52 protein-coding genes and 4 tRNA genes (2 of these 56 cut by a window edge) are annotated in these 56,702 nt (G+C 58.6%); 32 read left to right on the top strand and 24 right to left on the bottom strand.

Annotated features, from left to right (window positions below; all coding sequences use genetic code 11):
- A protein-coding gene (gene trpE, locus ACR0J8_RS04765) for an anthranilate synthase component I (protein ID WP_480522349.1) crosses the window boundary here: on the top strand, positions 1 to 1,450 show its 3' portion. The gene continues 62 nt to the left of window position 1, outside the view; 1,450 of the gene's 1,512 nt are visible here — the last part of the coding sequence; its start codon lies off the left edge, out of view; its stop codon occupies positions 1,448 to 1,450.
- Between the two features lie 55 nt (positions 1,451 to 1,505).
- On the opposite strand, the gene ACR0J8_RS04760 is transcribed toward trpE, so the two are convergent.
- The gene (locus ACR0J8_RS04760) at positions 1,506 to 2,918 is read right to left on the bottom strand and encodes a divergent polysaccharide deacetylase family protein (protein ID WP_480522350.1); all 1,413 of its coding nucleotides are present in this window, start codon (positions 2,916 to 2,918) and stop codon (positions 1,506 to 1,508) included.
- Between the two features lie 195 nt (positions 2,919 to 3,113).
- Between ACR0J8_RS04760 and ACR0J8_RS04755 the strand changes: the two genes are divergently transcribed.
- The 6 genes from ACR0J8_RS04755 (at position 3,114) to lexA (ending at position 7,937) form a co-directional block, all read left to right on the top strand.
- Positions 3,114 to 3,695, top strand: a complete 582-nt coding sequence (locus ACR0J8_RS04755; RefSeq protein ID WP_480888957.1) for an anthranilate synthase component II — start codon at positions 3,114 to 3,116, stop codon at positions 3,693 to 3,695.
- Positions 3,692 to 4,711, top strand: a complete 1,020-nt coding sequence (gene trpD / locus ACR0J8_RS04750) for an anthranilate phosphoribosyltransferase (RefSeq protein WP_170805640.1) — start codon at positions 3,692 to 3,694, stop codon at positions 4,709 to 4,711. Before ACR0J8_RS04755 ends, trpD begins: the two co-directional genes overlap by 4 nt.
- Positions 4,708 to 5,520: an indole-3-glycerol phosphate synthase TrpC gene (gene trpC, locus ACR0J8_RS04745; protein WP_480888955.1), complete on the top strand. Its 813-nt coding sequence runs from the start codon at positions 4,708 to 4,710 to the stop codon at positions 5,518 to 5,520. The genes trpD and trpC overlap by 4 nt, the downstream gene beginning before the upstream one ends.
- On the top strand, positions 5,520 to 5,993 hold the full coding sequence (gene moaC / locus ACR0J8_RS04740; RefSeq protein WP_480522353.1) for a cyclic pyranopterin monophosphate synthase MoaC: 474 nt from the start codon (positions 5,520 to 5,522) through the stop codon (positions 5,991 to 5,993). The genes trpC and moaC overlap by 1 nt, the downstream gene beginning before the upstream one ends.
- Positions 5,990 to 7,162, top strand: coding sequence for a molybdopterin molybdotransferase MoeA (locus ACR0J8_RS04735; protein ID WP_480888953.1), 1,173 nt, complete (start codon positions 5,990 to 5,992; stop codon positions 7,160 to 7,162). Before moaC ends, ACR0J8_RS04735 begins: the two co-directional genes overlap by 4 nt.
- Positions 7,163 to 7,238: 76 nt before the next feature.
- Positions 7,239 to 7,937 carry a transcriptional repressor LexA gene (gene lexA, locus ACR0J8_RS04730; protein WP_170614924.1) on the top strand — a complete coding sequence of 233 codons (699 nt, stop codon included), beginning with the start codon at positions 7,239 to 7,241 and terminating at the stop codon, positions 7,935 to 7,937.
- Between the two features lie 4 nt (positions 7,938 to 7,941).
- On the opposite strand, the gene ACR0J8_RS04725 is transcribed toward lexA, so the two are convergent.
- Complete coding sequence (locus tag ACR0J8_RS04725; protein ID WP_480888950.1) at positions 7,942 to 9,975, bottom strand: ComEC/Rec2 family competence protein; 2,034 nt, start codon at positions 9,973 to 9,975, stop codon at positions 7,942 to 7,944.
- Between the two features lie 78 nt (positions 9,976 to 10,053).
- Between ACR0J8_RS04725 and gltX the strand changes: the two genes are divergently transcribed.
- Together gltX and gltA are read left to right on the top strand one after the other, a co-directional pair.
- Positions 10,054 to 11,454, top strand: coding sequence for a glutamate--tRNA ligase (gene gltX, locus ACR0J8_RS04720; protein ID WP_480522356.1), 1,401 nt, complete (start codon positions 10,054 to 10,056; stop codon positions 11,452 to 11,454).
- Between the two features lie 121 nt (positions 11,455 to 11,575).
- Positions 11,576 to 12,871 (top strand): citrate synthase, encoded by a 1,296-nt coding sequence (gene gltA / locus ACR0J8_RS04715; RefSeq protein WP_480888948.1) that lies wholly within the window; start codon positions 11,576 to 11,578, stop codon positions 12,869 to 12,871.
- A gap of 51 nt (positions 12,872 to 12,922) precedes the next feature.
- Here gltA and ACR0J8_RS04710 read toward each other — a convergent pair whose 3' ends face one another.
- Entirely contained in the window at positions 12,923 to 13,987 is a 1,065-nt protein-coding gene (locus ACR0J8_RS04710; protein WP_480522357.1) for a PA0069 family radical SAM protein, read from the bottom strand.
- A 317-nt stretch (positions 13,988 to 14,304) separates the two neighbouring features.
- On the opposite strand from ACR0J8_RS04710, the gene ACR0J8_RS04705 reads away from it, so the two are divergent.
- Together ACR0J8_RS04705 and ACR0J8_RS04700 are read left to right on the top strand one after the other, a co-directional pair.
- Positions 14,305 to 15,003, top strand: coding sequence for a corrinoid protein (locus tag ACR0J8_RS04705; protein WP_170614919.1), 699 nt, complete (start codon positions 14,305 to 14,307; stop codon positions 15,001 to 15,003).
- A gap of 160 nt (positions 15,004 to 15,163) precedes the next feature.
- Positions 15,164 to 15,832, top strand: coding sequence for a DUF1638 domain-containing protein (locus tag ACR0J8_RS04700; protein ID WP_480522358.1), 669 nt, complete (start codon positions 15,164 to 15,166; stop codon positions 15,830 to 15,832).
- A gap of 43 nt (positions 15,833 to 15,875) precedes the next feature.
- Here ACR0J8_RS04700 and ACR0J8_RS04695 read toward each other — a convergent pair whose 3' ends face one another.
- Positions 15,876 to 16,286, bottom strand: a complete 411-nt coding sequence (locus tag ACR0J8_RS04695) for a SufE family protein (RefSeq protein ID WP_480522359.1) — start codon at positions 16,284 to 16,286, stop codon at positions 15,876 to 15,878.
- A gap of 138 nt (positions 16,287 to 16,424) precedes the next feature.
- Here ACR0J8_RS04695 and ACR0J8_RS04690 point away from each other — a divergent pair, with 138 nt between their 5' ends.
- Positions 16,425 to 16,949, top strand: coding sequence for a hypothetical protein (locus ACR0J8_RS04690; protein WP_480522360.1), 525 nt, complete (start codon positions 16,425 to 16,427; stop codon positions 16,947 to 16,949).
- 6 nt (positions 16,950 to 16,955) lie between these two features.
- Here the strand turns inward: ACR0J8_RS04690 and rnd are convergent, their stop codons facing one another.
- From rnd to purM, 3 genes are all read right to left on the bottom strand, one after another.
- A complete protein-coding gene (gene rnd / locus ACR0J8_RS04685; RefSeq protein WP_480522361.1) occupies positions 16,956 to 18,113 on the bottom strand; it encodes a ribonuclease D in 1,158 nt (385 codons plus the stop codon).
- A 113-nt stretch (positions 18,114 to 18,226) separates the two neighbouring features.
- On the bottom strand, positions 18,227 to 18,823 hold the full coding sequence (gene purN, locus ACR0J8_RS04680; protein WP_480522362.1) for a phosphoribosylglycinamide formyltransferase: 597 nt from the start codon (positions 18,821 to 18,823) through the stop codon (positions 18,227 to 18,229).
- A complete protein-coding gene (gene purM / locus ACR0J8_RS04675; RefSeq protein ID WP_480888945.1) occupies positions 18,820 to 19,866 on the bottom strand; it encodes a phosphoribosylformylglycinamidine cyclo-ligase in 1,047 nt (348 codons plus the stop codon). The genes purN and purM overlap by 4 nt, the downstream gene beginning before the upstream one ends.
- A 180-nt stretch (positions 19,867 to 20,046) precedes the next feature.
- Between purM and ACR0J8_RS04670 the strand changes: the two genes are divergently transcribed.
- Positions 20,047 to 20,120, top strand: a tRNA-Met gene (locus ACR0J8_RS04670).
- Positions 20,121 to 20,265: 145 nt separating this feature from the next.
- On the opposite strand, the gene ACR0J8_RS04665 is transcribed toward ACR0J8_RS04670, so the two are convergent.
- A tRNA-Arg gene (locus tag ACR0J8_RS04665) sits at positions 20,266 to 20,342 on the bottom strand.
- A gap of 223 nt (positions 20,343 to 20,565) precedes the next feature.
- Complete coding sequence (locus ACR0J8_RS04660) at positions 20,566 to 21,885, bottom strand: ATP-binding protein (protein ID WP_480522364.1); 1,320 nt, start codon at positions 21,883 to 21,885, stop codon at positions 20,566 to 20,568.
- 48 nt (positions 21,886 to 21,933) lie between these two features.
- Between ACR0J8_RS04660 and ACR0J8_RS04655 the strand changes: the two genes are divergently transcribed.
- The 5 genes from ACR0J8_RS04655 (at position 21,934) to ACR0J8_RS04635 (ending at position 25,505) form a co-directional block, all read left to right on the top strand.
- Positions 21,934 to 22,851: an MBL fold metallo-hydrolase gene (locus tag ACR0J8_RS04655; protein WP_480522365.1), complete on the top strand. Its 918-nt coding sequence runs from the start codon at positions 21,934 to 21,936 to the stop codon at positions 22,849 to 22,851.
- A 75-nt stretch (positions 22,852 to 22,926) separates the two neighbouring features.
- Positions 22,927 to 23,001, top strand: a tRNA-Asn gene (locus ACR0J8_RS04650).
- Between the two features lie 565 nt (positions 23,002 to 23,566).
- The gene (locus tag ACR0J8_RS04645) at positions 23,567 to 24,439 is read left to right on the top strand and encodes a sulfatase-like hydrolase/transferase (protein ID WP_480888943.1); all 873 of its coding nucleotides are present in this window, start codon (positions 23,567 to 23,569) and stop codon (positions 24,437 to 24,439) included.
- Positions 24,414 to 24,986 (top strand): alkaline phosphatase family protein, encoded by a 573-nt coding sequence (locus ACR0J8_RS04640; protein ID WP_480888941.1) that lies wholly within the window; start codon positions 24,414 to 24,416, stop codon positions 24,984 to 24,986. Before ACR0J8_RS04645 ends, ACR0J8_RS04640 begins: the two co-directional genes overlap by 26 nt.
- A gap of 444 nt (positions 24,987 to 25,430) precedes the next feature.
- Positions 25,431 to 25,505: transfer RNA gene (locus ACR0J8_RS04635), tRNA-Asn, on the top strand.
- A gap of 21 nt (positions 25,506 to 25,526) precedes the next feature.
- On the opposite strand, the gene ACR0J8_RS04630 is transcribed toward ACR0J8_RS04635, so the two are convergent.
- The 4 genes from ACR0J8_RS04630 to zwf all read right to left on the bottom strand — a co-directional run bounded on the left by ACR0J8_RS04630 (position 25,527) and on the right by zwf (position 31,073).
- Positions 25,527 to 27,146 (bottom strand): long-chain-fatty-acid--CoA ligase, encoded by a 1,620-nt coding sequence (locus tag ACR0J8_RS04630; protein WP_480522367.1) that lies wholly within the window; start codon positions 27,144 to 27,146, stop codon positions 25,527 to 25,529.
- Between the two features lie 188 nt (positions 27,147 to 27,334).
- The gene (gene pgi / locus ACR0J8_RS04625) at positions 27,335 to 28,945 is read right to left on the bottom strand and encodes a glucose-6-phosphate isomerase (protein ID WP_480522368.1); all 1,611 of its coding nucleotides are present in this window, start codon (positions 28,943 to 28,945) and stop codon (positions 27,335 to 27,337) included.
- Between the two features lie 5 nt (positions 28,946 to 28,950).
- A complete protein-coding gene (pgl, locus tag ACR0J8_RS04620) occupies positions 28,951 to 29,622 on the bottom strand; it encodes a 6-phosphogluconolactonase (protein WP_321252732.1) in 672 nt (223 codons plus the stop codon).
- Entirely contained in the window at positions 29,619 to 31,073 is a 1,455-nt protein-coding gene (gene zwf / locus ACR0J8_RS04615; protein ID WP_480522369.1) for a glucose-6-phosphate dehydrogenase, read from the bottom strand. The genes pgl and zwf overlap by 4 nt, the downstream gene beginning before the upstream one ends.
- Positions 31,074 to 31,236: 163 nt before the next feature.
- Between zwf and ACR0J8_RS04610 the strand changes: the two genes are divergently transcribed.
- Positions 31,237 to 32,190, top strand: coding sequence for a radical SAM protein (locus ACR0J8_RS04610; RefSeq protein ID WP_480490047.1), 954 nt, complete (start codon positions 31,237 to 31,239; stop codon positions 32,188 to 32,190).
- 3 nt (positions 32,191 to 32,193) lie between these two features.
- Here ACR0J8_RS04610 and ACR0J8_RS04605 read toward each other — a convergent pair whose 3' ends face one another.
- Together ACR0J8_RS04605 and ACR0J8_RS04600 are read right to left on the bottom strand one after the other, a co-directional pair.
- Positions 32,194 to 32,892 carry a hypothetical protein gene (locus tag ACR0J8_RS04605; protein WP_170610838.1) on the bottom strand — a complete coding sequence of 233 codons (699 nt, stop codon included), beginning with the start codon at positions 32,890 to 32,892 and terminating at the stop codon, positions 32,194 to 32,196.
- Positions 32,893 to 32,991: 99 nt separating this feature from the next.
- Positions 32,992 to 33,261 carry an usg protein gene (locus tag ACR0J8_RS04600; protein WP_170610835.1) on the bottom strand — a complete coding sequence of 90 codons (270 nt, stop codon included), beginning with the start codon at positions 33,259 to 33,261 and terminating at the stop codon, positions 32,992 to 32,994.
- Between the two features lie 193 nt (positions 33,262 to 33,454).
- Between ACR0J8_RS04600 and gyrA the strand changes: the two genes are divergently transcribed.
- Together gyrA and ACR0J8_RS04590 are read left to right on the top strand one after the other, a co-directional pair.
- Positions 33,455 to 36,181, top strand: a complete 2,727-nt coding sequence (gyrA, locus tag ACR0J8_RS04595; protein ID WP_480888938.1) for a DNA gyrase subunit A — start codon at positions 33,455 to 33,457, stop codon at positions 36,179 to 36,181.
- An 86-nt stretch (positions 36,182 to 36,267) separates the two neighbouring features.
- Positions 36,268 to 37,077, top strand: coding sequence for a M90 family metallopeptidase (locus ACR0J8_RS04590; protein ID WP_480522371.1), 810 nt, complete (start codon positions 36,268 to 36,270; stop codon positions 37,075 to 37,077).
- Positions 37,078 to 37,118: 41 nt separating this feature from the next.
- Here ACR0J8_RS04590 and ACR0J8_RS04585 read toward each other — a convergent pair whose 3' ends face one another.
- From ACR0J8_RS04585 to ACR0J8_RS04575, 3 genes are read right to left on the bottom strand one after another with little or no spacing between them, the layout of a single operon-like run.
- The gene (locus ACR0J8_RS04585; protein WP_480522372.1) at positions 37,119 to 38,591 is read right to left on the bottom strand and encodes a carboxypeptidase M32; all 1,473 of its coding nucleotides are present in this window, start codon (positions 38,589 to 38,591) and stop codon (positions 37,119 to 37,121) included.
- A 5-nt stretch (positions 38,592 to 38,596) separates the two neighbouring features.
- Positions 38,597 to 39,742, bottom strand: a complete 1,146-nt coding sequence (ctaA, locus tag ACR0J8_RS04580; protein ID WP_480522373.1) for a heme A synthase — start codon at positions 39,740 to 39,742, stop codon at positions 38,597 to 38,599.
- Positions 39,743 to 39,802: 60 nt separating this feature from the next.
- The gene (locus ACR0J8_RS04575) at positions 39,803 to 40,546 is read right to left on the bottom strand and encodes an RNA methyltransferase (protein ID WP_480522374.1); all 744 of its coding nucleotides are present in this window, start codon (positions 40,544 to 40,546) and stop codon (positions 39,803 to 39,805) included.
- 162 nt (positions 40,547 to 40,708) lie between these two features.
- Here ACR0J8_RS04575 and ACR0J8_RS04570 point away from each other — a divergent pair, with 162 nt between their 5' ends.
- On the top strand, positions 40,709 to 41,329 hold the full coding sequence (locus tag ACR0J8_RS04570) for a thiamine phosphate synthase (protein WP_480522375.1): 621 nt from the start codon (positions 40,709 to 40,711) through the stop codon (positions 41,327 to 41,329).
- Here ACR0J8_RS04570 and ACR0J8_RS04565 read toward each other — a convergent pair.
- Positions 41,326 to 42,462: a HupE/UreJ family protein gene (locus ACR0J8_RS04565; protein ID WP_480888934.1), complete on the bottom strand. Its 1,137-nt coding sequence runs from the start codon at positions 42,460 to 42,462 to the stop codon at positions 41,326 to 41,328. The two genes, ACR0J8_RS04570 and ACR0J8_RS04565, sit on opposite strands and share 4 nt — an antisense overlap.
- A gap of 161 nt (positions 42,463 to 42,623) precedes the next feature.
- Between ACR0J8_RS04565 and ACR0J8_RS04560 the strand changes: the two genes are divergently transcribed.
- From ACR0J8_RS04560 to ACR0J8_RS04550, 3 genes are all read left to right on the top strand, one after another.
- Positions 42,624 to 43,517: a PfkB family carbohydrate kinase gene (locus ACR0J8_RS04560; protein ID WP_480522377.1), complete on the top strand. Its 894-nt coding sequence runs from the start codon at positions 42,624 to 42,626 to the stop codon at positions 43,515 to 43,517.
- Positions 43,514 to 44,428 carry a pseudouridine-5'-phosphate glycosidase gene (locus ACR0J8_RS04555; protein ID WP_480522378.1) on the top strand — a complete coding sequence of 305 codons (915 nt, stop codon included), beginning with the start codon at positions 43,514 to 43,516 and terminating at the stop codon, positions 44,426 to 44,428. The genes ACR0J8_RS04560 and ACR0J8_RS04555 overlap by 4 nt, the downstream gene beginning before the upstream one ends.
- 66 nt (positions 44,429 to 44,494) lie before the next feature.
- Positions 44,495 to 45,172: a DUF502 domain-containing protein gene (locus ACR0J8_RS04550; protein ID WP_170610807.1), complete on the top strand. Its 678-nt coding sequence runs from the start codon at positions 44,495 to 44,497 to the stop codon at positions 45,170 to 45,172.
- Here the strand turns inward: ACR0J8_RS04550 and ACR0J8_RS04545 are convergent, their stop codons facing one another.
- From ACR0J8_RS04545 to ACR0J8_RS04535, 3 genes are all read right to left on the bottom strand, one after another.
- Positions 45,173 to 46,198: a patatin-like phospholipase family protein gene (locus ACR0J8_RS04545; RefSeq protein ID WP_480522379.1), complete on the bottom strand. Its 1,026-nt coding sequence runs from the start codon at positions 46,196 to 46,198 to the stop codon at positions 45,173 to 45,175. It lies immediately after the preceding gene.
- Between the two features lie 64 nt (positions 46,199 to 46,262).
- On the bottom strand, positions 46,263 to 47,036 hold the full coding sequence (locus tag ACR0J8_RS04540) for a 3-hydroxybutyrate dehydrogenase (RefSeq protein WP_170610802.1): 774 nt from the start codon (positions 47,034 to 47,036) through the stop codon (positions 46,263 to 46,265).
- A gap of 138 nt (positions 47,037 to 47,174) precedes the next feature.
- Positions 47,175 to 47,393: a hypothetical protein gene (locus ACR0J8_RS04535; protein ID WP_480888991.1), complete on the bottom strand. Its 219-nt coding sequence runs from the start codon at positions 47,391 to 47,393 to the stop codon at positions 47,175 to 47,177.
- On the opposite strand from ACR0J8_RS04535, the gene ACR0J8_RS04530 reads away from it, so the two are divergent.
- On the top strand, positions 47,338 to 49,152 hold the full coding sequence (locus ACR0J8_RS04530; protein ID WP_480888931.1) for an extracellular solute-binding protein: 1,815 nt from the start codon (positions 47,338 to 47,340) through the stop codon (positions 49,150 to 49,152). The genes ACR0J8_RS04535 and ACR0J8_RS04530 overlap by 56 nt on opposite strands.
- A gap of 561 nt (positions 49,153 to 49,713) precedes the next feature.
- Complete coding sequence (locus tag ACR0J8_RS04525) at positions 49,714 to 49,947, top strand: hypothetical protein (protein ID WP_321252695.1); 234 nt, start codon at positions 49,714 to 49,716, stop codon at positions 49,945 to 49,947.
- Here ACR0J8_RS04525 and ACR0J8_RS04520 read toward each other — a convergent pair.
- Positions 49,936 to 50,559 carry an XRE family transcriptional regulator gene (locus tag ACR0J8_RS04520; protein WP_170610796.1) on the bottom strand — a complete coding sequence of 208 codons (624 nt, stop codon included), beginning with the start codon at positions 50,557 to 50,559 and terminating at the stop codon, positions 49,936 to 49,938. The genes ACR0J8_RS04525 and ACR0J8_RS04520 overlap by 12 nt on opposite strands.
- 64 nt (positions 50,560 to 50,623) lie before the next feature.
- On the opposite strand from ACR0J8_RS04520, the gene ACR0J8_RS04515 reads away from it, so the two are divergent.
- The 5 genes from ACR0J8_RS04515 (at position 50,624) to ACR0J8_RS04495 (ending at position 56,477) form a co-directional block, all read left to right on the top strand.
- The gene (locus ACR0J8_RS04515) at positions 50,624 to 52,141 is read left to right on the top strand and encodes a class I adenylate-forming enzyme family protein (RefSeq protein WP_480522382.1); all 1,518 of its coding nucleotides are present in this window, start codon (positions 50,624 to 50,626) and stop codon (positions 52,139 to 52,141) included.
- Complete coding sequence (locus tag ACR0J8_RS04510) at positions 52,138 to 52,797, top strand: DsbA family oxidoreductase (protein ID WP_170610790.1); 660 nt, start codon at positions 52,138 to 52,140, stop codon at positions 52,795 to 52,797. Before ACR0J8_RS04515 ends, ACR0J8_RS04510 begins: the two co-directional genes overlap by 4 nt.
- 74 nt (positions 52,798 to 52,871) lie before the next feature.
- Complete coding sequence (locus ACR0J8_RS04505; protein ID WP_480888929.1) at positions 52,872 to 54,080, top strand: MFS transporter; 1,209 nt, start codon at positions 52,872 to 52,874, stop codon at positions 54,078 to 54,080.
- Positions 54,081 to 54,138: 58 nt separating this feature from the next.
- The gene (locus tag ACR0J8_RS04500) at positions 54,139 to 55,803 is read left to right on the top strand and encodes a tetratricopeptide repeat protein (protein WP_480522384.1); all 1,665 of its coding nucleotides are present in this window, start codon (positions 54,139 to 54,141) and stop codon (positions 55,801 to 55,803) included.
- A complete protein-coding gene (locus tag ACR0J8_RS04495; protein WP_480522385.1) occupies positions 55,800 to 56,477 on the top strand; it encodes an SH3 domain-containing protein in 678 nt (225 codons plus the stop codon). Before ACR0J8_RS04500 ends, ACR0J8_RS04495 begins: the two co-directional genes overlap by 4 nt.
- A gap of 9 nt (positions 56,478 to 56,486) precedes the next feature.
- On the opposite strand, the gene mfd is transcribed toward ACR0J8_RS04495, so the two are convergent.
- Positions 56,487 to 56,702, bottom strand: the 3' end of a protein-coding gene (gene mfd / locus ACR0J8_RS04490) for a transcription-repair coupling factor (protein ID WP_480888928.1). Its footprint extends 3,240 nt past the window's final position; the window shows 216 of its 3,456 coding nt (coding positions 3,241-3,456); its start codon lies beyond the right edge, outside the window; the stop codon is at positions 56,487 to 56,489.

Raw genomic sequence — 56,702 nt, 5'->3', positions numbered from 1 at the left:
CGTCTATACCCGCCTGGCCGCCGATCTGGACACGCCCGTCTCGCTGATGTTGAAACTGACGGGGGCTCAGAAGGACGCTTTTGTTCTGGAATCGGTCACGGGGGGCGAAGTCCGCGGGCGCTACTCGATCATCGGTATGAAGCCGGACCTCATCTGGCATTGCCATGGCGAGACGTCCTCGCTGAACCGCTCTGCCCGGTTCGATCCGGACGCCTTCGTGCCGCAGGACGGCAATCCGATGGACAACCTGCGGTCGCTGCTGGCCGAATCCCGCATCGACCTGCCTGAAGAATTGCCGCAGGCTGCGGCTGGCCTGTTCGGCTATCTTGGCTATGACATGGTGCGGCTGGTCGAATACCTGCCGGATGTGAACCCCGACCCGTTGGGCCTGCCGGATGCGGTGATGCTGCGCCCGTCGGTGATCGCGGTTTTGGATGGGGTAAAAGGCGACGTGACGGTCGTGTCCCCTGCCTGGGTCAGCGAAGGTCAATCCGCCAAGGCCGCCTATGCGCAGGCTGCCGAACGCGTCATGGATGCTGTCCGCGATCTGGAACGCGCGATGCCGACCGAATCCAGGGATCTGGGTGATGCGCATGAGATCGCCCCGCCCGTTTCGAACTTCACCAAATCCGGCTACATGGAAGCGGTTGAGAAGGCCAAGGAATATATCCGCGCAGGCGATATCTTTCAGGTGGTTCCGGCCCAGCGTTGGACACAGGAATTCCCGCTGCCGCCCTTTGCGCTTTATCGATCCCTAAGGCGCACAAATCCTTCACCGTTCATGTTCTATTTCAATTTCGGCGGATTTCAGGTTGTCGGCGCAAGCCCGGAAATTCTGGTACGTGTCTTCGGGGATGAAGTTACGATCCGCCCCATCGCCGGCACCCGTCCGCGCGGAGCGACGCCGGAAGAGGACAAGGCGAACGAAGTCGATTTGCTTGCCGACAAGAAAGAACTGGCCGAGCACCTGATGCTGCTGGATCTGGGCCGCAATGACACCGGGCGCGTTTCCAAAATCGGCACCGTGCGCCCCACGGAAGAGTTCATCATCGAACGCTACAGCCACGTGATGCATATCGTCTCGAACGTGGTTGGCGAACTGGCAGAGGACAAAGACGCACTGGACGCGTTCTTTGCAGGGATGCCTGCGGGCACGGTCTCGGGTGCCCCGAAGGTGCGCGCGATGGAAATCATTGATGAACTGGAACCCGAAAAGCGTGGTGTATACGGCGGCGGCGTCGGATATTTCAGCGCCGGCGGCGACATGGACATGTGCATCGCCCTGCGGACGGCAATCGTTAAGGACCAGAAACTGTACATTCAGGCCGGCGGCGGTGTTGTTTATGACAGCGACCCCGAGGCGGAATATATGGAAACGGTTCATAAATCGAACGCGATCCGGCGCGCTGCGGCGGACGCCGCCCGATTTATGGGATCAGGAAACAGCTAAAGAAAAAGGCGGCGATACACCGACCAGCCGCCTTTTATTGAATTTTCCCTGACGTTTACTGAACTTCTTTCAACATCACGGCCGAGATCGGCGCCATTGCAACCCGGTTGCCGCGGTCCTCAAGCCCCCACAGCAGCAGTGCGGAAATCGTTTCTGGTCTCAAACGTCCCAGCATCACGACCGTTCCCTGCTGCCCGGCCCGGAATGCAGCCTGATCCAGAAAGCGGCGCATGATCTTCGGGTCCTGCCTTGCTCCGTCAATGTCGCGGAACACGACACCTGAAGGTGTCCCGTTGCGGGCGGCGAGTTTCTGAACCGTGTTCAAACCGTTGTCCTGCGTGATCAGACCGCGCCCGGTTCCGGCCGCAATCGCCGCAACCTGATCAGCCACCTGACGATTACCCTGAATGCCGGTGTTTACACCTTCCAGAATACCCACCGTTTCCGGCAGCGTCTCGAACCAGACCGCCAAAGACACCTCGGCGTCCTGTGCATTTGCGGCTTCCGGCAAGTCCGCGATGGCCATTACTTCAAAACCGGCCTCGCGGTGGCGCGCCATCTTTTCAGCGGCGTCAGGATCCGACGGGCTGATCGCGAAACTCAGCGGATAGGGAAAATCACGCAAAGCCTCGGCCCCAAAGGCACCTTCGTCGTCAATGAGGATGATCGACATCAAAGGCTTGGATTCCGGGTTTTCGAAGCTGGCGGCGTATGCCTCGATCGGTTTTCCGACCGGCACCTGCTCGGTCTCTTCGGCTTCCACAACAGGATCATCCCGTTCCGTCAGAGGAACCACACGCCTGCCAATTGTCGAGCCTGGCGTTGCGGGCTGATCGCCCCCGATCTGCGGCAAGGTTGCGATACGGGGCAGATTGCGAGGAAGAGTATCCTCATCCCCTTCCACGGCAATGGGGCTGTTTTCAAACGGGTTCTCGACCTTCGGTTCTTCCGGCGTGCCCGGCAGTGGTGCAGGCTCAGCTTCCGGTTCCAGAACGGCCACATCTTCGGCTGGCGGCGCCGGAGGTTCAGGCGCGGTATCGGCCACCTCAGGCAAAGCTTCGACCTGTGGCGTGCCAGCGGCAATCGCAGGAGCCGGTGGTGCAACTGGTGCGTCTGGGGCGACCGCAACTTCAGGTTCGGGCGCTACGTCCGGCATTTCGATTGCGGGGTTACTCTCTCCTACAACGGGTTGCGTATCCGGCGTGGGGTCGACATTTGTCACCCCAGCAAGGGAATCTGATTGTTCATCGACCGGTTCCGGCGCTTCAGGCGGCAGTTCGACCAGATCGGCGTCGGCCCCGGCATCCGGTGCATCGGCCGTCGACACCGGATCCTCGAGCGGCGCAGGGTCGGGTGCGTGCGTTGAGACGGCCGGTTTTGACGACAAAGGCGTGTTCAACGACAGAACCGCGCCCAAAGCCAGCACGACAACCGCACCGGCGATTATTCCTCCGACAAATCCGCCCATTTCTTTTGCCTCTCGTCTTTCTCTGCGTCGATCGCTTCTGCGCCGTCTGCTGCGGCAATTCCCTGTCAGGCCCGTCCTTTGCGGGATGTCCCCTTGACGCTGCCCCACAAGCCTGAGCATGTATGTCCCGACATTATACCGTGGCCCGTGGTTGCATCGCCAGCCCGAAATGCCCAAGCCGAGACAAGTGCCCAAATGCTGCTGCTGATCGACAACTACGACTCGTTTACTTACAACCTGGTACATTATTTGGGCGAACTCGGTGCCGAAATGGTCATTCGCCGCAATGATGCGCTGGACGTGCAGGAGGCAATGGCCATGAACCCGGCCGGCATTCTGCTCAGCCCCGGTCCCTGCGACCCGGATCAAGCCGGGATTTGCCTGGCCCTGACGCAGGCGGCCGCCGAGACACGGACTCCGTTGATGGGTGTATGTCTTGGACATCAAACCATCGGGCAGGTCTTTGGCGGGAAAGTCGTGCGGTGCCACGAGATCGTACATGGTAAGATGGGCATCATGCACCACACAGGCAAAGGGGTCTTCTCGGGCCTGCCTTCCCCGTTCGAAGCAACCCGGTACCATTCACTGATCGTGGAGCGCGAAAGCCTGCCTGATTGCCTTGAGATCACGACCGAACTGGAGGACGGCACCATCATGGGTCTGCAGCATCGGGATTTGCCGATCCACGGCGTCCAATTCCACCCCGAATCCATCGCATCGGAGCATGGGCACGCACTGTTGAAAAACTTCCTGCAAGAACTGAAAGTCCCCGCATGAGCGACGCACTGAAACCGCTGATCGGGGCCGCGGCCGACCGCCCGCTGACCCGTGCCGAGGCCGAGCAGGCCTTTGGCATCCTTTTTGATGGCGAAGCCACGCCCAGTCAGATTGGCGGGTTGCTGATGGCAATGCGCACACGCGGTGAAACCGTGGATGAATACGCCGCGGCCGCCGCCGTCATGCGCGCAAAGTGCAATGCCGTCAAAGCACCACCCGGGGCAATTGACATCGTTGGCACCGGTGGCGATGGCAAGGGTACGCTGAACATCTCCACTGCAACCGCCTTTGTTGTGGCCGGCGCGGGTGTAACGGTGGCAAAACACGGCAATCGCAATCTCAGCTCAAAATCCGGTGCAGCAGATGCGCTGGGGCAACTGGGCATCAACGTGATGGTCGGTCCGCAAACAGTTGAAAAAGCTTTGAAAGAAGCTGGCATTGGCTTCATGATGGCGCCCATGCATCATCCGGCAATTGCCCATGTGATGCCAAGCCGACAGGAACTTGGCACACGAACGATCTTCAATATCCTCGGCCCGCTTACGAACCCCGCCGGAGTAAAACGGCAGCTGACCGGCGCGTTCAGCCGCGATCTGATCCGGCCCATGGCCGAAACCCTGGGCCTGTTGGGGGCGGAGCACGCCTGGCTGGTTCACGGCTCGGACGGAACCGACGAACTGACAATCACCGGCGTCAGTTGGGTTGCCTCTTTGGAAGACGGGACCGTTAAGGAGGTTGAACTGCACCCCGAAGATGCCGGACTGCCCGTGCATCCGTTCGAAGATATCCTTGGCGGCACACCGGAAGAAAACGCAGTTGCGTTCCGGGCACTACTGGATGGCGCACCATCGGCCTATCGTGACGCCGTTCTGCTGAATTCTGCTGCGGCGCTTGTCGTTGCGGATGCTGTTAGTGACTTGCGCGACGGCGTAGAAATGGCCGTTGAGAGTATCGACAGCGGCAAAGCCCGGGAAAAAATCACAACTCTTGCCCGAATTACACAGGAAGCCGCATGACAGAGACCGTTCTGGACAAAATTAAAGCCTACAAACTGGAAGAGGTTGCGGCAGATAAGGCGAATAAGGCACTGGAAACGCTGGAAAGCGAGGCACGCGAAGCACCCGAAGTTCGTGCGTTCGCCGAAGCATTGCACACCGCCGCGCGTTCTGGGTATGGGCTGATCGCAGAGATCAAAAAAGCCAGTCCGTCGAAAGGGTTGATACGCCCGGATTTTGATCCTCCCGCACTGGCCAAAGCGTACGAGGATGGTGGTGCCGCCTGCCTTTCTGTTCTGACCGATACCCCCAGTTTTCAAGGCGCGAAGGAATATCTTGTTCAGGCGCGCGAGGCCGTTTCCTTGCCCTTTCTGCGCAAGGATTTCATGTACGACCCCTATCAGGTGATTGAGGCCCGTGCGCTTGGTGCCGATTGCATTCTGATCATCATGGCGTCCGTCGAGGACTCTCAGGCCGCCGAATTGGAACAGACCGCATTCGATTGGGGCATGGACGTCCTGATCGAAGTACATGACGAGGCAGAACTTGAACGCGCGGCAGCTTTGAAAAGCCCTTTGATCGGAATAAACAACCGTAATCTCAAAACGTTCGAGACCACTCTTGACACAACGCGGCGACTATCAAAGCTGGTTCCGGCCGATCGAACCATCGTCTGTGAAAGCGGTCTGGGATCGCCGGAAGATCTGGCTGATATCGCTCGGTACGGCGCGCGCTGTTTCCTGATCGGCGAAAGCCTGATGCGTCAGGATGATGTCGAGGCAGCGACCCGCGCCCTGTTAGCACGTCCTCTGGTTCCCGGAGGGATGTGATGCCATTGACTCATTTTGACGCTCAGGGTCAGGCGCACATGGTGGATGTGTCTGACAAGGCCGTGACGGACCGTATCGCCGTTGCAGCCGGCCACATCAGGATGGCACAGGAAACCTTTGAAATTATTTCCGAAGGTCGGGCCAAAAAGGGTGATGTCCTGGGTATTGCGCGCCTTGCGGGCATCATGGGTGCAAAAAAGACGCCAGACCTGATCCCTCTGTGCCACCCCCTGCCTGTGACGAAAGTATCGGTGGAACTGATGCTTGATCCCGATCTGCCGGGTGTACGGATTGAGGCGACGGTTAAGACGTCCGGCCAAACCGGCGTCGAGATGGAGGCGCTGACCGCCGTGTCTACCGCTGCATTGACGGTGTATGACATGGCCAAGGCCGTGGACAAGGCAATGGAGATCGGGGGCATCCGCGTTCTTCTGAAAGACGGCGGAAAATCAAGGCGTTATGAGGCGGAATGATCACCGTTGATGAAGCCCGGGAACTGCTGTTTGACCTGGTCGAACCATTGCCAGTCGAACATGTCCCGCTTGCCCAATCCGCAGGCCGCGTTCTGAATCAAGATGTAGCAGCCACACGAGATCAGCCTCCATTCGCGGCATCATCAATGGACGGATACGCCGTCAAATCGGCCGAAGTTGAACTTCATGCGATGTTCAAACTGGTGGGTGAATCCGCAGCAGGCCAACGTTTCGAAGGAACTGTCGGCCCGGGACAGGCCGTTCGGATCTTCACCGGCGCCCCGGTACCGGATGGTGCCGATTTCGTGGTCATTCAGGAAGATGTCGAGCGCCGGGGGGATCTGATCACCATAACGGATACACCTGGTCAGAAAACGAACATACGTCCTGCCGGAGTGGATTTCAGAGCCGGTGCCAAAATCACCGCGCCGCGCCAGATTCGTGCCGAAGACGTGGCTCTGATGGCTGCCATGAACATCCCGGTCGTACCGGTGAAACGCAAACCGGTGGTCGCGTTGATCTCGACGGGCGATGAACTTGTAATGCCCGGCGAAATACCCGGCCCGGATCAGATCATTGCCTCCAACACCTTTGGCTTGCATGCATTGCTGCAGGGGTTGGGCGCCGAGGTGCGAATGCTGCCGATCGCACAGGACACGGTCTCATCACTTGAAACCGCGTTCGCTCTGGCGAAAGGAGCGGATCTGGTGGTTACGATTGGTGGTGCGTCAGTTGGCGACTACGACCTAGTGTCTGACGTTTCGCAAGGCCTTGGGATGCAGCGCGCCTTCTACAAAATCCGTATGCGCCCGGGAAAACCGTTGATGGCAGGACGTTTAGGGGATGCAGCTATGGTGGGTCTGCCGGGCAACCCGGTCAGTGCCATGGTATGTGGCTACCTGTTCCTCGCTCCCATGGTTCGACGCATGCTGGGGTTGGAGCAGACGCTGCAACCGCTCAGATCCGCGAAACTGACTGAACCAGTAGGGGACAACGGCCCGCGCGAACACTATATGCGCGCCGTTCGGGACGAAAACGGTATCCGGGCCTGTGCGGATCAGGACAGTTCCCTGCTTAGTGTACTTGCACAGGCAAATGCGCTGATCGTTCGCCCTCCGCACGATCCCGCACGCGATACAGGTGACGAGGTTCAGTACCTGCCGATCTGAAAACGGCAAATCCGTTGACACAAAACGTGAACATGCGTAGAACAAAAGAAAACGCATGACCATCGAGGTGTGAGCAATGCTGACCAAGAAGCAATTGGATTTGCTGGAATTCATCCACAAACGCGTGCAGTCGGACGGTGTTCCGCCAAGTTTCGATGAAATGAAGGCGGCGCTGGACCTCAGATCGAAGTCCGGCATTCATCGCCTAATCACTGCATTGGAAGAACGCGGGTTTATTCGACGCCTCGCCCACCGCGCGCGCGCGATCGAGATCGTGAAGCTGCCTGAAAGTCTCGGCGGCGAACCCACGGCCGCATTCTCGCCCCGCGTGATTGAAGGTGACAAACCAGCGGGCCCGCGCCCTGCGAATTTCGAACCTGTTTCAGTCGACGCACTGGAATTGCCGGTCATGGGGCGGATCGCTGCTGGTGTCCCGATCGAAGCGATCAGCCATGTATCGCATCGCGTGGCGGTTCCCGGCACGATGGTGTCCGGCAAGGGCGAACACTATGCGCTTGAGGTTCGCGGTGACTCGATGATCGATGCCGGGATCAACGACGGTGACGTGGTTGTAATCCGGGAAACATCGACCGCAGACAACGGCGATATCGTGGTGGCCCTTGTTGAAGAGCAGGAAGCGACATTGAAACGGTTCTTCCGCCGTGGCCAAGCCATTGCGCTGGAAGCCGCAAACCCGGCCTATGAAACCCGTGTTCTGCCCGAGGACAAAGTCAGGGTTCAGGGGCGACTCGTCGGCCTGATCCGAACTTACTGACCGCTCAGGAGTTCCCGGGCCTGCCCGGGGACCATAGCCTTTGGCCCGACAGTTCCGAGCTTGTTCGCACAGTCTGACCCGAGATGGAAAGGCTGCCGGTCTGTCGCAGAATCCCAGCATCGATGATTTGGCATCCCCCGCTCAACGACAGTTCAAAAGCAGACACGATGATCTGGTTGGATTTGCATTCATCAAACAGTTGAACCGCCTTTTTGCCGGACAGATGTACCAGTTCAGTGCCTTTCAGGTCATATCGGGCGATTTTTTTATCCGTCTGCGGCCACCTTCCGGCTGCAAGCACCTGATCAACACCGTCACCGTCATTCTCAAGCCAGACCGACGCGACAAAGCCGCTTCCTTTCGCCTTGCTCAGCGCCCGACCGTTCTCGGTCATCACACCAACCAACGCGCCGGAATCGGCGATAAGAACCTCGGGGCGATGCCCCTGCCCCCACAACAGAAAAGCCGTGGCAACGGGCACCACACCGGCCCATCTCGCCTTGCCATGCCACAGAGATAACCACAAAGCACCCAGCGCAAACACCGGCAGCACAAAGTCTGGTGGGCTGGCGACAAAGCCCTGCGCGCCTTCCAGCCCTGACACCCATTCGGAAACGCCCAAAATCCAGCGCAGGCCGATTCCCATGACGCTTAACGCTAGTGCTTCCAGCCCAAAGGGTGACAGCAAGGCCGCAACCACGGCCGATGGGACCACGATTGTTCCCATCACAGGTACCGACAAAACGTTCGCCAGAAACCCGTAGTGCGACATCGTGTTGAAATGCGCCGCGCCGATCGGGGCAGTTGCCAGGCCTGCAATTGCAGATGACAGGAGGACTCCTGCAACCGGTCTAAGCCATTTGGGACCGGGAAGCGGGCCAAAATCTCGCAATGCACCAAACACAACAACCAGGGCTGTAGTGGCAGCAAATGACATCTGAAAGCCCGGGCTCAGCAAAGATTCCGGGCGCAGAACCAAAACGGCCAGCGCGGCAAACGCCACCGCGCGCAGCGAGATCGCTCGCCGGTCGATCAGCACAGCCCCAAACATGACACTAACCATGATAAAGGCTCTTTCCGTTGCGACATTTCCACCGGAAAGCAGCAGATAGATCACGGCGGCGAACAGAGCGCACAGCGCTGCCAGCTTTCGAATTGGTGCGCGCAATGCCAATGGAGGAACCGCAGAAAGCCCGATACGGCAAATCACATAAACGAACCCGGTCAGCAGCCCCATATGCAGGCCGGATATCGCAAGTAGATGTGCCAGATTCGAGGCCCGCAGGCTTTCAAGCGTGGATTGCCCCATGCCGCTGCGGTCCCCTGTTGTAACGGCAGCGGCAAATCCTCCGACCTCACCGGGCAGGACTGAACGAACCTTGCTCGAAATCGTGGCCCGCCAGGACGCGATCCAAATTTGGCCATCACCTACTGTCGCCGCTTCGGTGGTAAGTACTGGAACGCGCGTGTATCCAACGGCCCCCAGGCGCTGGAACCATGCATGTCGGCGGAAATCGAACCCGCCAGGTTCCACCGGACCATGGGGTGGCGAAAGATGAGCCGTTGTCATAATCCGTTGCCCCGGAACCAGAGGCCCCACACTACCGTGCAAAGAAAGCCGGATGCGCCGGGGCCTGCTGTTCACGGGTAGATCCCCTAGTCGTACCCGGTCCAGCGTGACCCGCAGCGCATCCGACGCAGAGCGATCCAGGGCCACGACCCGCCCCTCGACCGGGCCGTAGTAACGCCACGACAGGACCGGCTCTGCCACCATGTGGGAACGCGCGCCAGCAAGAATGAACCCGCCAGCGATCAGCGCACCCCCCAATGCCAACGCCGCCCAGCCGGACCGCAACCGAACCCCGAGGATCCCGATTGCCAAGCCAATTCCAGCCACCCAAACATACAGCTCCCGGTCCGGCTCGAACCGCAAACTGAAGTACAGGCCAATACCCGCGGCCAGACAAACCGGAGACCAGTGGAACAAAGACCCACTCTGGTTCCGCAGCGCGACCTCAATCCGTGCAAGAACGCGCATGGTTGCCCCCGTCCTTCGGGCTCGTTAGACAGGCGCCAAACTAAACCCGACACGGTTACCAAAAGGTTAATCAACACAATGTCCGATCAGGTCGTCACCCGTTTTGCCCCTTCCCCCACCGGCTTTCTGCATATCGGTGGCGCGCGGACCGCGCTGTTCAACTGGCTGTATGCGCGGGGACGTGACGGTAAGTTCCTGCTGCGGATCGAGGATACCGACCGTGAACGTTCGACCCCGGAAGCAACAGAAGCCATCCTGCAGGGCATGGCCTGGCTGGGTCTGGATCATGACGGGGATGTGATCAGCCAGTTCGAGGGCGCGGACCGCCACGCCGAAGTTGCGCTGGAGTTGCTGGCCGAAGGCAAGGCTTACAAGTGTTTCTCGACTCAGGACGAGATCGCCGCCTTCCGCGAACAGGCGCGCGCCGAGGGAAAATCGACCCTTTTCCGCAGCCCCTGGCGCGACGCCGACCCGGCCTCGCACCCCGACGCGCCGTATGTGATCCGCATCAAGGCCCCGAAGGAAGGCAGCACCGTTATCCGCGATCAGGTTCAGGGCGACGTAACCATTCGCAACGACCAGTTGGACGACATGGTTCTGCTGCGGTCGGACGGCACCCCCGTCTATATGTTGGCCGTCGTGGTCGATGATCACGATATGGGCGTGACCCACGTCATTCGTGGCGACGACCATCTTAATAACGCTGCCCGCCAGATGATGATCTATCAGGCGATGGGCTGGGATGTCCCGGTCTGGGCCCACATCCCGCTGATTCACGGGCCTGACGGCAAGAAACTCAGCAAACGCCATGGCGCATTGGGGGCACAGGAATACCAGGCAATGGGTTATCCTGCTGCTGGAATGCGCAATTATCTGGCGCGCCTGGGCTGGAGCCACGGGGATGATGAGTTCTTCACCGATGCACAGGCCAAAGAATGGTTCGACCTGGACGGTATCGGCAAAAGCCCGGCCCGTTTCGATCTGAAAAAGCTGGAAAACCTGTGCGGCCAGCACGTCGCGATTTCGGACGATGCTGCGCTGCGGCAGGAAATCGGAGCCTACTTGGCCGCCGCTGGCGAACCTGCTCTCAGCGCGACACAAAGTAGTGATCTCGAGCGTGCGATGTATTGCCTCAAGGATCGGGCACGGACTTTCCCCGAACTGCTTGAAAAAGCACATTTTGTGCTGACGTCGCGCCCCATCGAACCCGATGAGAAAGCGGCAAAAGCTCTTTCATCTGTATCCGATGGTATACTGGGAGAATTGACGCCGCACGTGCAAAATGTTAGCTGGACGCGAAGCGAGCTGGAGGACGCCCTGAATTCGTTTGCTGAATCTCAGGGGCTCAAGTTCGGCAAGCTGGCTGGTCCCTTGCGGGCAGTGCTGGCGGGTCGGGCTGTAACGCCTTCGGTTTTTGACATGATGCTTGTGCTGGGACGGGATGAAACCCTGGCACGGCTTTCTGATGCAGCGAAATAAACCCAATCTTCATATTCGGGTAACGCTGCTCGGCTAACACCCGGTCTGTACGCCTGCGTACAGCCGTCGCCGCAAGGTCGGACTGTGATCCGGCCAGCGCATGATTGAGGAAGGGATAAAGATGACCGACAGCAAAAAAACAGCCACTCTGAATGTCCATGGCAAGGATTATGTGTTGCCGGTTCATTCGCCGACCGCCGGGCCCGACGTCATCGATATCCGCAAACTGTACAGCGAGGCGGGTGTCTTTACCTATGATCCCGGCTTCACTTCGACCGCAAGCTGCGACAGCACGATCACTTACATCGACGGCGAAAAGGGTGAGTTGCTGCATCGGGGCTATCCAATCGACCAACTGGCCGAGAAGTCGCATTTCCTCGAAGTCTGCTATCTGCTGCTTTACGGGGAACTGCCGGTCGCAAAGGATCTGGAGAAGTTCGAAACCACAATCACGCGCCACACCATGCTGCATGAGCAGATGCAATACTTCTACCGTGGCTTCCGCCGGGACGCACATCCGATGGCGATCATGGTGGGCGTTGTTGGCGCAATGTCGGCGTTTTATCACGACTCGACCGACATTTCCGACCCACACCAGCGTGAAGTCGCGTCGCACCGTCTGATCGCCAAGATGCCGACAATTGCCGCCTGGGCGTTCAAGTACCACATCGGCCAACCCTTCGTTTATCCGCGCAATGATCTTGATTATGCGTCCAACTTCCTGAGCATGTGCTTTGCAGTGCCGGCAGAGGAATATGAAGTAAACCCGATCCTGAGCCGAGCAATGGACCGGATTTTGACGCTGCACGCAGATCACGAGCAGAACGCCTCGACCTCGACCGTGCGCCTGGCTTCGTCTTCGGGCGCGAACCCGTTTGCCTGTATCGCAGCGGGTGTTGCATGCCTTTGGGGTCCTGCGCATGGCGGCGCCAACCAGGCCTGTCTTGAGATGCTGGAAGAGATCGGCAGCGTGGATCGTATTCCGGAGTACATCGCCCGCGCCAAGGACAAGAACGACCCGTTCCGCCTGATGGGCTTTGGCCACCGCGTCTACAAGAACTTTGACCCCCGCGCCAAGGTGATGAAGCAATCGGCGGACGAGGTTCTGGACCTGCTGGGTATCGAAGACAACCCAAAACTGCAGGTTGCAAAGGCGCTGGAAAAGCAGGCGCTGGATGACCCGTATTTCGCCGAGAAGAAACTGTTCCCGAATGTCGACTTTTACTCGGGCATCATTCTTGAGGCGATGGGTTTCCCGACTTCGATGTTCACCCCGATCTTTGCGCTGTCCCGCACCGTTGGCTGGGTCAGCCAGTGGAAAGAGATGATCGCCGATCCTCAGAACAAGATCGGGCGTCCGCGCCAGCTGTATCTGGGCGAAACAATGCGCGACTATGTGGATATCGAAAACCGCTGATCGCCGCTGACTATTATGCAGAACGCCCCGGCCTGCCCGGGGCGTTTTTCGTTAGAAGAGGCTAAGTTGGTCCCCAGCCTGAGGCGGCCGTTCAAACAGGTCACACCGCAAAGGCGTTGTCCGGGTACTCAGTTGCAATCGTTTGGTCGCCAGCCTGAAGCGTTTGGCGATGATCTGCGCATATTCACCTTCGCCGCGCATTCTGTGACCCCAACGCGGGTCGTATTCACGTCCTCCATGCATGTCCCGCAACAATGACATGATCTTGTTCGCCCGTGCCGGCTCATGCTCCAACAGCCATTCGCGCCAAAGCTCCGAGACTTCCCGTGGCAGGCGCAGCATGATCCAGCTAGCGGACTTGGCCCCGGCCTCCTTCCCGGCCTCAAGCAGGTTTTCGAGCTCGTGGTCCGTCAGCCCGGGCACGACCGGTGAGGTCATGACACGAACCGGGACCCCTGCCCCAGCCAACTGCCGGATCATCCGCAGGCGGCGCTGTGGCGATGGTGCACGAGGCTCAAGCCTGCGGGACAGTTGCGCATCCAGCGTCGTCAAAGAAACCCCGACGCACGCCAATCCGCGTTCAGCCATGGGCGCCAGAATATCCAGATCTCGTTCGATCAGCGCACCCTTGGTGACAACCGCGACCGGATGCTGGAAGTCCTTGAGAATGGACAGGCACGACCTTGTAATCAAACGGGTTTTCTCGACCGGCTGATAGGGATCGGTATTCGTACCGATTGCTATTGGCGCAACCCGGTAGCTTTTGGATGACATCTCGCGCCGCAGGATTTCGGCGGCGTTGGGGCGCGCAATCAGACGGGTTTCAAAATCCAAGCCCGGCGACAATCCCAGATAGGCATGAGTCGGGCGAGCAAAACAATACACGCACCCATGTTCGCACCCGCGATAAGGGTTAATCGATCTGTCGAACGAAAGATCCGGCGACCGGTTATAGGTGATCAGGCTGCGGGCGGATTCATCTCGCAGTTCCGTCCGTAAGGGCGGAAGATCTTCTTCAATGTCCCAGCCGTCATCGCAGGCAATGGTTTGCAACCGTTCAAACCGCCCCGTTGCGTTTGTCGCGACACCTCTGCCACGAATGTTAGGTTGCTGCATCCCGTTGTTCTTTTTTTGTTCTATAGCAATTTAGATGCAGCTTTTCCCCGACACAAGCATCGATTTCCGCCAAATTATCGCCGCGCTACAGCGATGGAATCCAGAGCCAGGCCATAGGTCCGTGGCTTTGCCATAATCTGAATGAGTTGCAGGATCATTCTGCAAATTATTCATTCGGGCGGGTCAATAATTTGACCTATAAGTCGGTCCCGGAACGGCCGACGTCGCAATCGTCACAGTCGAACTGCGGCAAAATGGTCAAAACGGGAAAAACGCCACCACGGGCCAAGGGTCCGCACAGCTCAGGGAAATGCCCCATGTCCGATGAGGAAGACATCGTCCTGTCCGAACTGAATGACGACGAACTTGTCGAACAGATGTTCGACGATCTTTATGACGGCCTGAAAGAAGAAATCGAAGAAGGTGTGAACATCCTGCTGGAACGCGGATGGACCCCCTACGACATTCTGACCAAAGCGCTGGTCGGCGGCATGACCATCGTTGGCCATGACTTCCGTGACGGCATCCTGTTCGTTCCCGAAGTACTCCTGGCTGCAAACGCGATGAAGGGTGGCATGGCGATCCTGAAGCCGCTGCTGGCCGAAACCGGTGCCCCACGCGTGGGCAAGATGGTGATCGGAACCGTCAAAGGCGACATCCACGACATCGGCAAAAACCTCGTGTCGATGATGATGGAAGGTGCCGGTTTTGACGTGGTCGACATCGGCATCAACAACCCGGTCGAAAACTACCTGGAAGCGCTGGAATCGGAAGAGCCGGACATTCTGGGCATGTCGGCCCTTCTGACCACCACAATGCCTTACATGAAGGTGGTGATCGACACCCTGGTCGAACAGGGCGTTCGCGATGACTACATTGTTCTGGTAGGCGGCGCGCCCCTGAACGAAGAGTTCGGCAAAGCGATTGGCGCAGACGCCTATTGCCGCGATGCGGCCGTGGCTGTGGAAACCGCCAAGGACTTTGTGTCGCGCAAGCACAATCAAATGGCGGGCTGAAAAGCTCAGGACTGAGTTCGTTAAGCCGCCCGCCACCGGGCGGCTTTTTTGTTCGCCCGGTCGCAATTCTTGCCGTGTTGCCAATCGATTTCGCGACAGGGCTTGCCACATGGATGGATCGCGCCTTTTCTGATCAAAGGACTGCCGGGGAGGCAACGCAATGCAACAGGACCGCATACCTAACGATGCCAGCCTTACAAACGAAGGCTATTCCAGCGATGAAAAGCAGGGGCGCATCCTTTTGCTGGCTTGCGGCGCGCTGGCACGTGAAATACTGGATCTGAAAAAGCGTAACGGTTGGGATCACTTGGCGCTGACCTGCCTGCCTGCCATCCTGCACATCCACCCCGATCGCATCACTCAGGCCGTTGAGGACGCCGTCGCCAAACACCGCGACAATTATGACCAGATCTTTGTTGTGTACGCCGATTGCGGTACTGGAGGGCTGTTGCAAAAGGCGTGCGCCGAACTGGGTGTCGAAATGGTTCAGGGACCGCATTGCTATTCCTTCTTCGAAGGTAACACCCGGTTCGAGGCGCGCGGCGAGGATGAAACCACGGCTTTCTATCTGACCGACTTTCTGGCCCGCCAGTTCGATGCGTTCATTTGGAAACCTCTGGGCCTCGACCGGCACCCTGAGCTGCGCGACATGTATTTTGGCAACTACACCAAGCTGGTTTACCAGGCACAAACCGACGACCCCGATCTGACCGCTCGCGCGCGCGAATGCGCCGACCGCATGGGCCTGGAATTCGAGCGGCGGTTTACCGGGTACGGAGATCTCGAAACCACGCTGGCAGACTGGGCAGCCCGGTCTTCTTCTGTCTGAAAATACCTCGGGGTGCGCGCGACTGGCCGCTCGCCCGTCCCGATCAAGCGTTTTCCCGCGCTACGTCGCGAATCCGTTCGATCATCGAACGCAGGCCGTTGGACCGTTGCGCTGACAAATGATCATTCAGACCCAATCTCGCCAGTTCCCCGCCGGCGTCCACCATCGGCACGTCACGCACTGGCAACCCATTGTACAACGACCGCAACACCGCAATCAGGCCGCGCACGATCAGTGCATCGCTGTCGCCATCAAAACGAAACACACCGTTGTCGATCATCGGATGCAGCCAGACCTGGCTGGCGCATCCATGAACCTTTGTGGCCGGAACCTTCAGCGCCTCGTCCAGAGGTTTCATCGCCTTGCCCTGATCGATGACATGACGATACCGGTCTTCCCAGTCCTCAAGGAATTCGAAATCCTCGACGATCTCTTCAAAGGCAGGCGTTGCCATGTTGCCGCGGTCCTTTTGTTACCTTCACTTTTTTGACCTATGCCGAGCATGCGCGTCTGTCCAGTCCCAGTCCGGCTTTTCAAAGCATGGAAATTGCGCTAACCCATTGTCGGAACTACTGCTCAGGGCTTTGAGACCATGAAAAAAACACTCACCTTTCTAATGGTCGCATCGTTGACCCTGTCTGCCTGCAATAGTTGGCGCGATTCTCGGGCGAACCCTTCGAACTGGTTTGGTCCGGGCACGCCCCCAACGGAGGAAGTTCCGGTCGACGAAGCCAATGCGCTTATCCCGAAGCAACGCACCGGAACCGGCCTGTTTTCCCGCCCCGAAGAAGCGGATACGAGCGTCCTGCTGGCAAGGATCGATGAACTGAGGATCGATCCAACACCTTCGGGCGCAATTGTCTATGCATCCGGCACGGCAATACGCCAGGGCGCCTTCAATGCGCGTCTGGTTCCTGTTGTTAGTGAAGAGAACTCGAAAAACGGCGTTCTGGAATTTGGCTTTCGGGTAAATTACCCAAAAGCCCAGACGCGTCAGGGCTCCGAGCGGTCCCGGATGGTTTCGGACGCGATCAATGTCAGCCTGCAGGATCTGCAATCCATCCGTCTGGTGCGGGTGGTCGGCCAGCAGAACACGTTGGAATCGCGGCGGCGCTGATCGGCGTCAGAGGGAAACGACCTTCACGACCTGCCCTTTGGCGGCCAGGGCGATCTTGCCCTCACACAGTTTCAGGGCGTCTTCACCGAACACCTCAAACCGCCAACCCGACATGGCTGGCAGTTCACGTTCGCCCGCTGCGATCTGATCCAGCTCGGAACTGGTTGCAATCAGTTTGGCCGCCACACCCGAACTCTCGGTTTTTGACTTCAGCAGAACGCGCAGCAAGTCAGATAGCGCCGGGTTGACCTTGAGGTTGTCGCGCGCCTTGTCGACCAGCGGCAGATCCGACGAAGGGCAATTCACACCTGTTTCAACCGCTGCCAGAATCCCGTTGGCAATTGCGCCTTTGCGCGCCTCGCGCAGCAACAAACGTGAACCGCCCAGATCTGACGCCGTTTTCGGTTTGGTCGATGCCAGCTCGATCAATGCGTCATCCTTGAACACGCGGCTGCGTGGCACATTGTTTTCCTGCGCGTATGCCTCGCGAAACTTGGCAAGCTCACGCACGACAGCCAGAAATCTTGCCGAATTCGTGCGCGTTTTGACACGCTTCCAAGCTTCCTCAGGCCGCATTTCATAAGTCCCGGCCTCGGTCAGAGTGCGCAGTTCTTCAGCCACCCAATGGCTGCGGCGTGTTTTTTCCAGCTCAGCCGCCAGATGTTCGTAAATCTGACGCAGGTGGGTCACGTCCGCCAGCGCATAGGTCTTTTGCGCATCGGTCAGCGGGCGCCGTGACCAATCCGTAAAGCGAGAAGTCTTGTCGACGCCCTGTCGGCAAATCTTGCGCACAAGCGTCTCATAGCCGACCTGTTCGCCAAATCCGCAGACCATTGCGGCCACCTGTGTGTCAAACAAGGGTTTTGGGAAGACACCCGCCTCGACCCAGAAAATCTCCAGATCCTGACGCGCAGCGTGGAACACCTTGACGACGTCCTCATTCCGAAACAGGTCGAAAAGCGGTTCAAGCGACAGCCCATCCGACAGTGGGTCCACCAGAACGGCGCTGTCTTCGTCGTTGGAAGGGACGGCAAGCTGAACCAGGCAGAGTTTCGAATAATAAGTACGCTCGCGCAGAAACTCGGTGTCCACGGTGACATAATGGAAGTCCGCCGCGGCCTTGCAGAATGCGGCCAGTTCTTGCGTCGTTGTCAGGGTTTTCATTCGCCGTACTGTTCTTGCTCTTGTTCTTTTAACCGCCCGTTTTTGACCTCGTCCCGAGCCTTTGAGCAAACCATAGGCAGAATAACAGCCGCGTGTAAATCACTCACAGCGGATCACGGCAGCAGAACTGGCGACCTGTTGCCTTCTGCATACCTTCTCAGCACGGCAGGATAAAGTTTGTGTTCCCAGGCCAGCACGCGCTCCGCCAAAGATTCCGGCGTATCGCCATCTTCGACCCTGACTCGCGCCTGTCCCAGTATCGGTCCGTCATCCAGCGCGGCGGTGACTTCGTGCACCGAGCATCCATGCTCTGCGTCGCCCGCCGCGATAGCCCGGGCATGCGTGTCCAGACCTTTGTACTTCGGCAACAGTGAGGGGTGGATATTCAGCATTCTGCCCTGAAACTGTGAAACGAAATCGCCGGTCAGCACCCGCATGAATCCGGCGAGGCACACAATATCCGGCTGTGCTTCCTGCAAGGGTTTCAGCAGTTCGGCTTCGAAAGCGGCGCGATCGCCCTTGAATGGGCGGTGATCCACCACAGCGGTCGGAATGCCCCGATCCGTCGCCTTTTTCAACCCGTCGGCCTGCGCGTTATTGGCCAAAACCAGACAGGGCCGCGCCGGATGGTCGTCAGTCATACTGTCAACCAAAGACACCATGTTCGATCCGCCACCGGAAATCAGGATGGCGACGCGCTTATGGCTCACAGCAATTTCCCGGAATAGGACACACCGGACTGATCGGTAACGGTGCCAATGTGGGAAACGGCTTCTCCGGTCTCTGTCAGAAGGTTTGCCAAATCATCAGCACGGTCAGCGGCGCAGACAACGATCATGCCGATACCGCAGTTGAAAGTCTTGAGCATCTCGGCCTCGGCAATGCCGCCGACCTGAGCCATCCAGCCAAAGACCGGAGGTAGTGTCCACGAACTCAAATCGATTTCGGCACCCAGATCGTCGGGCAGAACCCGAGGCAGGTTTTCGGTCAGACCGCCGCCGGTAATATGGGCCAGCGCATGTACGCCCCCGGCCCGGATCGCCTGCAGTGCTTGTTTCACATAAAGCCGTGTCGGGGTCAGCAATGCCTCGCCCAACGACCCGTCACCAAACGGAGAATCTGCATCCCAGCCCAGGCCCGACATCTCGACCAGTTTGCGCACCAGCGAATACCCGTTGGAGTGCACCCCATTGGACGCCAGTCCCAGCAGAACATCGCCTTGCTGCACACCTGCCGGCAGATGCGCACCGCGTTCCATGGCACCGACCGAGAATCCGGCCAGATCGAAATCTCCTTCCGGATACATGCCTGGCATTTCCGCCGTCTCACCGCCGATCAGGGCACAGCCGGACTGAACGCAACCTTCAGCAATACCTTCGATGATCCGGGCGGCCGTATCGGTATCCAGCTTGCCGGTCGCAAAGTAGTCCAGGAAAAACAGCGGCTCGGCCCCCTGACAGATCAGGTCGTTGACGCACATGGCGACAAGATCGATGCCCACGCCGTCGACAACGCCAGTATCAATGGCAATCCGCAGTTTCGTTCCTACTCCGTCCGTGGCACCCACCAGGATCGGATCGGTGTATCCAGCGTCTTTCAGATCGAACAAGGCGCCAAACCCGCCCAGGCCGCTCATCACTCCAGAACGGTTGGTCCGCTTGGCCGCAGGTTTAATGCGGTCCACCAATGCGTTTCCCGCATCAATATCGACACCTGCGTCAGCATAGGTGATTCCGTTCTTGCCCGCTGTCATGGCCAACCCTTCCTGAATGCTATTCGCGCGGGTTATTCGATTGCGCCGCGCGTTGCAACGGTCAGGCGCAACAGGTGTGTCACTGAACGCCGCCGGATGTCGTGAACGCCAAGAATTTCAGATTGAGCACTGAACACTCTTGGCGTGCCGATAACATTGCTGTACGTAGCGCCTGTTCCTGGGGGATTAGCTCAATTGGTTAGAGCAGAGCGCTCATAACGCTTTGGTTGGGGGTTCAAGTCCCTCATCCCCTAGGAGAGTGGATTTCCCCATATTACGTTCAGGCACTGTTCGGGTGTTAGTTGGACAAGGAACAATAGATCCGATTCGCGGACCAGAATCATAACCTTAGCCAGTTGTGGCAAACCTTGTGCAGCGAGAGGGTGGATACCGGAAAAGTGGTGAGCCGTGCAGGACTCGAACCTGCTGCCTCCAAATTAGGAATTTGGCGCTCTATCCAGATGAGCTAACGGCCCTTGCCTCCCAAAGTAATTCGGGGAATGCCCGGACAATGTCAACGGTGTAACGCTTTTGCATTCACGACGACCGGCCAAGGCACTCAATTTGCTTTTAGCCGAAATATGAAACGAAGACCGAAAAGACAAAAATTTCTGGGTGTTCTTCCGGCGGAGCGCAGTTTGAACAAGCCGCACCGAAAACCCTCTGGAACAGTTGCCACGATTCGCGCCGGAACTGCCTTTACCGTCCAATAATGATATCCGCACACAGTCCGCCCAGTCGGCTGCTTTCGGCCAGCCGCAAAACGCCGCCATGCGCGCGGGCTATGTCGGCCACAATCGCCAGCCCCAATCCCACGCCGCTGCCCTTGTTTTGATTCCGGGACGGATCAAGCCGGGTGAAGGGCTTGACCGCCTCGGTGCGCTGTTCCGCAGGGATGCCGGGTCCGTCATCTTCGACCCTGACCCGCAACGACTTCTGCGTCAGGGTCAGACTGACCTCTGCCCTGTCGCCATAGCGAACCGCATTACCGATCAGATTTTCAACGGCGCGCCGAAATGCCGTCGGGCGCAACATCACGGTTCCTCCGCCTTCGACTGAAACCAATTCAACCGCAAGACCGGCGCGTTGTGCGTCGTCCACAATCTGCCGTAAAAGGATTTCCGGGTTCACTTCTTCCGGTGCGCCCTCGGCAGCGCCCCGCGAAAACTCCAAAAATGCATCCAGCAGCGATTGCATCTCGTCTACATCCTGCAATAGGGGCGCTGCTTCATCCTCGGGCAACATCGACAGACCCAGTTTCAGACGCGTCAACGGCGTTCTCAGGTCGTGGCTGACCCCCGACAACATCAGGGTACGTTGTTCCATCTGACGTTCGATCCGCGCGCGCATGTCCAGAAAGGCGCTTCCTGCCGCGCGGACTTCGGTGGCGCCTCCGGGTGAATACGGCACGACCCTGCCCCGCCCGAAGGCCTGGGCCGCGTTTGCCAGCCGGGTGATCGGTCGCAGCTGATTGCGCATGTACAGAAACGATATCGTTGTCATCACTATGGCGAAGAACACCATCGTCACAATCAACTGATGCGGTGTTGTAGGTGACAGACGGCGACGATCGAATGTCAGTTGTAGCAGTCCCAGGTCCGTATCCAGGTACAGCCGGGCTTCGTGACCGCTGGGAAGGGCCACAGCCGTCAGATTCGGAATCAACGCTCGCAATTCTGCTTCCACCTGAGGCGCGATGAAATCGTACCAGCGCCGCCTGCCGACATCGGGCTGTTCGTTCAGGTCAAGAAACCGAAGCTGCATTTCAAGCGTGGCCAGTTCGGGCCGTAACGCAGCCAACACCTGCTGCTGCGTTTCCGCGTGTTCAACGGCCTCGGTCACCAGCATCACTTCGCGCGACGTCGCGCGCGTCATCTGCGCGGTGACATCCTCCAGGTGTTTTTGCAGAAACGCGATTCCCACCACCAGCAGCAGGACAGCCACCGGCAGAACGATGATCAGGGCAGCCCGGGCGTACAGGCTGCGCGGCATATATGGTTTGAGCCAATGCGTTGACATGCGCTAAACCTAGCGAGCCGCACCGGCAAGAGAAAGAGCACATCGCCCATGCAAGCCCCTGACGATTTCGACCCGCCGACAGGACAGGCCGAGCAATTGCAACCCGGCCTCCGACGTATTGTGGCTCCAAACCCGTCACCGATGACGTATCGCGGGACCAATACCTATCTGCTGGGCTCATCAGGCGACGTCGCGGTTATCGACCCCGGCCCCCTCAGCGAACCGCATCTCGACGCCATTCTGGGCGCGCTGAACCCTGGGCAGAAGATCAGCCACATCTTTGTCACCCACAGCCATCTGGACCATTCTCCCCTCGCCGCTCCGTTGTCGGCCCGTACCGGTGCGCCGGTTCTGGCTTTTGGCGGCCCCGAGGCCGGGCGCAGCAACGTAATGCGCGAACTTGCGCAAAACGGCCTTGTTGGCGGTGGTGAAGGAATAGACGGGGATTTTCGCCCGCATGTCGAACTGGCAGACGGCGAAACCGTTGACGGCGACGGCTGGCAGGTCGAGGTTATTCATACGCCGGGCCATCTGGGAAACCACATCGCGCTCGCCTGGGGTGATGTGTGCTTTACAGCGGATCACGTGATGGGCTGGGCCAGTTCTCTGGTGTCTCCGCCGGACGGGGATCTGACCGATTTCATGGTCGCCTGTGAACGTCTTCGTGCCCGTGACTGGTCTGTCTTTCATGCGGGACATGGTGCACCCATTGCCGATCCCGCCGTCCGGCTGGACTGGCTGATCAGCCACCGAAGAAGCCGTGAAGCCCAGATACTGCAGACGCTCAGCCACAACCCCGGCACCGCCCGTGAGCTTGCCGCACGAATTTACACCGACACGCCAGAAGCACTTCTGCCGGCAGCCGAGCGGAATGTTTTTGCGCATCTTGTTGATCTTTGGGGAAAATCGCGCGTCCGTCCGACAGGAAAATTGTCGACCGACGCTTGTTTTCACAGGGTGGAATAAGTCGAAAAGAATTTTCGTTCTTCCGGTCGTTCTGCTCTGGACGGCGAAATCCGAGGTTGCTATACGGCCCTCAGTTCCGGCGTAGCTCAGCGGTAGAGCAGTTGACTGTTAATCAATTGGTCGTAGGTTCGATCCCTACCGCCGGAGCCAAATCTCCTCAAAGTTTCTGCCTCCTGTTTAAAGAACTTGCACTTCTTAAGAAGAATGTACGTCCTTGATGCCCATTCATTTCATTGCCAAGACTCCGGCGGCAACGAACAGGCAACGCCGCCATTCAGACAACAATCACCTGCTATCATTTTTTTGATAGCGCAAAACGGTAGTCAATGGATTCGAGACCAATCGATCATGGACGGCCTCAGAGCTGAAGATTGCAGCACCTTTCTGGAATAATCGGAATTAAGGATACCGATCGTTTACTGCGGCCTGTGAGGAGGGCTGCCTTGCGGACAAAACCACCTTTTGCCGCATCGTAGAGCTGAATTTGCAATCAAAGATCTGATGCCCGCATCAAGCGGAAGCTCATCGGGGCTAGAAACAGACCGATTCCTAGGGTCACGAGCCTTCAATCGAGAGGGGCTCCCAACCGCCATGAGTGTTTCACTACCGCCTGGTCGGCTGATCCTGACGTACTTTGGCATATATATCTCATTTTGTGACTCCCACAAAATGTGTAGCATTGACGTTATGGTTTGGTGCAATCCGGGATATTCTAATGTTCAAGTCACTTGTCTGTTCGGCAGTGTTCCTCGTGGGACTAGTTTCGACCGCATCCGCCCAAGACAGGCCCAATATCGTCTATTTTCTTGTCGACAACCTCGGCTATGGCGAGCTTGGTGCATATGGCGGCGGTATACTTCGCGGCGCCCATACTGAGCACCTGGATGCGCTTGCCGAAGAAGGCATGCAACTTATGAACTTTGCGCCAGAAACGCAGTGCACGCCGTCGCGTTCCGCCCTTATGACCGGGCGGTACTCAATACGATCAGGCAATCAGACTGTGGCTCTGGCCGGAAGCGAAGGCGGGCTTGTCACTTGGGAACGTACGCTTGCCGAACTCCTATCAGACATTGGGTACGCAACCTCGATCGTTGGCAAATGGCACATTGGCGCCTCGGAGGGGCGCTGGCCAACCGATCAGGGTTTCGATGAATGGATTGGGATTGCGCACAGCTACGACGAAGCCTTTTGGGCCGATGATCCATGGCATGACCCTGAAAGAGACCCCGTGGCCTATGTCATGGAGTCCATACGAGGAGAGGCACCACAGAACATTGAGGAACTCACCGTTCCTGTAAAACTCAGCCTCGACCGTGAATATCTTGATCGCTCGAAAGACTTTATTGATCGCAGCCTTGCCGCGGAAAACCCGTTCTTTCTTTATTTCAACCATACTCTGATGCACATGCCGGTTGCTCCGCGACCGGAATTCAAAGGCAAAACCGGTCATGGTGACTGGGCGGACAGCCTGGCCCAGCTTGATGCGGATTTTGCCGAGCTGATGGCATTTCTCGATGACAGGGGGCTGCGGGACAATACCATAGTTGTCTTCTCCGGAGACAATGGCCCCGGAGGAACTGGAGCCTGATCGCGGCCATCCCGGATTCTGGAACGGCACATACTTCACTGGCATGGAAGGATCGCTCAGGACGCCGGCAATGATCCGGTATCCCGGCGTCGTTCCCGAGGGGCTGAAATCGAACGAGATAGTTCACATCACCGATATGTTTACAACCCTGGCGCTATGGGCCGGCGCAGAAGTGCCTCAGGATCGTATCATAGACGGGGTGGATCAACGCGCATTCTTCGAAGGGTCCTCTGAATTCTCGGCCCGCGACGGCTTCCCCTACTGGATGGGTGACCGGATGTACGGCGTAAAATGGCGCAACTTCAAAGTCGTCCTCGTTCTACAGCGAACTTTCACGGATCCGGCGCTTGAGCTGGCCACGCCGCACATCATCAACCTCGACGTCGACCCGCAGGAGCGCGAACCCTTCAATTATCCATACCTGCATACATGGGTCATTGCACATGCCGCCCGCATTGCCACCGAATTCAAGAAAAGCCTGGATCGGGAAGAGCCGGTACCGGTCGAAGCGCCGTTGGATTTTGTTCCGTCGTCAAGGAGAGAATAGTCCAGAAGAACCGTCGCCAGATTGCGCTCTGGCGGCCAACTCGTTTTGGCCGGTTGTGTTACACGTACCGTTCAGCTGGCACCTAAACCACTGTAGAAAAGTATGTTTTCATGATTTGACCAGCCTATTTCCCGGGGCAGCTTTGCGGAACGCACAAGGCGCAAGGATTGTTCAGTAGGATATGTGATCGTTGGGCATTTTGACCCTCTGGGCGGGCTGGCCAAAAAGACTGCAGAATACTCAGAGCAACCTGATATCTGAAGGGCGGTAGAATACAAAATTTGAATGCCGTCTTTGGGCTTAACGAGGCCGTTGGCCGCGCCGTCAAGGAAAGTCCGCCTTGAGTCGCCGCCGTATCAGATCAGAGGATCTTGTACTTCACTCCTCAAAAAAACGTATTTGCATCTGGACCTCCGCTTTGCCTGTTGATACACGCAGCTCAGTTCCGGCGTAGCTCAGCGGTAGAGCAGTTGACTGTTAATCAATTGGTCGTAGGTTCGATCCCTACCGCCGGAGCCAAATTTCCAGAAAACCAAGAGCTTAACCGGTCAGCGCATTCGCGTGATCTGAACGCAAAATGCGTTTCATCACCTTGCCGGTTGCACTCAGTGGAAGGACGTCGACAAAGACGACCTTGTCCGGGATTTGCCACGAGGCGATTTTCCCATCAAAGAACGACAATATCTCGTCCGGCGCCGGATCCTGCCCTTCGGCGCGGACCGCCACAAGCAGCGGGCGCTCGCCCCATTTGGGGTGCGGTACGCCGACAACGGCGGCCGTGGCCAGTTGTGGATGTGCAACGGCGATGTTCTCCAGTTCGACCGAACTGATCCATTCGCCACCCGACTTGATGATGTCCTTGGACCGGTCGCGGATCGTCATGTATCCGTCCGCGTCCAGCGTGGCGACGTCTCCGGTCGCAAACCAGCCATCCTGCAATAGATCCTCGTCCTGCATCCGGAAATAGCTGTCCAGCACCCAATGCCCGCGCACCAACAGATCGCCCTGCGTCTTTCCGTCGTGCGGCAGATCGTTGCCTGCGTCATCCACGATTTTCAGCTCGACCCCAAACGGCGGGCGACCTTGATTTTCGCGCAACCTGTGCTGTTCTTCAACCGGTAGGTCACGGTGTTTTGCCAAAGCAACATTCGCGGTGCCCAGGGGGCTCATCTCGCTCATGCCCCAGGCGTGCACCGTGTCGACACCATAGGATTCCCTGAACGTTTCGATCATTGATGGCGGGCATGCGGCACCACCGATCACCGTACGGTTCAGACTGGCCAGTTTGCTGCCGGACTGTTCGGCATATGCCAGCAAACCCTGCCAGATCGTCGGCACACCCATGGCCAGCGTAACGCCATATTTGTCGATCAGCTTGACCAGCGCTTCCCCGTGCAGATCAGGGCCAGGCAGAACCATGCGTGATCCGGACATGGCACAGGCATAGGGCGACCCCCAGGCATTGACGTGAAACATCGGAACAACCGGCAGGACCACATCAACCGCCGAAAACCCGATGACATCCGTAGCGTTCGACGCAAAGCTGTGCAGCACCGTCGAACGATGGGAATACAGAACCCCCTTTGGGTTCCCGGTTGTTCCGGACGTGTAGCACAGGCCCGCAGCGGTATTTTCATCAAAGCTGGGCCAATCAAAGTCCGCCTTGCCGGTTTCCAGTAGCTCGTCATAGAACTGCAATCCTGGGATCTGCGACAGGGCATCCTGATTTCTCGGTCCCATCAGTACGTAGTGCTGTACTTCGGTCAGTTTGTCGCGCAGCGCCGCGACCAAGGGGATGAAGGTCGCGTCAAAGAACAGGACCCGATCCTTTGCGTGGTTGATGATGTATGTAAGCTGTTCGGGAAACAGGCGCGGGTTCACAGTATGGCAGACATACCCGGCCCCCGAAGTTGCATAGTAGATTTCCAGATGGCGGCGGTTGTTCCATGCAAGGGTACCAATCCGGTCCTGCGGCTGCAGGCCCAGTTGCGCAAGTGCGGACGCAAGCCGACGCGCATTTCGTGAAATCTCGTACCAGTTGGTCTGTGTGATGGTTCCATCGGTTTCTACCGAATGAATCTCGGTCTGTCCGTGATAGCGTTCCGCATGATCAATCAGCGACGAAATCAGCAATGGCTGCGTCATCATCTGTCCCAGCATGGGCATCCTCCCTTTGGCTGCGCCGCAGGAGGCCCGCAGCGCTGATCCCTGATCATCAATCTGCATCGGACCAAGTCTCGGCGGTCTGATCAGAGCGTCTCCCCCGAAAAATCCTGCCAATCATTTAATTGTCTGACAATAAAAGATTGTACAAAACCGCGCTAAGGGCGCCGGTGTTATTAGGGAATTCAGGCTCTGTGACGCAGGGCGTAGTCTACCAAGGCAGCGGTCGAAACGTCCTTTTCCGAAGCCTTTTCGTCGCCGTCGACGATTGGTCCCAGAGATGTGGCAAGCTCTTTGCCCAGCTCAACGCCCCATTGGTCGAACGAGTTGATGCCCAGCAAAATGCCCTCCACGAACACCCGATGTTCATAGAGTGCAATGATCTGGCCCAGCACAAACGGGGTCAGCTTTGGATAGATCAGCGTCGAGGATGGACGGTTTCCCGGAAACACGCGGTGACGCGCCTGCCGCTCCAGCTCATCGCCCTTCAACCCCTTGTCTGCCATCCGCGACCGCGCTTCGTCCAGCGAACGCCCGCGCATAAGCGCTTCGGATTGGGCAAGGCAATTGGCCAGCAAAAGGCGGTGGTGATGCGCCAGTTCAGGTTCGTGTCCTTCTGCGGCCACCATGAACTCGCACGGGATTATGTCGGTGCCCTGGTGGATCAGCTGATAAAAGGCGTGCTGTCCGTTTGTTCCCGGCTCTCCCCAGACAACCGGGCCAGACGGCACGGTCAACGGGCTGCCATCCATGGCGACCGACTTGCCGTTCGATTCCATTTCAAGCTGTTGGAAATAGGCCGGAAGACGCAGCAAACGCTGATCATAGGGCAAAACGGCGCGGCTGGGATAGCCCAGTACCTGACGGTGCCATACACCAACAAGCGCCAGCATCACCGGCATATTCTCGGACCACTCAGCCGACCGGAAATGCAGGTCCATTGCCTGACCGCCACGCAGGAACGCGTCAAAGGCGTTGGACCCGACGGCGATCATCACCGGCAGGCCAACTGGCCCCCAGACGGAATAGCGCCCGCCGACCCAGTCGGCGAAACCAAATACGCGGTCTTCGGGGATGCCAAAGGCCTGCGTCTTGTCAAGCGCGCTTGACACGGCGGCAAATTGACGGGTCGGGTCGCCGCCGCCGTCCAGCATCCAGGCGCGCGCTGTCCGGGCGTTGGTCATTGTTTCGATGGTCGTGAACGTCTTGGAGGCGACTATGACCAGCGTTCGCGTGGGATCCAGCTGGCGCAAAGTATCCGCAATATGCGCACCATCCACGTTCGAGACATAGTGCAGCCTTGGACCGTCATGGTATGGCGAAAGCGCATGGGTGGCCATGACGGGCCCCAGGTCGGATCCGCCGATCCCGATATTCACTACATCCGTAAAGCTGCCCCCTGCCCCAACGATCGAGCCACCGCGCACTTCTTCCGCAAAAACGCGCATCCGCTGCAATGTGTCCAGAACCTCTGGCATCACATCCTGACCATCGACCTCAACCGGCCCGCCATCCAGATTTCGCAGCGCGGTGTGAAGGACCGCGCGCCCTTCGGTCTGATTTATTTTTTCTCCGCCGAACATGGCGGTACGCTTGTCGGCCAGACCCGCAGAATCGCAAAGCTCGGTCAAGGCATCACGGATTTCGGAGTTGATCAGGGTTTTGGAGTAGTCGAACAGCAGATCCCCGGAAGATGCCGAAAACTGGTGCGCCCGGTCAGCGTCGCTGTCGAACAGGTCCAGAATGCTGTGATCCTTCACAGATGTTGCCAGTGATTTGAGGGTGTCCAACTGCATTGTCATCACTCCGCCCAGTGAACCGTCAAACCGCTCAGAACCGCGGCGATCGGCGCTTCTTCCGGCGGCAGTGACATTGCGCGTTCCAGCGCCTCGCGCTTGGATGCGCCATAGATGACCAGATGTTTGGACAGCGCCCCATCCAGTACCGGCGCGGTCAGGGTGATGCGCGCTTCGGGCTGAACTTCGGTGCGAGCCACCGCCAGCGTAGGTGCGTGGCTGCTCAGGGCTGCTTCAAGCCCGTCCATCCCGGGAAACAACGATGCCGTGTGCATGTCTTCGCCCATGCCCAGCACCAGAACCGACAGAGGCAGAACCGGGGCAAGCAGGCTTTCAATCTCGGGTAAAATCTCTTCGGGCGCCTTGCCGGGAACATAAAGCGGAAGATATTGCGCGACCGAGGCCCGGCTGGTCAGCAAACGCTCGCGAATGAGACGTTCGTTCGAGCGGTCGTGATCCCCCGGAACGCAGCGTTCATCCGTCGGCAGGACACATACCCGGTCCCACTCAAGATCGGCGGCGCAAAGCCCATCGAAGATCGGCCCCGGTGTCGTGCCCCCCGGAACAGCCAAAGACACCACGTCATGGTGCAGCAAGGCCGCCTCAAGATCCCCGGCCAACGCGTTTGCCACATCGATGGCCAGCATGTCGCGGTCTGCATATTCCTGAATATTCATGGCTTTATCCCTTGCCAGTGGCGACCATCTCTTTTCATCAGCTGCTCGGCGTCGCCCGGACCGGTGCTGCCTGTATCATAGGGTTTCGGCACGTCACCCCGCGCCTGCCACCCGGCAATGATCGGGTCGGTCCAGGCCCACGCGGCCTCGACCTCGTCCCCGCGCATGAACAGGGTCTGGTTGCCCCGGATCACGTCCATGACAAGCCGTTCATAAGCGTCCGGCGGGTCCTGATTTTCGGGGCCCAGAGCAACGGCAAAGCTCATGTCCAGCGGCACGTCGATCAGGCGCATCCCCCCCTGTCCCGGTTCCTTGATCGTAACCTTCAGCGTGATGCCCTCATTTGGCTGCAGCCGGATGGACAGTGCGTTGGCATGCCGCCCGGATTCCTCACCAAAGATCGAGTGCGGCGCATCCTTGAACTGCACATTGATCACCGAGGACCGCGCCACCAACCGCTTGCCTGTACGCATGTAGAACGGCGTCCCCGCCCAACGCCAATTGCTGATATGGGCCCGCAAGGCTACGTAGCTTTCCGTGGTCGAACGCGGGTTGCCCACAACGTCACGATAGCCAGGCATGCCGCCGCCTGCCGCAAATTGACCGCGCACGATGTGGTGCGGCTCAACCGGGTCCAGTGCACGAATGACTTTCAGTTTTTCATCCCGCACCGCGTCCGGGTCGAACTTGGCCGGCGGTTCCATCGCGATCAGGCACAGAAGCTGCATCAGATGGTTCTGCATCATATCACGCATTGCACCTGCGCGGTCATAATACTCCTCGCGGCCGTCTATGCCGACGGTCTCGGCAACGGTGATCTGGATGTGATCGACATACTGGCTGTTCCACAACGGTTCGAACAGCATGTTCCCAAAGCGGACAGCCATCAGGTTCTGAACCGTTTCCTTGCCCAGGTAGTGATCAATCCGATAGATTTGCCCTTCTTCGAAATGCGCCGCCAAAGTCGCATTCAGGGCCCGCGCACTGTCCAGATCATGCCCAAAGGGTTTTTCAACCACGATCCGCGTTTGCGATGTCGCCAGATCGTTGGATTTGATCCTCTCCGCCAACGGTCCAAACAATCTTGGCCCAACCGAAAAGTAAAAGGCGCGGATGCGGTCGGTTGTCAGTTTTTCCGCCAGCCGATCCCATCCCACTGTCGACACGGCATCCAGAGCGACATAATCGACACGTTGAAGGAAGCTTTCCAGCGCCGCTTCGTCCTGACAATGCCGGGACGCGTGCTGACGTAAAGATTCGGCCACGATATCGCGGAACCCCTGACGGTCATGATCCCCTCGTGCCGCGCCAATGATCTGAACATCGTCGGGCCATTGCCTTGCGCAGAACCTCCGGAACAACGCAGGAAGAATCTTGCGCTTTGCCAGATCGCCGGTTGCGCCGAAAATGACCAGATCGAACGGGTCCACAGGTATGACACGAGAAACCATGGGTTTTCCTTACCTTGCCCCTGACGGCATGTCCAATGTTAGCGCAATCAATCTTCAATTCTCGCAGGTCATCAAAACTCTGTCAGGACCGCCGCGTCATACTTAACTCTGCTGTCCTGAAAGGTTAAGTCATTCTGACGACTGCAAGGAACCGGATACGGGAATGAAAGACAACGCTGCCCAAATCGCCAATGCTGGAAAATTTCAGGACAAACTGATGACAGCAGATGGTCAGATTCGCGCCTCGGTAAAGCTGAGCAATCCCGAAACGCTTTGGTTCAACACCGGAACCCTATGCAATATCGAATGCGTGAACTGTTATATTGCCAGCAGTCCTACCAACGACGCTCTGGTCTATATCACCGCGGCGGAAGTGACCGATTTTCTGAAACAAATCAAATCCAGAAACTGGCCGGTCCGCGAAATTGGGTTCACTGGCGGCGAGCCGTTCATGAACCCTGAGATGATCGACATGACCCGTGCCGCCTTGGACCACGGGTTTGAGGTCCTGATCCTGACCAACGCCATGAAACCGATGATGCGCCGCAAGATGCGCGAGGGCCTGTTAGGTCTGCAACGTGACTTTGGCGACAAGCTGACATTGCGGGTCTCGGTCGATCACTTCCTGCCCGAACTGCACGACAAGGAACGCGGCACAGGAAGCTTTGGAAAAACCCAGACCGGGATGGAATGGCTGCGCGACAACGGGATCAAAATGGCGGTTGCCGGTCGTACGGTCTGGGGGGATACCGACACAGAAAGCCGCGCCGGCTATGCGGCGTTTTTTGCAGAGCATGGCTTTGACATCGACGCGCACGACCCTGGTCAAACTGTCCTGTTTCCCGAGATGGACGAAACCGCCGAAGTACCTGAAATCACGACCGCTTGTTGGGGCATACTGGACAAATCTCCCGACAGCGTCATGTGCGCCTCGTCCCGCATGGTGGTCAAACGCAAAGGCGCGGATCGTCCGGCGGTTCTGGCCTGCACCTTGCTACCCTATGAGGCTGAGTTCGAGATGGGGCCGACACTTGCAGACGCTGAGGCGGACGTGCACCTGAACCACCCCCATTGCGCCAAATTCTGCGTCCTGGGCGGCGCAAGCTGTTCCGCCTGAACCTCAGTTCAGTTCCGGGGATTTCCAGTATTTGGTTCCGGACGCCCCGGCAGACACGCGCCAGCCCTTTTTGCTGAGCACAAAGAACGAACGCCCCTCGGTGAACCGGACCGTCTCGCTTTTGCTGTCATCGCCGTACATGGCACCGGATTCAGCCGTCGCGTCGTATCCGTAGGCGATAAAGTGCTCCAGATCTGCGGGGGTCTCGAACAGGATGACGAACTTGGTTTCAAAACCACCGATGCCGATGGCCGCACCTACCCCACCTGTTCCCATATTCATGTAAGTGTGCTGACCTGTTTCTTTTGATACTGCCACTCCTCGGCCATATCCTGCGGAAACCGGAAAAACCGTGACTTTACGGGAATCAAACACCGCATAGCCTGCACTGATTTCATAAAGAAACGCCGCATCCGGGTTTTCCGCCAGTAACTGGGTCAGTACCGTTTCCGCCATAGCATCCAGCTTGGCGCGTGTTTCTTCCGGGGTGGCTTCGTTAGTCACCAGATCGGCGGTTGAATTGAGCGTCTCATCAACCGCGCCTGCGCCCTTCTTGAGTGTCCCGCCGACGGCTTCGGCCCCCTGACCGATGGCGTCCGCCGTGCTTTCAGCACCCTTTTTTATCTTGTCCAAAACTCCTTCGGACGATGCCGGCCCGCAAAACGTCAAACAGGCGGCAACCGCAATCATTACTCTCTGCATCAGGCTAATCCGTGTGTGATCCGAAGTCTGAAGCGCACCTTAACCGATACAACAGAAAATGACACAGGCAACATCAACAGCTGCCTTTCTGGTCCGTTTTCAGTTCACCCGAAATTCACCTACCATGTTACGCCATTCACCCGGTGCGATCATCTTGCGATGCGTGAACCGGACGGAATGAAGCGGCCCTTCGATTTCGCGTTGCCAAAAGTCAATGAAATCAAACAGCTTCGGGTGATCCGGCGCAAGATCGTAATCCTGCCAGATGAACGTATTCAGGACATGAATGTAGTCGGGCATGTGATAGAAGAATTCCGCTGTTGTCAGCCCGTACCCCTTTAACATCAGCTCCGTTTCACTTCGCTCCATGCAGACCTCCGATTTCTGTCAAGGTCTCTTCAGCATAGCATGCAAACCACCTAATCCTTACTTAACAATATGTTACTCTGATGTTACCGAGGTTATTCTTGCGCGATTACGCAGGTTGCTTGCACCTTATGTGCCGGGTCTGATAAGGTGCATCCACAAGATATAGACTCCGCACAAAGAACGGGCAGTTTACGTGAGCGATACGCCAGAAACCCCTGAAAACATGGACGAAACCCCACCGGCACGCCCCGCTTATGACGGCCCGACGGTGTCCATCGAATCCGAGATGCGCACGTCGTACCTCGATTATGCGATGTCCGTCATCGTCAGCCGTGCAATCCCCGATCTGCGCGACGGGCTGAAACCGGTCCACCGGCGTATCCTCTATGCGATGCACGAGACGGGGAACACGCACGACAAGGCATACCGCAAGTCCGCGCGTCCTGTTGGCGATGTGATGGGTAAGTACCACCCGCACGGTGACAGCGCGATCTATGACGCGCTGGTGCGGATGGCGCAGGATTTTTCGATGTCGCTGCCGCTTCTGGATGGTCAGGGCAACTTTGGATCGATGGACGGCGACAACCCGGCGGCCATGCGGTACACCGAAGTCCGAATGGACAAACCTGCTGCGTCGCTGCTGGCCGATATCGAAAAAGAGACGGTCGATTTTCAGGACAACTACGACGGCAAGGACAAGGAACCGACTGTCCTGCCCGCGCGCTTCCCGAACATGCTGGTCAACGGTGCCGGCGGTATTGCCGTTGGTATGGCGACCAACATCCCGCCACATAATCTGGGCGAAGTGGTCGATGCCACGCTGGCGCTGATCGACGATCCGGACCTGACCTCCGAGCAACTTATCGAATACGTCCCCGGTCCCGATTTCCCGACCGGCGGCGTGATGCTGGGCCGCTCCGGTGCGCGCAAAGCCTATCTGGAAGGCCGCGGCAGCGTCATCATACGCGCCAAGACCCGCGTCGAGGAGATCCGCAAAGACCGTTACGCCATTGTCGTGGACGAGATTCCCTATCAGGTGAACAAAGCTGCGATGATCGAAAAGATCGCCGAAGCCGTGCGTGAGAAACGCATAGAAGGCGTTGCTCATGTACAGGACGAGTCCGACCGCAACGGTGTACGCGTGGTGGTCGAGCTGAAGCGCGATGCAACGCCCGAAGTGGTTCTGAACCAGCTTTACCGGTTCTCGCCGATGCAAACCTCGTTCGGCTGCAACATGCTGGCGCTGAACGGTGGCCGCCCCGAGCAGTTGACCCTGCGCCGCTTCCTGACCTCGTTCATCGACTTCCGCGAAGATGTTGTCGCCCGCCGCACGGCATACGACCTGCGCAAGGCCCGCGAACGCAGCCATATCCTGTGTGGTCTGGCAGTGGCCGTTTCGAACGTGGACGAGGTGGTCGCCACGATCCGCTCATCCGCCGACGCCGCCGAGGCGCGCGAGAAGCTGATGACCCGCCGCTGGCCCGCTGCCGAAATCGAGGGCTACCTGCGCCTGATCGACGACCCTCTGTCAAGAATGAACGACGACGGCACCTATAACCTGACCGAAGTTCAGGCCCGTGCCATCCTCGAACTGCGCTTGCAGCGTCTGACTCAACTGGGCGTCAAAGAGGTCACGGACGAGCTGGAGCAACTGGCCGCCAAGATCAAGGAATACCTGGATATTCTGTCCTCGCGCGAGCGCATCATGGGCATCATCGGCGATGAGTTGCGCGAAGTGCGTGACCAGTTCGCCGTTCCACGCCGTACCGAGATCGTCGACTGGTCCGGCGACATGGAAGACGAAGACCTGATCGAGCGTGAAGACATGGTCGTGACCGTCACTTCGGGCGGGTACATCAAACGCACGCCGCTGGCCGATTTCCGCGCCCAGAAACGCGGCGGCAAGGGTCTTTCGGGTATGCAGACCAAGGAAGAGGACGTGGTTACCACCCTCTTCGTGGCGAATACCCACACGCAGCTGCTGTTCTTCACCACCGACGGGATGGTCTACAAGCTCAAGACCTGGCGTTTGCCGCAGTCCGGGCGCACCGGCAAGGGCAAGGCTATCGTCAACATCCTGCCGATCCCGACCGGCATCTCCATCGCGGCTATCATGCCGGTGGATGTCCCAGATGAAGAATGGGAAAACCTGCAGATCGTATTCGCCACCAGCGCCGGGGATGTACGCCGCAATGCGCTGAGCGATTTCACCAACGTCAAGCGCAACGGTAAAATTGCGATGGACCTGCCGGAAGGCGTGGAACTGGTGAATGCGCGCATCTGTTCGGAAGATGACGACGTGATGCTTGTCACCAATTCCGGCCGCGCGATCCGGTTCCAGACCACGGCTGTCCGGGTTTTCAAGGGCCGCAAGTCGACGGGTGTACGCGGCATCAAGCTGACCAACGGCGACCGGGTCGTTTCAATGTCGGTCATCCGCCATTTCGAGGCGACCTCGGACGAGCGTGCCGCTTACCTCAAAATGCGTCGCCTGATGGCCGGTGTGACCGATGAGGCCGAGGCCGACGAGGATGAAGGCAACGCCGACAGCGTTCTGCCTCAGGAGCGGTATGCCGAGATGTCGGCGGCCGAAAACCTGATCCTGACCATCACGACAGGCGGTTCGGGCAAGCTGAGCTCCAGCCATGATTATCCGGTTCGCGGGCGCGGTGGCGTGGGCGTTGCGGCCATGGACAAAGCCATGCGCGGTGGCGAACTGGTGGCTTCGTTCCCGGTTGAAATCGACGATCAGATCATGCTGGCCACCTCCAAGGGTCAATCAATCCGGGTGCCCGTCGATGGCATATCGTTCCGCTCTCGTTCAGCGGGCGGCGTGAAAGTGTTCAACACCGGGAAAGGCGAAGAAGTCGTCAGCGTTGCCTGGATTGCCGATCAGGGCGACGAAGAGACTGAAGAGTAAATTCTGCCGGGCCGCGCGATCATTCTCTGCGCGGCCCGACAGCAAAAAGCGTTTCTGTCTCGGTATCTTCCGACTAGAGTGACGCCATGTTCATCCTGATCGCCTGCCTGCTGCTTGTCTCTGGTTTCTTCGGCTATCGCTACTGGTCCAAACGGCAAACGCGGAACTCTCTGCTGGCGTCTCCTTTGTCCGATCACGAGCGTGCCGTGATCGCCGATCAGGTTCCCATGATCAGACGGCTCCCGGCACGGTTTCGGACCAAGCTGGAGGGCAAGGTCAACCTGTTTCTCGATCAGGTCGAGTTTTATGGCTGTGACGGCCTGGACGTGACCGAGGAGATGCAGCTTTCGATCGCGACGCAGGCCTGTCTGCTCGTGGTGAACAGTGATCTTTGGTATAACAATCTGACCACGATCCTGATTTATCCCAGCGCTTTCAAATCCCGTCAGAGCCGACGCAGCGGTTACGTCGTGACCGAAAAAGAAATTGTCCGCACCGGTGAAAGCTGGGACCGCGGGCCGGTTATCCTGTCTTGGGCGCATAGCCGTCAGGGTGCGATGGATGATCGTGACGGGCAGAATGTCGTATTGCACGAATTCGCCCACCAGATCGACGACCTGTCAGGCGGCACAAACGGCGTACCAGTCCTGAGCGAAGGTCAGAGCTTTGCCGAGTGGGAAAGCGTCTTCCTTACCGCTTTTGACGCCCATGTTCACGCGGTCGAGGCCGGGCGTCGCACCCTTATCGACCCTTATGGCGCCACAGGGCACGAAGAATTCTTCGCGGTTTCTGTCGAGGTGTTTTTCGAACGGCCCCAAGCTCTGAAACACGAGGTGCCGGATGTATACGAACAGTTGTCCAAACTGTTCCGTCTGGACCCGGTGACGTGGGGTTGAACTGCGGCCAGTCTGCGAAACCCCGGGCGCAGTTCTTTTTTTCACAATCCGTAAATCGATCCGAACTTTTCTTCCAGATAGGTCAACAGCGGCTCTGGACCCGGCTCCAAACCACTGGCGCGGGCGATGATTTCCCGCGGCGCATACAACCCGCCATGACGCTGCACATTTTCGCGCAGCCATCCGGTTGCACTCGATGTATCGCCCTTGGCAAGCTGCGCATTCAACCCCGGAACTGCGGCGCGTAAGGCCTGATGCAGACACCCTGCATACACATTGCCCAGCGAATAGGTCGGGAAGTACCCAAACAGTCCGATCGACCAGTGCACGTCCTGCAAACATCCGTTCGAGGGCTTGTCGACTGCGTAACCGAAATCGGCCTTGAACCGGTCGTTCCAGGCAGCCTCCAAGTCACTCACCTGCAGATCACCTGCCATCAGCGCACGTTCCAGATCAAAGCGCAGCATGATGTGCAGATTGTACTGCACCTCATCCGCTTCGGTCCGGATGTACCCGTTGTGGACGCGGTTGACGGTTGCATAAAACGCTTCCGCATCGGCGGGAATTCCAAAATCGCCGAAAACCTCGACCATCTGACCGAACAGCCAGCCCGTGAAGGCGCGCGAGCGGCCCAGCTGGTTCTCGTATATCCGGCTTTGGCTTTCATGCACGCCCATGGACACACCGCTGCCCAGCGGGGTCAGCAGATAGGCACTGTCAATGCCCTGTTCATACGCGGCGTGGCCAACCTCGTGAATCGTTGAGTAGAAACAATTGAACGGGTCGGTCTCGCTGGTCCGCGTGGTAATCCGCACATCCAGACCAGAGCCCGAGCTGAACGGATGCACCGCCTTGTCCACGCGGCCGTTGTTCAGGTCATAGCCGAAGGCTACAGCCAGCTGTTGCGACAGTTTCATCTGCGACGCTTCATCAAATCTTCCGCTCAGCGCAGCCGGTTCCGTCCGGTCCAGAACCGCAGCACGCAGGGCAACCAGCCGCGGGCGCATCTCATCAAAGATCGCGGCGATCTGGGCACCCGTCGTATAGGGCTCATAATCCTCGACCATCGCGTCATAGATGGCGCCGCCCTGCGCCAGGGCCTCACCTTCCTGACGTTTCAGCGAGACGACCTCAGCCAGAACCGGAAGAAAGGCCGATACATCTTCATCCGCACGAGCCTGCGCCCATTTCCCCTGCGCCGCGGATGTCACGCGGGCAATTGCCGTCGCCAGATCAGCCGGCACCTTGACCGCACGTTCATAAGCACGGCGAATTTCGCGCAGCTGGGCCTTGCCGATCTCGTCCTGAGGCGCGGCCTGATCCAGCCAATCGGCCACCCGCGGGTCGGACCGGCGGGCATGCAGAACCGCCTCGATCGCCGCCATTTCCTCGGCCCGTTGAGGGGCAGCCCCACGCGGCATGACTGTTTCCTGATCCCAACCCAAACGCCCGGCAATCTGTCCCAGGGCCGAGGTTTCGCGCTGAAAAGCCATCAGGTCATTGAATGCAGTCATGTAAGTCACGCTCCGCGTAGTGAAGTTGCGATGGGATAGGCCGTCAGGAAACGCGCACGCAGGATCAGCGTCCAAACCACAACGGCCATGAACTGATGGAATATGGCGATCTGCCATGGCGCCCCGTAGACCACCGTCAGGATTCCCACGACCACTTGCAGCGACAAGGCCGCAAAGGCCGCATTGAATGCAAATCGGGTCTGGAGATGCGCGCTGGTTCCGCCACGACGCCAAACGACAACCGCAAACGCAAACAGAAGATAACCGGCGCAGCGATGGATGAACTGTACCAGCCCCGGGCTTTCGAAGAAGTTCCGCCAGATCGGTTCCAACATTGTTGCGTCAGGCGGCAAAAGCTGCCCGCCGATCAACGGCCAGTCAGTATAGGATCGACCGGCGTCGATCCCCGCAACCAGGGCGCCAATGAGTATTTGCAAAAAGGCGAAATGCATCAGACCGGTTGAGAGAGAAAACAGCTTTGCCTCTTTCGCGCGGCGGGCCTGCATCAGGTCGCGCTCCTCCCGGCCCAGCAGAAGGATGTACCAGGCGAGGAACCCTAAAATCACGAAGGCCAGCCCCAGGTGTACTGCCAGCCGATAGCTGGCGACGGCCGTCATCCCTTCGCCCTGGGTCACGCCCGAGGCGACCATCCACCAGCCAACTGCACCCTGAACGCCACCCAATGCGCCGGGGATCAGCAATCGTCCGGTCCAGCCGGTCGGTATCTTGCGCGTCACCAAGAAGCCCAGCAACCCGAGCGCCCAGACCAGACCGATCACGCGGCCCAGCTGCCGATGACCCCATTCCCACCAGTAGATCGACTTGAAATCATCGAGTTCCATCCACTGGTTCTGAATGCGCCATTGATCGATCTGCTTGTATTTGTCGAACTCGGCCTGCCAGTCGGCCTCGGACATCGGCGGGATGGCTCCGGTAACAGGGCGCCATTCGGTGATCGACAATCCGCTGTCGGTCAGCCGCGTCAGCCCGCCTACGGCGATCATGATCACGACCAGGGCAAACAGGCTCATCAGCCAGACACGAATGGCCCCGCGCGCGCCGCCCCGGCCCCGGTCGATCATCCCCGGCTGCACCGCCTTTTGTTGTTCGGTGTCCGAGACTTCTTCGAAGATGCTGCGCTTGCCGCTCATGCCGTCCTCATGCCTTTGATTTTCACGCAAGCTAGGGCTACCGGAGTGTAAGGTCCAGCCTCAGCCCTTTTCCTTCCAGCGGACCATCTGCCGCATGACACCGTGCAACATCTGCACATCTGCCCGTGTCATGTTCATCCGCGACCAAAGATTGCGCAGGTTCACCTTCATCCCATCGGCCTTCTCAGGCGGATAAAAGAAACCCGCGGCCTCAAGCCGGTCTTCGAAATGTTCGGCCAGTTTCTCAACCTCGATCCCTGTCGCCCAGTCGCCCTTGCCCAGATCGGTGGTCTCATGCACCACGTCTCCGGTCTGGCGCATCCACTCGTAAGCGGTCAGCAGCACGCACTGCCCGAGGTTCAGCGAGGCGTATTCGGGGTTCACAGGAACCGAAATGATGGCGTTTGCCTTCGCAATATCCTCATTCTCAAGCCCTGCGCGTTCCGGTCCGAACAGAACCGCAACCTTTTGACCGGCCGCGACTTTTTCGGCGGCCAGTTGCATGGCGCGCTCGGGGCTGTAAACCGGTTTGGTCAACCCGCGCTGACGGGCCGTGGTGGCAAAGACAAAGGTGCTGTCCTCAAGCGCTCCGGCCAGGTCGTCGAACAGCTGCGCCTCATCCAGCAGCCGCCCCGCTCCACTGGACATGGCCACTGCCTTGGGGTTGGGCCAGCCGTCCCGGGGGGCCACGATACGCATCCGATCCAGACCGAAATTCCACATCGCGCGAGCGGCTGCGCCGATGTTTTCACCCATCTGCGGGCGGACAAGCACGAATGAGGGCTGGGATTTGTCGCTGGGCATGGCTTACTCCGAAAGTTCCGCCCGCTCTAATACCCTGTCACCGACGAGGCAAGCCAATCACCTTGTTCTGCTCTCAAATACCCGCTTGGCAGGCATAAAAGTTTGCTTCCCCCGCTCAATCCGCTAAACCCCGCCAAAGACAGAAATCCGAAGGACGCGCCAATGGACACCACCGAGCAGCCGCAGATCTACCTGATCACACCGCCGGCCATCGAACTGAGCCGATTCCCTGAAAGACTGGCGCGCGTTCTGGACAGCACAGAAATCGCGTGCATCCGCTTGGCGCTGGCGGGCAATGACGAAGATGCAATCGCACGCGCGGCCGATGCCTGCCGTGAAGTCGCCCATGCGCGGGACGTGGCGCTGGTGATTTCAAACCACGTTCTGTTGGCGCAACGTCTTGGTCTGGACGGGGTGCATCTGGATGACGCCGCCCGTTCCGTGCGGTCCGCCCGTAAGGAACTGGGGGCAGATGCGATCGTCGGAAGCTTTTGCGGAGCTTCCAGCCATGACGGCATGACCGCCGGTGAAGCCGGGGCGGACTATGTCGCCTTCGGGCCGGTTGGAACAGACAAGCTTGGCGACGGCACGCGCGCCGAAGAAGATCTGTTTCAGTGGTGGTCCGAGATGATCGAAGTTCCGGTTGTGGCCGAAGGCGGTCTGACGGCTGAACTGATTGGCAGTCTGGCCACCTGCACCGACTTTTTTGGGATCGGCGACGAAATCTGGGCGGGTGATGATCCTGTCGCAGCGCTGACCGCTTTATTGGCGCCACTTTCCTAGAAAGGCAGGAAGGGCCGAACAAAGGTATAGGCTCCGAAGCCGGCAATCACGAGGGATAGCAGAACCGAAATCCGAAGCCTGAGCCGGATCGATCTGCGGGAAACCGCCAGTGCCAATGCAAATACCACGGCAGCGGCCGAGACCGGCACGGTCAACGCGCCCAGACCAAAGCCCAGAACCGCCGGTGCCAGCCGATCCGGCGGTACTCCGACCGCCGTCAAAGCGAAGGCCTGGCTTAAACCGATCAGACCACCCACCAGAGCAACAGTCAGCAAACGCAGAAAGCCCGGTCGCCGGACTGTAACGTTCCACACACCTAGCACCACGGTTGCTGCGGGCATGAGATACGGCACCCAGGCAATGGGGATCGCGACAAGCTGTAACGTGCCCAATATCAGACCAACCGCCGTGGCCAGCGCGAAAGCAGAAAGCTGCCATAAGGCCGCCGACACCCAAAGGGCGTGCAGCACCAGCAGCAACGCAATCAGGATAACCGGCAGCCCGTCTGTCGTGGCATACACGATTCCGTTGGAGAAATAGGCCTTCAGGGTTTGACCCGGGTCCAGACCGGCCCCACCGCGCAGCGGAATCAGAGGGCTTGCCTCGCCCGCCACAAGATACCCGGTATAAGGCGCATCCACCCCCTGCTGCCTGAGGACCATCGGCCCGTGACCTTCCGGCCAGGTCAGCTGCAGGCTGGACGCGCCGGGTGGAAAAGCCCCGGCCAGCAGAACCCGTGAAATCCTTGGCACCTCAGGGTCTCCGGCCACAGGAACGCGGGAACCTTCGTAGGACAGCGTGACGGGTCCACCTGCCAACACGTTCATGGACGGCGACCAGCCTTTAATGAACTGCTTTATGTGCGGCTCAAGTTCCGAAGACGCCAAGCGGCGAAGTCTTCTGTACTCACCTGAAACGGGCGACGGATCCGCCGAAGGGTTAATCCCGGCGACGAATGCCTCGGCATTCATGCTGATTTCCAGAAACAATGTGCCCTGATTGATCCGAAAATCTACTACTGTCGGTTTCGCCGTCTGAGCTGATGCGTTGCCGACTGCGATCCAGAAAACCAAAGGAGCAACAAGAAGAAGTACAGGGCGGGTTTTGAATAACGCTCTGACAATGCGGCTCATTTGCTTCAATCCAACATGAACATGAATACCGACAACATATCCTTCGATTGTTCTGCCGATAACACGCGATGGCAAGCCAAAACGGCAGGCCGCGCCAGGAATTCCCATTGGCGTTAACGTTCTGACTTGCACGGATCACGGGGCTGCGGCATGACAACGGCATGACTCAGACCAGTGAAATTTTATGTATCGGGTCCGTCCTGTGGGACGTGATCGGACGATCCGCCAGCGTCATGCGTCAGGGCTCGGATGTTCCGGGGCGGATTACCCGACTGCCTGGTGGCGTGGCGATGAACATCGCAATGACGCTGGTCCGCTTTGGTATGACCCCAACCTTGTTGACCGCCATTGGCCGTGATCCCGAAGGTGACGAGCTTGTGCACGCCTGTGCACGCCTTGGGATGGTGACAGACCATATCTACCGCTCGCAGGATTTGCCGACAGACCGGTACATGGCGGTCGAAGGTGCAAACGGTCTGATTGCCGCAATCGCGGATGCCCACTCTCTCGAAGCCGCCGGAGCCAAGATCCTGCGCCCCCTGATGCATGGGCCATTGGGGCGCGAGAATACGCCATTCGAAGGTCCGGTTGCGCTGGACGGGAACCTGACGCAAGACCTGCTGGAGGAGATCGCGCAAAGTCCGGCGTTCTCTCGCGCTGACCTGCGCGTTGCCCCTGCATCACCCGGCAAGGCCGAGCGCCTTCTGCCTTTCCTCAAACACGCCCGCGCGACGCTTTACGTCAACCTCGAAGAAGCCGGACTGCTGTGTCAGCGCGAGTTCGAGGATTCCGAAAGCGCTGCCCAGGGCCTGCTGGATCGGGGCGCGCTACGGGTTTTGGTAACGGATGGCGGCAACTCGGCCACTGTCGGATCGGCCGATGGCATCCAGACCCAGAAACCCCCGTCCGTATTGGTTACGCGCGTGACCGGCGCGGGTGATACTTTCATGGCGGCCCATATTGCCGCTGAAGCAAATGGCGCAGATAGCGACGCGGCCCTGACCCGCGCTTTGCACGCCGCCGCAACTTATGTTTCCGGAGAAACCCCACTGTGATCGACATCCAATACTCAGCCGAGGTCCGCGCCGCCAAAGACGCAGGCCAGCCCATCGTCGCGCTTGAAAGCACAATCATCACCCACGGAATGCCCTACCCGCAGAACATCGAGGTCGCCTCACAGGTCGAACAAGATATTCGCGACGCAGGGGCGGTTCCCGCCACCATGGCTGTGATCAGGGGCAAACTACATGTTGGGCTGGAACCTGACCAGTTGCAGGATCTGGGCAAGGCGCAGGGTGTCGCCAAAATATCGCGTGCCGACATGGCCGCCTGCATCTCGACCGGCGGCACCGGTGCGACAACCGTTGCTGCGACGATGATCGCCGCTCATTACGCGGGGATCGAGGTTTTTGCCACCGGTGGCATCGGTGGCGTGCATCAGGGGGCCGAAACCTCGTTCGATATTTCCGCCGACCTGCATGAGCTTGCCCAGACGCCGGTGACAGTCGTGGCCGCGGGCGCCAAGGCCATTCTGGATCTGGCCAAAACGCTCGAGGTTCTGGAAACACTGGGCGTTCCGGTGATTGCCCATGGTCAGGATGAATTCCCGGCCTTCTGGTCAGCCAAATCACCCTATGCCGCGCCTTTGCGCATGGACAGCCCGGAAGAGATCGCAAAGGCCCACTCAACCCGCCGCGCCCTTGGCCTGCCCGGGGGACAACTTGTTGCAAACCCGATCCCCGAGACCGACCAGATCCCGGCCGATGAACTGGCACCGATTATCGCATCAGCCCAATCCGACGCCGAGACACACCGGATCACAGGAAAAGGCGTCACTCCTTATCTTCTGCAGCGTATATTCGAGCAGACCATGGGCCGATCCCTGACGGCCAATATCGCGCTTGTTCGCAACAACGCCCGCCTTGCCGCCGGCATCGCAACGGCTTTGACCCGCAACGCCGCCTGACACCGTCCCTATTGCACCATCACGCCAGACTGCTTAATTGCAGTCTGCAAACCGCTCGGAACTAAGATGAATACACCGTTTGACGAAGAACCGCATCGCCGCCCCGGCCTGTTTGCAGGCCTGCGGGCGTCGTTTCTGACGGGGATTGTCGTCATTGCGCCGGTCTGGCTTACAATCTGGTTGATCTGGTCCGTGGTGGGCTGGATCGACAGTGCGGTCCTGCCGCTGGTGCCGCAAAGGTTTCAGCCGCAAGAATATGTCGGCATCAACCTGCGCGGCGTCGGGGTCATCATCTTCCTGATCTTCACGGTGATCGTGGGCTGGGTGGCCAAGGGTATACTGGGACGTTCGCTGATCCTTTTTGCAGAACGCGTTGTTGATCGGATGCCTGTCGTCCGCTCGGTCTATTCCGGGATCAAGCAAATTTCCGAAACGGTTTTTGCCCAAACAGACCGCTCGTTCGAAAAGGCTTGCCTTATCCAGTATCCGCGCCGTGGAATCTGGGCGATCGGGTTCGTGTCCACCACCGCCAAAGGCGAGGTCAGCCGCCTTGCGGAGACCGGCGGCGAACTGCTCAGCGTGTTTGTTCCGACGACCCCGAACCCCACATCCGGGTTTCTGCTGTTTTTTCCAGCCGAAGACGTCATCCTGCTGGACATGACGATCGAGGATGCCGCGAAACTGGTGATCTCGGCAGGTCTTGTTTATCCAAACGAAAAAGACCCGACCCGCCCGCCAGAGTGATCAGCCAAACATCGCACGCAGATCTACTGTGCTACGCGCACCCAGATCGGTTTTGTGGGCTGACAGAAAGCCGTCCGCGGCTGCCCGGCCCGCCTTTTTCAGCTTGTGCAGGATCACCGGGTTGGGAACGGTCTTCGTGGCAACCGACAGACTGTTCATCAACTCATTGTCTGCGATCATGTGAACCAGAACCCGGCTCATCTCACCCGCCTTCAGTTTGCCCTCACGCAACAAGCGCTGCACAAAGTCAATCGCCCTGAGTTCGCGAAACAGGGACGAATTGAAGCTGATCTCGTTGATCCGGTTCTGAATCTGCTGTGGTGTCTTCGGAACCTCGTCCCGCTCAAGCGGGTTGATGTTCACTATGACCACATCATCCGGCAACTCGTCATTGAACAAAGGAAACAGCGCAGGATTTCCCGTAAAACCTCCGTCCCAATAGGCCTCGGTTCGCCCCGTCTTCGGATCGAATATCTCTACGGCCTTGAACAGCGTAGGCAGGCAGGCCGAGGCGAGTATGGCATCCGTCGATACATCTTCGCCCGTGAACACCCGGATCTTGCCGCTGCGCACGCAGGTCGCACAGACAAACAGCTGCGGGCCTTCGTTCGCGCAAATCTCGCCAAAGTCAAAACGGTCAACGACGGACTTCAACGGGTTCTGGTAAAACGGACCGTAGGCATAAGGCGAAACCATGCGCGACCACGCGTCGCCAATCGAATAGGGAAGCGAATACTCCACGGCCTGCGCGATCTGGGCAGGCTCAAGCGCCTGCATCCAGTTGGCAATCCGCATGTCGCCAACCGCCCCCATGCGCGTCCATAATCCGTTCAGACATTCCCGCGCCCCATCGCGCCCGGCCCGCACCATCCCGGACTTGAAAGCCGCCCCGTTTAGCGCCCCTGCGGATGTGCCGGTAATTGCGGCAACCTCAATATCCTCTTCATCCAGCAACCGGTCCAGTACACCCCAGGTAAAGGCGCCATGTGCGCCGCCGCCCTGCAAAGCCAGATTGATCCGTTTCAATAGCCCGCCCCTTCATCTTTTCCAAAATACTCCGGGGGTATGGGGGCCGCGCCCCCATGAAATCTTACAGGGCAGTCCAGCCGCCATCGACGGAAATCGTCGTTCCGGTAATCTGCGCCGCCGCATCCGAGCACAAAAACAATGCCGTCCCGCCAAGTTGCTCGACCGTTGCAAACTCTTTCGAGGGCTGGCGTTCCAGCATCACGTTCTTGATCACGTCCTCGCGGCTCATGTTGTATTCTTTCATCGTGTCGGGGATTTGCGCCTCGACCAGAGGTGTCAGAACATAGCCCGGGCAAATGGCGTTGCAGGTGATCGGCTCCTGCGCCGTTTCCAGCGCAACTGTCTTGGTCATGCCGACCACACCATGTTTGGCCGACACATAGGCCGCCTTGTAGGGTGACGCCGTCAGACCATGGGCCGACGCGATATTGACGATGCGCCCCCACCCGGCCTTTCGCATCATTGGCAAAGCTGCCGCCATCGTGTGAAAGGCCGAGTTCATGTTGATCGCGATGATCGCATCCCATTTGTCGACCGGGAACTGGTCGATCGGCGCGACGTGCTGAATGCCCGCATTATTGACAAGAATGTCGCAAGCCCCGGCCTTTTCGATCAGGGCCCGGCAATCATCCCCCTTGGACATGTCGGCCTGGATATATCGCGCGTTGGTTCCGGTCTCGTTCGAGATTTCAGCAGCCAGTGCATGGTCCTCATCCCGATCGGTGAACGAATTCAAAACCACATTGGCGCCCGCCCTGGCCAGTTCGCGCGCAACGCCCAGCCCGATCCCCGAATTCGATCCCGTGATAATTGCCGTCTTTCCCGAAACGCTCATCGCCGCTCTCCTGCTGAGTCAGAATTTCCGACACAGTGCCATGCTGCACGTGCAAAGAAAACGGGGAAAGCTGGGGCCAATGCAACTCCTCGCGCACTGGCATCCTCATCACAAAAAAACGCCCGCACGAAGCGGGCGTTAAGTTATTGAGGCAGGTTTCATACAGGCAAGAAACCTATCGAGCAGTGCATCCTTTATAAGCAATTCTGCGCCTTCGTCCAAGCTAAAAGTTTGATAATAAGAAAAATCATGGCTACGGTGAATCCCAACAAAATAAGGCCAGAGCAGGATTGTTTCCAAAATGAGCCCCGATTTTTCACCCTCCCTTCGTTCAATACTGGTGGGAATCACCGGCATTTTTGCGACCACATTTGCCCATGCAGATTCGTCTCATGGCATAGCTATGTATGGCGATCCCGCCCTACCACCGGATTTTGTGTCTCTGCCTTACGTGAACCCGGATGCACCAAAAGGAGGAAAGGTCGTTTTCGGGAATACCGGCGGCTATAACAGTTTGAACCCGTTTGTGCAAAAAGGCACGTCACCCTGGCAACTGAGATTCTGGACCCATGAGAGCCTGATGGGCCGATCCTGGGACGAACCTTTCACTCTTTACGGGTTGTTAGCCGAATCAGTTGAGACGGCCGAGGACCGATCCTGGGTGGAATTCACGCTGCGCGAGAACGCCCAATTCTCGGACGGCAGCCCAGTCACCGTGGACGACGTGATGTGGTCCTATGAAACTCTGGGGACCGAAGGGCATCTCCGGTATCGCGGGTTGTGGTCCAAGATCGGCAGCATCGAACAGACTGGTCCACGCTCGGTCAGGATCACATTCAACGAACCTGACCGCGAACTGGCGCTGATTGCGGGCCTGCGCCCGATCCTTCAAAAGGCCCAATGGGACGGCAAGGATTTTGCCGACGCGCAGTTGCACGATGTTCCAATCGGCTCGGGGCCTTATGTCGTCGAGGACTATGAGGCCGGGCGCTTCGTAAACCTGCGCCGCAATCCTGACTACTGGGGCAGCGATGTTCCCTTCCGCCGTGGCACCATGAACCTCGATGAAATGAGGATCGAGTTCTACGGCGATCAGACCGTGTTGTTCGAAGCGTTCAAGGCTGGGGAACTCTCCGCCATTCGGGAATTCAACGCCGACAAGTGGGACACGCAATACAGTTTCCCCGCCGCGCAGCGCGGAGACGTAGTCAAAACGGAAATCCCGCATGGCAAACCGTCGGGCATGACCGGCTTTGTGATGAACACGCGCAAGGCGCCATTCGATGACTGGCGCGTGCGCGAGGCGCTGACGCTGGCGTTCAACTTCGAATTCATCAACGACACCATCACCGGCGGTGCCCAGCCCCGGATCACCTCGTATTTCTCGGGCTCGGACCTGGCGATGCAACCCGGGCCGGCGACAGGCCGGGTCGCCGAGTTGCTGCAACCGTTTGCCGATGACCTTCTACCCGGAACGATTGAAGGCTACAGCCCACCACAAGGCGATGGCTCGGCGCGCAATCGCGCCAATATCCGAAAGGCCGCGAACCTGCTGTCCGAAGCGGGGTGGACCATTCAGGACGGTGTGCTGCGCTACCAGAATGGCGATGCTTTCGCCATGACCGTCTTGCTGCAGCAGGGCGACAGCGATATGGCCACCGCAGTCGAAATCTATTCCCGTGCATTGGAACGCCTTGGCATTCAGGTGACAACCGAAACGGTCGACAACGCGCAATACACCGGTCGCATCTCGGAACACGATTTCGATATGACGCCATTCCGAAGAGCCATGTCCCTGTCCCCCGGAAACGAGCAGCGCCTCTATTGGGGCAGCGATGGCGCGAACACGCCCGGAACCCGGAACCTGATGGGTGTCGCATCACCCGCGGTCGACGCGATGATCGATGCGATGCTGGCTTCGGAAACGCGGGAAGACTTTGTCGCGGCCACCCGCGCGCTTGACCGCACCCTGACCGCTGGCCGGTATGTCATTCCGATCTGGAACTTCGATGTCGGCCGTATCGCGCATGTGAAAGAGCTTAAGTACGCGCCAAACCTGCCCATTTACGGCGATGGCCCGCAATACATGCCCGAGGTCTGGTGGTATCAGGAATAAACTGCAGCGGGCGAACGCCTCCTCGCCCGCGTTTGTGCGGCGAAACCCGCTTTACCAACGCCCCACAACGCTCGTCTAACGTGTGCTGCCCCGGTCTTCTCGGATGGCGGTTGTCACGAATACTTCGGCGGAAAGTGGCACATGTCAAAATACCGCAGCATATGACTGCTTACGCGACGTCCGTCGCAATATGTTGTTGGACCTTCTAATTTCAGCGAAAATTGCTCCAATGGACACAAGAACCTTTACGGATTGGGTGCCGAGCATGTAACGTGTCATCAAATCGAACCTCAGTGAACCGTGCAAAAGTTGTTGAGTTTCGGTGATATAGTTGCGGGCGGTTCGCCCTGCCCTGGTGGTTCACGGACCGGCCGCCACTCACTCCGAAACGCAGGACCGTGGCCCGTTGCGGACGTTCCGCAGCGGGCATTTTCCGTTCCGGTCATCACATCCCCGGGTGCGACATTTTGTCATGCATGTATATACCCCGCCCCTACGTAACCTGATATCTGGGGGCCGGGCAGTCCTGTAGCACAAGAAACGGAAAGCTCGCTGATGATTATGAAATGGACAGAACTGACGCAGGACTGGAACGGATCCTTGGCGCGCGCTAAGCGGCGCTTTCCGAACCTGCGTGATCAGGACGTCGCGCATTTCCGGCAAGACAGAAAACAGTTCGAGGCTTACTTGGCGGAACGGCACCACCTGACTGTGAACGAAGCCCGGGAAGAACTGGAAGATTTCCTGTTCACCGAAAGCCTGAATCGCGAATTCGATCAGACGTTACGCAAGTGACGTAACCCACAGGATCAACGCGTCTTCGTCACTGACCGAGACGACGTTGTGACCCATGCTTCCGTCGTAATAGGCGCTGTCGCCGCGGCGCATTTCGACAGGTTCATAATACTCGGTATAAAGCCGCACGACGCCTGTCAGAACGTACAGGAATTCCTCACCATCATGACGAACCCAGCCGTCGAACTCGTCCATCGAGCGGGCGCGTACGCGGGCCCGGTAGGGCAGCATTTGTTTTTTCGTCAGCGTTTCGGCCAGCAACTCATGCTCGTATGTCGTCGTGGCATGGGCCGCACCTTCCCCCATCCGTGTGACGGACATGCGTCCAATGACCTGATCGCGCTGGGGTGGCGTGAACAGTTGAGGCACCGAAATCCCCAGCCCCGTCGCGAGTTTCTTCAGCGCATCATAGGTTGGCGACATCTGGCCGTTTTCGATTTTGCTGAGCGTTGAGCGCGCCAGACCGGCCTGGGTCGCCGCCTGTTCCAGCGTCCATTTGCGGGCCTTGCGCAATTCGCGCACGCGCGCGCCCAGATCCAATGGCTCGGGTTCGACATTTTCACCGGCATCGCGGGCGATACGGATCAGGGATTTCGGGTCCTGCGTTCTCATGGCACTTCTATAGGGCCGGGCCGCGCCGCTTGCAACGCGCCTTGCCCCGCGTTAGCCAGACGACATGCTGTCCATATTTGATCAGGGTCTGCCTGCCCCTTGCCCCACCCCGTTTAATCTCGCAGCGCACGTTCTGCGCCACGCAGAGCGGCTTCCGGAAAAAACCGCGCTCTCCGTTCTGAATGAAACGGCGACCGAGGACTGGAGCTATCGGCAATTGCTGTCTGCCGTTCTGGGCACCGGCACAGGGTTGTTGCAGGCCGGTTTGAAACCCGGCGACATCGTTCTGATGCGCCTTGGGAATACTGTCGACTTCCCGATTGCCTACTTGGGGGCGATTGCCGTCGGTGTCGTTCCTGTTCCGACGTCATCGCAACTGACGGCGCCTGAAACGGCCCGCATGATTGACGACCTGTCCCCAGCCGCCATCCTGAAGGCACCGGATGTTGCCTGTGCCCCGCACCCCCGCCAGATCGATCTGGCAACGTTGCGTGCCATGCGTGATCTGCCGCCCGCCACCTTTGATCTCGGTGATCCGGATCGGCTGGCTTATGTGGTCTATACCTCTGGGACATCGGGCAAGCCGCGTGCGGTTGCGCATGCGCATCGCGCGATCTGGGCACGGCAAATGATGGTGGACGGGTGGTATGGGCTGCGCCCCGAGGATCGGCTGTGTCATGCCGGTGCGTTCAACTGGACCTACACTCTGGGCACTGGCCTGATGGATCCGTGGACCATCGGGGCGACAGCGCTGATCCCCGAACCGGGAACCGATCCGGCAGCATTGCCCGACTTGTTGCGGCGTCACGGAGCCACAATCTTTGCCGCAGCACCCGGCGTGTACCGAAAGATGGTTCAGCGGACAGACCGGCTCAGACTGCCCGACCTGCGCCACGGACTGTGCGCAGGCGAAAAACTGTCGCGCCACCTGCACGAACGCTGGACCGAGGTTACGGGAACCGAACTTTACGAAGCCTACGGCATGTCCGAATGCTCGACCTTCATTTCCTCCAGCCCTGAAAACCCGGCCCGGGGCGAGGCATTGGGCCAGCCGCAACCCGGTCGCAAGATCGCCATTCTGGGACCCGATGGCCCTGTTCCGCAGGGACAGGAAGGCACAATCGCGATCCACCGGTCCGACCCCGGCCTGATGCTGACCTATCTGAACGCCCCGGATGAGGCTCAGGCCCGCATGCAGGGTGACTGGTTTCTGACCGGAGATCAGGGCGCCATGGCGGTCGACGGGCAAATCACCTATCTGGGTCGCGACGATGATATGATGAATGCGGGCGGCTATCGGGTTTCGCCGGTCGAGGTCGAAGCCGTCTTGTCAAAATACCCCGGGATCACACAGGTCGGTGCCGCGGCGGTCGAGGTCAAGCAGGACACATTTGTGATAGCTGCCTTTTACACCGGCCCCGAAACTCTGGACGAGACGGCCTTGCGTGCCTATGTCCAGGACAACCTTGCGCGATACAAACAGCCCCGCGCTTTCATACATCTGCCGGCGCTTCCCGCAGGTGGCAATGGCAAACTCCTGCGCCGCGCATTGCCGGCCTATTTCAAGGCACCGAACTCATGACCCAATCCGTCAAGCTTGATATTCTGTCCGATCCGATCTGCCCGTGGTGCTATATTGGCAAAACCCATCTGGACAAAGCGCTGGCCGCCATACCGGACCATCCTTTCGTGATCGAATGGCACCCGTTTCAACTGAACCCCGACATGCCGGACGCGGGCATGGACCGCCGAGAATACCTTGAGCGCAAGTTTGGCGGCAAGGATGGTGCCGTGCAGGCCTATGCGCCCGTGGTCGAACACGCCGAAAATGCTGGCCTGAAAATCGATTTCGAAGGCATGAAACGTACGCCCAACACACTTGATGCGCACCGGCTGATCCATTGGGCCGGGATTGAAGGCAAGCAGGACGCGGTGGTCGACGCCTTGTTCGATGCTTATTTTGTGCAGGCACGCGACATCGGCGACCATGAGGTGCTTGCCGACATCGCCGACAGTCAGGGAATGGACGCGGCTGTCGTCATGAAGCTGCTGAAATCCGACGCGGACCGGGACGATATCCGCAACCGCGATACGCATTCACGGGAAATGGGTGTTGGGTCCGTACCGACCTTCATCGTGGCCAACAAACACGCAGTTCCTGGCGCCCAGCAGCCGGAAATGTGGGAAAAAGTCATCCGCGAAATCATGTCTCAACTTGAGGCTTCCCCTGCAAACTAGCACATAGTCCTGTGCGTTTGCGCTATAGCGCCGCCTGATTTGCCGTGATAGCGCAAGCAGGTAAGGAGTTCCCCATGACCAATCGCATGTCGCGGGGCGAGTTCATTGCGTTGATAGCAATGATGTTCGCCACGATCGCGTTCTCTATCGACTCGATGCTGCCTGCCCTGCCCGAAATCGGCGCAGAGCTCAGCCCTGATGATGTGAACCGGGCGCAACTGATCCTGACATCCTTCGTTCTGGGCATGGGGCTTGGCACATTTTTCACCGGCCCGATCTCGGACGCGCTGGGGCGCAAGCCCGTCATCTTTGGCGGTACAGTGCTATATATCGTGGCGTCCGCTGTTGCCTGGGCAAGTTCCTCGCTTGAACTGGTTCTAGCTGCGCGTGTTCTTCAGGGACTTGGTGCCGCCGGTCCCCGCGTGGTGGCCATGGCCATTATCCGCGACCTCTATTCCGGGCGCGAAATGGCCCGGATCATTTCGATCGCGATGATGATATTTACGCTTGTTCCCGCAATTGCGCCGATGCTGGGCGCAGGCGTGATTGCCCTGTTCGGCTGGCGCGGGATTTTCGTATCCTTCATCCTGTTCGCCCTGATTGTCGTGACGTGGATGGGAAAACGGTTGCCGGAATCGCTGGCCCGCGAAGACCGTCGCCCATTTCGCCTGCCGCTGCTGGTAGCGGCCACGCACGAGATGATGTCACACCCCACGGTGCGCCTTTCGATATTGGTTCAGACCCTGTGCATGGGCATTCTGTTCACCATGCTGACCATGGTGCAGCCGGTCTATGACGTGATCCATGACAGTGCGGACAGTTTCCCGTTCTGGTTCGGGTTTGTCGCGCTGATGTCTGGTTCGGCCAGCCTGCTGAACGCCGCGATTGTCGTCCGCGTGGGTATGCGGCGCGTGGTGACATGGGCGCTTGGGGCGCAGATTCTGATCACGTCCTGCGTCATTTTTCTGAATATGGCGAACCTGACGCCCGCCGCCTCATTCGCGGTGTTTGTATTCTGGCAGACCACCATCTTCTTCATGGCTGGCGTCACTCTGGGCAATTTGAATGCCATCGCGATGGAACCGATGGGCCACATCGCAGGCATGGCGGCATCTGTGATCGGGTCGATTTCGACCGTTCTGGCCGCAGCCATCGCTTCACCTGTGGGCCTTTTGTTCGATGGCTCAGTGACACCGCTGACAACGGGCATTCTTGCCATGTGCGTCATGGCTTTCGGCGTGATGGTTCACATGGGTCGCGTCGAAAACAGACTGCTGGTCTGAGCCTGTGCAAATGCACTGAATCACGTTAAGCTTTCCGCGATTTTCGGGGGAGTTTTCTATGAGTGATTATTATGATCTGGGCACATACTCCTGCCCCGTCACCACATCATCGGAAAAGGCGCAGCTGTGGTTCGACCGAGGTCTGAACTGGACCTACGGCTACAACCACACCGAGGCCCTGGCCTGTTTCCAGCGCGCGGCGGAACATGATCCGGACTGCGCCATGGCGCATTGGGGCGTGGCTTACGCAGCCGGACCAAACTACAACCTGCCGTGGGAATTGCTGGACAATCAGGGACAAGAGAAGGCATTGGCCGAGGCTTATGACGCCACCCAAAAAGCACTGGCGCTTGTAGAATGGTGCACTCCGGTTGAACAGGCGCTCATCCGCGCCCTGCCCGCCCGCTATCCTCAGCGCGAGCCGATCGCGGATATGCACGACTGGGACCACGATTTTGCGGACGCTATGCGCGCGGTTTTTGCAGCTTTTCCCGATCACCTGGATCTGCGCACCATATTTGTCGAGGCGTTGCTGAACCTGACCCCCTGGAAAATGTGGGATCTGGAAACCGGTCAACCCGCCGACGGCGCCGCCACCCTCGAAGCGCAGGATACCCTGGAATGGGCCATGGGGAACGACCCGGCCGCCATGTCGCATCCGGGGATTTTGCACTTGTATGTGCACCTGATGGAGATGTCGCCCACTCCTGAAAAGGCGCTGAAAGCCGGGGACGTGTTGCGCACGCTGGTGCCGGACGCAGGTCATCTGGTGCACATGCCCACCCATATCGACGTCCAGTGCGGCCACTACCAGAACGTCACCCATTGGAACGAAAAAGCCACCGAAGCAGATTTGAAGTATTACGAACGCGAAGGTCCGTTCAACATCTACACCGGTTACCGTCAGCACAACTATCACTTCACCATCTACGGCGCGCTGTTTATGGGCCAGATGGAACCGGCCCTGCGTGCCAATCAGGGCATCTGGGACACCACGCCCGAGGAAATGCTGCGCATCGAAAGCCCGCCGATGGCGGACTATTTCGAAAGCTACATGTCCATGGGGCCGCATATCCTTATCCGTTTTGGCCGTTGGGACGAAGCCAAGGCTCTGGAACTGCCCGAAGACCCGGATCTCTACTGCACATTGACCGCGACCACGCACTACGCCCGTGCCATCGCATTTGCAGCGACGGATCAGGTGGCCGAGGCCGAAGCGGAAGAACAAAGATTTCTTGCCGCCCGGGGCCGCGTCCCCGAAACCCGGCGACTGCACAATAATCGTGTCGTCGACCTGCTGGATATCGCAGCTGAAATGCTGCGGGGCGAAATCGAATACCGCAAGGGAAACTACGACACGGCCTATGCACACCTGCGCCGCTCGGTCGAATTGGATGACACTTTGCCTTATGACGAACCCTGGGGCTGGATGCAGCCAACCCGCCACGCACTCGGGGCCTTGCTGTTTGAACAGGGCCACGTTGCCGAGGCCGAAGCTGTCTACCGCGAGGATCTAGGACTGGGCGGCACGCTCAGCCGTGCGTCGATCCATCCCGACAATGTCTGGAGCCTAAGGGGGCTATACGATTGCCTGAAATCTCGAGGTGACTCCATTGAAATCAGGCAGATCAAACAAAGACTGGATCTGGCTCTGGCCCGTGCAGACCGCGCGGTCGCCGCTTCGTGCTTCTGCGCCCAGTCCGCAATGAAGGCCGCCGAATGAGACTGCTCCCTGCCCTGATGCTTTTGACCGCCGGTCTTCCCGTTCAGGCCGAACGCATGACGTTTACCCCGGTCGACCAGGCCGAACGTGACCCGACGCTGGTGACGTTCCGCGCCAACCTGCTAGCTGATATCGCGGCCCGCGACACCGAAGCGGTTGTGGCGGTGGCCTGCCCGGACATCTATCTCAGCCACGGCGGCAATGGCGGCCCCCGGGAACTCAGGGAAAACCTGACACTTCCTGCCGACACCCTGGCCGAGGAATACCGAGATCAGGCCGACGAGATGCGCGAAGCCTACTGGTCCGCCCTCGAGGAAACCCTCGCCGCGCCCGGTTATTTTGACGATCTGGGCGAATTTTGGATGCCGTATCAGTGGAAGATCGGCCTGCCCGCATCCGTCGACCCGTTCAACGCTTATTTTGTGAATGGCTCCGGGGTGTCACTGCGGGTGGGCGCAGACCGGACCGCTGACATTGTCGATCTGATAAGCCATGAGGTCGTCCTGATTAGCGAATACGATCCTGACGCCGAATACCAGAAGGTCATGCTGACCGACGGCGCGCGAGGCTTCATGCACCGCGACTACCTCTGGCCTATGACCGGTCATCGCGCGGCGCTGGTAAAATCCGACCAGGGGGAATGGCAGTTGTGCACCTTCGTGGGCGGTGACTGAGCGCGACGCTCAGACCTTGGCCTTGTTCTTCACGGCAACCACCTTCTCGGCCAGATCGCGGGCAATGGCAAACGCGCCCTTGATCTTGTCGCTGTCTTTCTTCCAATCCCTGCGCACAACAATCTTGTTGTCCTTGACCTTCGCCAGTCCGCGCTGGTTCTGAATGAAATCGACCAATCCCTGAGGTGAGGCGAACTTGTCGTTGTGGAACTGGATCGTCGCGCC

This window comes from Ruegeria sp. N11 (assembly GCF_056531525.1).
This window is presented reverse-complemented; position numbering and strand designations above follow the sequence as displayed.

Coding starts and splice junctions, on each gene's coding strand:
- ACR0J8_RS04760 (WP_480522350.1), bottom strand. CDS start 2,918: ATGGGCGGATTTGTCGGAGGAATAATCGCCGGTGCGGTTGTCGTGCTG.
- ACR0J8_RS04755 (WP_480888957.1), top strand. CDS start 3,114: ATGCTGCTGCTGATCGACAACTACGACTCGTTTACTTACAACCTGGTA.
- trpD (WP_170805640.1), top strand. CDS start 3,692: ATGAGCGACGCACTGAAACCGCTGATCGGGGCCGCGGCCGACCGCCCG.
- trpC (WP_480888955.1), top strand. CDS start 4,708: ATGACAGAGACCGTTCTGGACAAAATTAAAGCCTACAAACTGGAAGAG.
- moaC (WP_480522353.1), top strand. CDS start 5,520: ATGCCATTGACTCATTTTGACGCTCAGGGTCAGGCGCACATGGTGGAT.
- ACR0J8_RS04735 (WP_480888953.1), top strand. CDS start 5,990: ATGATCACCGTTGATGAAGCCCGGGAACTGCTGTTTGACCTGGTCGAA.
- lexA (WP_170614924.1), top strand. CDS start 7,239: ATGCTGACCAAGAAGCAATTGGATTTGCTGGAATTCATCCACAAACGC.
- ACR0J8_RS04725 (WP_480888950.1), bottom strand. CDS start 9,975: ATGCGCGTTCTTGCACGGATTGAGGTCGCGCTGCGGAACCAGAGTGGG.
- gltX (WP_480522356.1), top strand. CDS start 10,054: ATGTCCGATCAGGTCGTCACCCGTTTTGCCCCTTCCCCCACCGGCTTT.
- gltA (WP_480888948.1), top strand. CDS start 11,576: ATGACCGACAGCAAAAAAACAGCCACTCTGAATGTCCATGGCAAGGAT.
- ACR0J8_RS04710 (WP_480522357.1), bottom strand. CDS start 13,987: ATGCAGCAACCTAACATTCGTGGCAGAGGTGTCGCGACAAACGCAACG.
- ACR0J8_RS04705 (WP_170614919.1), top strand. CDS start 14,305: ATGTCCGATGAGGAAGACATCGTCCTGTCCGAACTGAATGACGACGAA.
- ACR0J8_RS04700 (WP_480522358.1), top strand. CDS start 15,164: ATGCAACAGGACCGCATACCTAACGATGCCAGCCTTACAAACGAAGGC.
- ACR0J8_RS04695 (WP_480522359.1), bottom strand. CDS start 16,286: ATGGCAACGCCTGCCTTTGAAGAGATCGTCGAGGATTTCGAATTCCTT.
- ACR0J8_RS04690 (WP_480522360.1), top strand. CDS start 16,425: ATGAAAAAAACACTCACCTTTCTAATGGTCGCATCGTTGACCCTGTCT.
- rnd (WP_480522361.1), bottom strand. CDS start 18,113: ATGAAAACCCTGACAACGACGCAAGAACTGGCCGCATTCTGCAAGGCC.
- purM (WP_480888945.1), bottom strand. CDS start 19,866: ATGACAGCGGGCAAGAACGGAATCACCTATGCTGACGCAGGTGTCGAT.
- ACR0J8_RS04660 (WP_480522364.1), bottom strand. CDS start 21,885: ATGTCAACGCATTGGCTCAAACCATATATGCCGCGCAGCCTGTACGCC.
- ACR0J8_RS04655 (WP_480522365.1), top strand. CDS start 21,934: ATGCAAGCCCCTGACGATTTCGACCCGCCGACAGGACAGGCCGAGCAA.
- ACR0J8_RS04645 (WP_480888943.1), top strand. CDS start 23,567: ATGTTCAAGTCACTTGTCTGTTCGGCAGTGTTCCTCGTGGGACTAGTT.
- ACR0J8_RS04640 (WP_480888941.1), top strand. CDS start 24,414: ATGGCCCCGGAGGAACTGGAGCCTGATCGCGGCCATCCCGGATTCTGG.
- ACR0J8_RS04630 (WP_480522367.1), bottom strand. CDS start 27,146: ATGCTGGGACAGATGATGACGCAGCCATTGCTGATTTCGTCGCTGATT.
- pgi (WP_480522368.1), bottom strand. CDS start 28,945: ATGCAGTTGGACACCCTCAAATCACTGGCAACATCTGTGAAGGATCAC.
- pgl (WP_321252732.1), bottom strand. CDS start 29,622: ATGAATATTCAGGAATATGCAGACCGCGACATGCTGGCCATCGATGTG.
- zwf (WP_480522369.1), bottom strand. CDS start 31,073: ATGGTTTCTCGTGTCATACCTGTGGACCCGTTCGATCTGGTCATTTTC.
- ACR0J8_RS04610 (WP_480490047.1), top strand. CDS start 31,237: ATGAAAGACAACGCTGCCCAAATCGCCAATGCTGGAAAATTTCAGGAC.
- ACR0J8_RS04605 (WP_170610838.1), bottom strand. CDS start 32,892: ATGCAGAGAGTAATGATTGCGGTTGCCGCCTGTTTGACGTTTTGCGGG.
- ACR0J8_RS04600 (WP_170610835.1), bottom strand. CDS start 33,261: ATGGAGCGAAGTGAAACGGAGCTGATGTTAAAGGGGTACGGGCTGACA.
- ACR0J8_RS04590 (WP_480522371.1), top strand. CDS start 36,268: ATGTTCATCCTGATCGCCTGCCTGCTGCTTGTCTCTGGTTTCTTCGGC.
- ACR0J8_RS04585 (WP_480522372.1), bottom strand. CDS start 38,591: ATGACTGCATTCAATGACCTGATGGCTTTTCAGCGCGAAACCTCGGCC.
- ctaA (WP_480522373.1), bottom strand. CDS start 39,742: ATGAGCGGCAAGCGCAGCATCTTCGAAGAAGTCTCGGACACCGAACAA.
- ACR0J8_RS04575 (WP_480522374.1), bottom strand. CDS start 40,546: ATGCCCAGCGACAAATCCCAGCCCTCATTCGTGCTTGTCCGCCCGCAG.
- ACR0J8_RS04570 (WP_480522375.1), top strand. CDS start 40,709: ATGGACACCACCGAGCAGCCGCAGATCTACCTGATCACACCGCCGGCC.
- ACR0J8_RS04565 (WP_480888934.1), bottom strand. CDS start 42,462: ATGAGCCGCATTGTCAGAGCGTTATTCAAAACCCGCCCTGTACTTCTT.
- ACR0J8_RS04560 (WP_480522377.1), top strand. CDS start 42,624: ATGACTCAGACCAGTGAAATTTTATGTATCGGGTCCGTCCTGTGGGAC.
- ACR0J8_RS04550 (WP_170610807.1), top strand. CDS start 44,495: ATGAATACACCGTTTGACGAAGAACCGCATCGCCGCCCCGGCCTGTTT.
- ACR0J8_RS04540 (WP_170610802.1), bottom strand. CDS start 47,036: ATGAGCGTTTCGGGAAAGACGGCAATTATCACGGGATCGAATTCGGGG.
- ACR0J8_RS04530 (WP_480888931.1), top strand. CDS start 47,338: ATGAGCCCCGATTTTTCACCCTCCCTTCGTTCAATACTGGTGGGAATC.
- ACR0J8_RS04535 (WP_480888991.1), bottom strand. CDS start 47,393: ATGCCGGTGATTCCCACCAGTATTGAACGAAGGGAGGGTGAAAAATCG.
- ACR0J8_RS04525 (WP_321252695.1), top strand. CDS start 49,714: ATGAAATGGACAGAACTGACGCAGGACTGGAACGGATCCTTGGCGCGC.
- ACR0J8_RS04520 (WP_170610796.1), bottom strand. CDS start 50,559: ATGAGAACGCAGGACCCGAAATCCCTGATCCGTATCGCCCGCGATGCC.
- ACR0J8_RS04515 (WP_480522382.1), top strand. CDS start 50,624: ATGCTGTCCATATTTGATCAGGGTCTGCCTGCCCCTTGCCCCACCCCG.
- ACR0J8_RS04510 (WP_170610790.1), top strand. CDS start 52,138: ATGACCCAATCCGTCAAGCTTGATATTCTGTCCGATCCGATCTGCCCG.
- ACR0J8_RS04505 (WP_480888929.1), top strand. CDS start 52,872: ATGACCAATCGCATGTCGCGGGGCGAGTTCATTGCGTTGATAGCAATG.
- ACR0J8_RS04500 (WP_480522384.1), top strand. CDS start 54,139: ATGAGTGATTATTATGATCTGGGCACATACTCCTGCCCCGTCACCACA.
- ACR0J8_RS04495 (WP_480522385.1), top strand. CDS start 55,800: ATGAGACTGCTCCCTGCCCTGATGCTTTTGACCGCCGGTCTTCCCGTT.